At 36.5% G+C, this 57,671-nt stretch carries 46 protein-coding genes, 1 tRNA gene and 4 pseudogenes (1 of these 51 running past the window's edge); 30 read left to right on the top strand and 21 right to left on the bottom strand.

The features are described from left to right. On the top strand, window positions 1–54 hold the end of the coding sequence (locus ACFILO_RS07635) for a hypothetical protein (protein ID WP_273788001.1). The gene continues 174 nt to the left of window position 1, outside the view; 54 of the gene's 228 nt are visible here — the last part of the coding sequence; its start codon lies beyond the left edge, outside the window; its stop codon occupies window positions 52–54. A gap of 409 nt (window positions 55–463) precedes the next feature. Here ACFILO_RS07635 and ACFILO_RS07630 read toward each other — a convergent pair whose 3' ends face one another. Next, the gene (locus ACFILO_RS07630; RefSeq protein ID WP_375678083.1) at window positions 464–736 is read right to left on the bottom strand and encodes a type II toxin-antitoxin system YafQ family toxin; all 273 of its coding nucleotides are present in this window, start codon (window positions 734–736) and stop codon (window positions 464–466) included. Window positions 737–745: 9 nt separating this feature from the next. Continuing rightward, window positions 746–1,026 (bottom strand): annotated as a pseudogene (locus tag ACFILO_RS07625) (type II toxin-antitoxin system RelB/DinJ family antitoxin). Between the two features lie 277 nt (window positions 1,027–1,303). Here ACFILO_RS07625 and ACFILO_RS07620 point away from each other — a divergent pair. The 3 genes from ACFILO_RS07620 (at window position 1,304) to ACFILO_RS07610 (ending at window position 4,350) form a co-directional block, all read left to right on the top strand. Continuing rightward, window positions 1,304–2,266 carry an L-threonylcarbamoyladenylate synthase gene (locus tag ACFILO_RS07620; RefSeq protein WP_375678081.1) on the top strand — a complete coding sequence of 321 codons (963 nt, stop codon included), beginning with the start codon at window positions 1,304–1,306 and terminating at the stop codon, window positions 2,264–2,266. 2 nt (window positions 2,267–2,268) lie between these two features. Next, window positions 2,269–3,678: an FAD-binding oxidoreductase gene (locus ACFILO_RS07615; RefSeq protein WP_375613033.1), complete on the top strand. Its 1,410-nt coding sequence runs from the start codon at window positions 2,269–2,271 to the stop codon at window positions 3,676–3,678. Between the two features lie 144 nt (window positions 3,679–3,822). Further along, the gene (locus tag ACFILO_RS07610) at window positions 3,823–4,350 is read left to right on the top strand and encodes a DUF6101 family protein (protein WP_375628324.1); all 528 of its coding nucleotides are present in this window, start codon (window positions 3,823–3,825) and stop codon (window positions 4,348–4,350) included. Window positions 4,351–5,435: 1,085 nt separating this feature from the next. Here the strand turns inward: ACFILO_RS07610 and purD are convergent. After that, window positions 5,436–6,710, bottom strand: coding sequence for a phosphoribosylamine--glycine ligase (gene purD, locus ACFILO_RS07605; protein WP_375678080.1), 1,275 nt, complete (start codon window positions 6,708–6,710; stop codon window positions 5,436–5,438). A 90-nt stretch (window positions 6,711–6,800) separates the two neighbouring features. Here purD and ubiA point away from each other — a divergent pair, with 90 nt between their 5' ends. Then, entirely contained in the window at window positions 6,801–7,805 is a 1,005-nt protein-coding gene (ubiA, locus tag ACFILO_RS07600; RefSeq protein WP_375678079.1) for a 4-hydroxybenzoate octaprenyltransferase, read from the top strand. 237 nt (window positions 7,806–8,042) lie between these two features. Here the strand turns inward: ubiA and pdxH are convergent, their stop codons facing one another. Next, a complete protein-coding gene (gene pdxH / locus ACFILO_RS07595) occupies window positions 8,043–8,666 on the bottom strand; it encodes a pyridoxamine 5'-phosphate oxidase (RefSeq protein ID WP_375631578.1) in 624 nt (207 codons plus the stop codon). Window positions 8,667–8,991: 325 nt separating this feature from the next. Between pdxH and ACFILO_RS07590 the strand changes: the two genes are divergently transcribed. The 8 genes from ACFILO_RS07590 (at window position 8,992) to ACFILO_RS07555 (ending at window position 17,620) form a co-directional block, all read left to right on the top strand. Then, window positions 8,992–9,897 (top strand): DnaJ C-terminal domain-containing protein, encoded by a 906-nt coding sequence (locus ACFILO_RS07590; RefSeq protein WP_375620646.1) that lies wholly within the window; start codon window positions 8,992–8,994, stop codon window positions 9,895–9,897. Window positions 9,898–10,024: 127 nt separating this feature from the next. Then, window positions 10,025–10,843 carry an enoyl-ACP reductase FabI gene (gene fabI / locus ACFILO_RS07585; protein ID WP_375619738.1) on the top strand — a complete coding sequence of 273 codons (819 nt, stop codon included), beginning with the start codon at window positions 10,025–10,027 and terminating at the stop codon, window positions 10,841–10,843. Window positions 10,844–10,991: 148 nt separating this feature from the next. Further along, window positions 10,992–12,080 (top strand): chorismate synthase, encoded by a 1,089-nt coding sequence (aroC, locus tag ACFILO_RS07580; RefSeq protein ID WP_375652325.1) that lies wholly within the window; start codon window positions 10,992–10,994, stop codon window positions 12,078–12,080. 15 nt (window positions 12,081–12,095) lie between these two features. Next, window positions 12,096–13,199 carry a 3,4-dihydroxy-2-butanone-4-phosphate synthase gene (ribB, locus tag ACFILO_RS07575; RefSeq protein WP_375631583.1) on the top strand — a complete coding sequence of 368 codons (1,104 nt, stop codon included), beginning with the start codon at window positions 12,096–12,098 and terminating at the stop codon, window positions 13,197–13,199. A gap of 7 nt (window positions 13,200–13,206) precedes the next feature. After that, the gene (locus ACFILO_RS07570) at window positions 13,207–13,461 is read left to right on the top strand and encodes an exodeoxyribonuclease VII small subunit (RefSeq protein ID WP_375611123.1); all 255 of its coding nucleotides are present in this window, start codon (window positions 13,207–13,209) and stop codon (window positions 13,459–13,461) included. 241 nt (window positions 13,462–13,702) lie between these two features. After that, complete coding sequence (gene dxs, locus ACFILO_RS07565; protein ID WP_375631585.1) at window positions 13,703–15,610, top strand: 1-deoxy-D-xylulose-5-phosphate synthase; 1,908 nt, start codon at window positions 13,703–13,705, stop codon at window positions 15,608–15,610. 16 nt (window positions 15,611–15,626) lie between these two features. Continuing rightward, window positions 15,627–16,370, top strand: a complete 744-nt coding sequence (locus ACFILO_RS07560; RefSeq protein WP_375613026.1) for a TlyA family RNA methyltransferase — start codon at window positions 15,627–15,629, stop codon at window positions 16,368–16,370. Beyond that, window positions 16,367–17,620: a class I SAM-dependent RNA methyltransferase gene (locus tag ACFILO_RS07555; protein WP_375652324.1), complete on the top strand. Its 1,254-nt coding sequence runs from the start codon at window positions 16,367–16,369 to the stop codon at window positions 17,618–17,620. The genes ACFILO_RS07560 and ACFILO_RS07555 overlap by 4 nt, the downstream gene beginning before the upstream one ends. Before the next feature lie 559 nt (window positions 17,621–18,179). Here the strand turns inward: ACFILO_RS07555 and tldD are convergent. After that, entirely contained in the window at window positions 18,180–19,604 is a 1,425-nt protein-coding gene (tldD, locus tag ACFILO_RS07550; protein ID WP_375611127.1) for a metalloprotease TldD, read from the bottom strand. Between the two features lie 110 nt (window positions 19,605–19,714). Then, window positions 19,715–20,254, bottom strand: coding sequence for an invasion associated locus B family protein (locus tag ACFILO_RS07545; RefSeq protein WP_375611128.1), 540 nt, complete (start codon window positions 20,252–20,254; stop codon window positions 19,715–19,717). Between the two features lie 344 nt (window positions 20,255–20,598). On the opposite strand from ACFILO_RS07545, the gene cyoE reads away from it, so the two are divergent. The 4 genes from cyoE to rnhA all read left to right on the top strand — a co-directional run bounded on the left by cyoE (window position 20,599) and on the right by rnhA (window position 24,204). After that, window positions 20,599–21,534 carry a heme o synthase gene (cyoE, locus tag ACFILO_RS07540; protein ID WP_375613023.1) on the top strand — a complete coding sequence of 312 codons (936 nt, stop codon included), beginning with the start codon at window positions 20,599–20,601 and terminating at the stop codon, window positions 21,532–21,534. 182 nt (window positions 21,535–21,716) lie between these two features. After that, complete coding sequence (gene ispH / locus ACFILO_RS07535) at window positions 21,717–22,772, top strand: 4-hydroxy-3-methylbut-2-enyl diphosphate reductase (RefSeq protein WP_375611130.1); 1,056 nt, start codon at window positions 21,717–21,719, stop codon at window positions 22,770–22,772. Next, complete coding sequence (locus tag ACFILO_RS07530; RefSeq protein ID WP_375631592.1) at window positions 22,772–23,731, top strand: homoserine kinase; 960 nt, start codon at window positions 22,772–22,774, stop codon at window positions 23,729–23,731. The genes ispH and ACFILO_RS07530 overlap by 1 nt, the downstream gene beginning before the upstream one ends. 5 nt (window positions 23,732–23,736) lie before the next feature. Continuing rightward, window positions 23,737–24,204 (top strand): ribonuclease HI, encoded by a 468-nt coding sequence (gene rnhA / locus ACFILO_RS07525; protein WP_375652322.1) that lies wholly within the window; start codon window positions 23,737–23,739, stop codon window positions 24,202–24,204. Between the two features lie 26 nt (window positions 24,205–24,230). Here rnhA and ACFILO_RS07520 read toward each other — a convergent pair whose 3' ends face one another. Then, a complete protein-coding gene (locus ACFILO_RS07520; RefSeq protein WP_375628302.1) occupies window positions 24,231–25,109 on the bottom strand; it encodes a protein-disulfide reductase DsbD domain-containing protein in 879 nt (292 codons plus the stop codon). 71 nt (window positions 25,110–25,180) lie between these two features. Here ACFILO_RS07520 and ACFILO_RS07515 point away from each other — a divergent pair, with 71 nt between their 5' ends. Beyond that, window positions 25,181–25,765 (top strand): YqgE/AlgH family protein, encoded by a 585-nt coding sequence (locus tag ACFILO_RS07515; RefSeq protein ID WP_375631595.1) that lies wholly within the window; start codon window positions 25,181–25,183, stop codon window positions 25,763–25,765. Window positions 25,766–25,807: 42 nt separating this feature from the next. Here ACFILO_RS07515 and ACFILO_RS07510 read toward each other — a convergent pair whose 3' ends face one another. From ACFILO_RS07510 to ACFILO_RS07480, 7 genes are all read right to left on the bottom strand, one after another. Further along, complete coding sequence (locus tag ACFILO_RS07510) at window positions 25,808–28,693, bottom strand: EAL domain-containing protein (RefSeq protein WP_375678078.1); 2,886 nt, start codon at window positions 28,691–28,693, stop codon at window positions 25,808–25,810. 398 nt (window positions 28,694–29,091) lie between these two features. Then, entirely contained in the window at window positions 29,092–30,366 is a 1,275-nt protein-coding gene (locus tag ACFILO_RS07505; protein WP_375678077.1) for a M16 family metallopeptidase, read from the bottom strand. An 83-nt stretch (window positions 30,367–30,449) separates the two neighbouring features. Next, a complete protein-coding gene (thrC, locus tag ACFILO_RS07500) occupies window positions 30,450–31,847 on the bottom strand; it encodes a threonine synthase (RefSeq protein WP_375631597.1) in 1,398 nt (465 codons plus the stop codon). 636 nt (window positions 31,848–32,483) lie between these two features. Further along, on the bottom strand, window positions 32,484–32,846 hold the full coding sequence (locus tag ACFILO_RS07495; RefSeq protein WP_375652319.1) for a hypothetical protein: 363 nt from the start codon (window positions 32,844–32,846) through the stop codon (window positions 32,484–32,486). A gap of 209 nt (window positions 32,847–33,055) precedes the next feature. Continuing rightward, a complete protein-coding gene (locus tag ACFILO_RS07490; protein WP_375631599.1) occupies window positions 33,056–33,418 on the bottom strand; it encodes a hypothetical protein in 363 nt (120 codons plus the stop codon). Between the two features lie 189 nt (window positions 33,419–33,607). Then, entirely contained in the window at window positions 33,608–33,964 is a 357-nt protein-coding gene (locus ACFILO_RS07485) for a hypothetical protein (RefSeq protein WP_375628294.1), read from the bottom strand. A gap of 1,995 nt (window positions 33,965–35,959) precedes the next feature. After that, window positions 35,960–36,655 carry an HAD family hydrolase gene (locus tag ACFILO_RS07480; protein WP_375620663.1) on the bottom strand — a complete coding sequence of 232 codons (696 nt, stop codon included), beginning with the start codon at window positions 36,653–36,655 and terminating at the stop codon, window positions 35,960–35,962. Window positions 36,656–37,025: 370 nt separating this feature from the next. Here ACFILO_RS07480 and ACFILO_RS07475 point away from each other — a divergent pair, with 370 nt between their 5' ends. Next, the gene (locus ACFILO_RS07475) at window positions 37,026–38,114 is read left to right on the top strand and encodes a site-specific DNA-methyltransferase (RefSeq protein ID WP_375613050.1); all 1,089 of its coding nucleotides are present in this window, start codon (window positions 37,026–37,028) and stop codon (window positions 38,112–38,114) included. Window positions 38,115–38,868: 754 nt separating this feature from the next. On the opposite strand, the gene mutY is transcribed toward ACFILO_RS07475, so the two are convergent. Beyond that, entirely contained in the window at window positions 38,869–39,927 is a 1,059-nt protein-coding gene (gene mutY / locus ACFILO_RS07470; RefSeq protein ID WP_375678076.1) for an A/G-specific adenine glycosylase, read from the bottom strand. Window positions 39,928–40,130: 203 nt separating this feature from the next. Between mutY and ACFILO_RS07465 the strand changes: the two genes are divergently transcribed. The 5 genes from ACFILO_RS07465 to ACFILO_RS07445 all read left to right on the top strand — a co-directional run bounded on the left by ACFILO_RS07465 (window position 40,131) and on the right by ACFILO_RS07445 (window position 45,854). Next, complete coding sequence (locus tag ACFILO_RS07465) at window positions 40,131–40,631, top strand: DUF721 domain-containing protein (RefSeq protein ID WP_375611142.1); 501 nt, start codon at window positions 40,131–40,133, stop codon at window positions 40,629–40,631. A gap of 82 nt (window positions 40,632–40,713) precedes the next feature. Continuing rightward, window positions 40,714–41,370, top strand: a complete 657-nt coding sequence (locus tag ACFILO_RS07460) for a DsbA family protein (RefSeq protein ID WP_375611143.1) — start codon at window positions 40,714–40,716, stop codon at window positions 41,368–41,370. Between the two features lie 176 nt (window positions 41,371–41,546). Further along, window positions 41,547–44,213, top strand: coding sequence for a pyruvate, phosphate dikinase (ppdK, locus tag ACFILO_RS07455; protein WP_375678075.1), 2,667 nt, complete (start codon window positions 41,547–41,549; stop codon window positions 44,211–44,213). 704 nt (window positions 44,214–44,917) lie between these two features. Next, window positions 44,918–45,046, top strand: a complete 129-nt coding sequence (locus tag ACFILO_RS07450) for a DUF4102 domain-containing protein (RefSeq protein WP_375678074.1) — start codon at window positions 44,918–44,920, stop codon at window positions 45,044–45,046. A 637-nt stretch (window positions 45,047–45,683) separates the two neighbouring features. Then, window positions 45,684–45,854: a hypothetical protein gene (locus ACFILO_RS07445; protein WP_375640278.1), complete on the top strand. Its 171-nt coding sequence runs from the start codon at window positions 45,684–45,686 to the stop codon at window positions 45,852–45,854. Window positions 45,855–45,951: 97 nt separating this feature from the next. On the opposite strand, the gene ACFILO_RS07440 is transcribed toward ACFILO_RS07445, so the two are convergent. Beyond that, window positions 45,952–46,785 carry a peptidoglycan-binding domain-containing protein gene (locus ACFILO_RS07440; RefSeq protein WP_375613011.1) on the bottom strand — a complete coding sequence of 278 codons (834 nt, stop codon included), beginning with the start codon at window positions 46,783–46,785 and terminating at the stop codon, window positions 45,952–45,954. A gap of 1,036 nt (window positions 46,786–47,821) precedes the next feature. On the opposite strand from ACFILO_RS07440, the pseudogene ACFILO_RS07435 reads away from it, so the two are divergent. Then, window positions 47,822–48,197 (top strand): annotated as a pseudogene (locus tag ACFILO_RS07435) (DUF5330 domain-containing protein). A gap of 108 nt (window positions 48,198–48,305) precedes the next feature. Further along, window positions 48,306–48,716 carry a SufE family protein gene (locus ACFILO_RS07430; protein ID WP_375611146.1) on the top strand — a complete coding sequence of 137 codons (411 nt, stop codon included), beginning with the start codon at window positions 48,306–48,308 and terminating at the stop codon, window positions 48,714–48,716. 98 nt (window positions 48,717–48,814) lie between these two features. Here the strand turns inward: ACFILO_RS07430 and ACFILO_RS07425 are convergent, their stop codons facing one another. Next, window positions 48,815–49,252 (bottom strand): MucR family transcriptional regulator, encoded by a 438-nt coding sequence (locus tag ACFILO_RS07425; protein WP_012754848.1) that lies wholly within the window; start codon window positions 49,250–49,252, stop codon window positions 48,815–48,817. 855 nt (window positions 49,253–50,107) lie between these two features. On the opposite strand from ACFILO_RS07425, the gene ACFILO_RS07420 reads away from it, so the two are divergent. Continuing rightward, window positions 50,108–52,201 carry a S9 family peptidase gene (locus ACFILO_RS07420; RefSeq protein WP_375652317.1) on the top strand — a complete coding sequence of 698 codons (2,094 nt, stop codon included), beginning with the start codon at window positions 50,108–50,110 and terminating at the stop codon, window positions 52,199–52,201. Window positions 52,202–52,283: 82 nt separating this feature from the next. On the opposite strand, the gene ACFILO_RS07415 is transcribed toward ACFILO_RS07420, so the two are convergent. After that, entirely contained in the window at window positions 52,284–52,886 is a 603-nt protein-coding gene (locus tag ACFILO_RS07415; protein ID WP_375628283.1) for a superoxide dismutase, read from the bottom strand. A gap of 874 nt (window positions 52,887–53,760) precedes the next feature. Between ACFILO_RS07415 and ACFILO_RS07410 the strand changes: the two genes are divergently transcribed. Continuing rightward, window positions 53,761–53,835: transfer RNA gene (locus ACFILO_RS07410), tRNA-Gln, on the top strand. A gap of 82 nt (window positions 53,836–53,917) precedes the next feature. Here the strand turns inward: ACFILO_RS07410 and ACFILO_RS07405 are convergent. The 3 genes and pseudogenes from ACFILO_RS07405 to ACFILO_RS07395 form a co-directional block, all read right to left on the bottom strand. Beyond that, window positions 53,918–54,954: pseudogene (locus ACFILO_RS07405) on the bottom strand (tyrosine-type recombinase/integrase). Window positions 54,955–54,956: 2 nt separating this feature from the next. Next, window positions 54,957–55,205 carry a hypothetical protein gene (locus tag ACFILO_RS07400; protein WP_375678073.1) on the bottom strand — a complete coding sequence of 83 codons (249 nt, stop codon included), beginning with the start codon at window positions 55,203–55,205 and terminating at the stop codon, window positions 54,957–54,959. Window positions 55,206–55,351: 146 nt separating this feature from the next. Next, window positions 55,352–56,038, bottom strand: coding sequence for a phage antirepressor KilAC domain-containing protein (locus tag ACFILO_RS07395; RefSeq protein WP_375678082.1), 687 nt, complete (start codon window positions 56,036–56,038; stop codon window positions 55,352–55,354). 194 nt (window positions 56,039–56,232) lie between these two features. Between ACFILO_RS07395 and ACFILO_RS07390 the strand changes: the two genes are divergently transcribed. Then, entirely contained in the window at window positions 56,233–57,399 is a 1,167-nt protein-coding gene (locus ACFILO_RS07390) for a tyrosine-type recombinase/integrase (RefSeq protein ID WP_375678072.1), read from the top strand. 210 nt (window positions 57,400–57,609) lie between these two features. After that, window positions 57,610–57,671: pseudogene (locus ACFILO_RS07385) on the top strand (DNA-binding protein); the annotation flags it as partial.

Genomic DNA, 57,671 nt, shown 5'->3' with positions numbered 1-57,671 from the left:
AAAAGTGATGCTGATGTGCGTGCTGCTCTCTCTCACTGGTTGCGCGACAAATAAATATGTTTCTTCTTGTGTTGGTTGGTTACCTATTTATTTAAGCCGACAAGATCTGAACACCATTAGCTCAAACTTAGCAAGAGAGATCTTAAAGCATAACAAGCAGGGTCAACGCTTGTGTGGGTGGAAACATGGCTAGAAAAAAACACAAGACGATATAGAGCTTACAGAAGCAGAAAAAGAAATGCTTCAAGAAATGATACTTACCTACCAAAGTGTGAAAATGATGTCTCGCTTGATGAAGTGGATAGCATTTTTTCTTTTTTTGCTTATCCTTGATTTTGCACGCCTCATGGATGCGCTAGATAATGTCATTGCACATTTAAAGCAGTGGTTCTTAAAGAATTAGAAAAACTGTCATACAAGCAGAACTTCGAAAAATTCTTTTTACTATGAATTGTAGATCCAATCATAAGCGTAGTTCAGAATGCAAACCAAGTCGTAAGAGCTCTAGTGTTTTGGTATCTGGCTTTCGATAGATCAAAACTAAATCTGGCTTGATATGACAATCACGACAATTGTGCCATTGACATGTTAGTGCATGATCTCTCCAATGCGCCGTTAGCGGTTCATTCTCCGCTAACGCTTTGACCACAAGCAGCAAATCCTTCTCTAGTGTATTAGCATACCTACCTTTGCTGTCACGTTTAAGGTCAGACCGGAATGAACGCGTATAGACAATATAGCAAGCTTAGGTTTTCTTTTCAGATTTACGCATTTCGGTTCTATCTTCGCGTATCATGGTCCTTAAGCTGTCTAATGATGTGTGTTCGATGCGTCCCATTTCAGCATCCTCGATAGCTCGTAATGTTTCCGGATTTGGTTGAAAGATCCAAGCGGTAATGTTCGATCTCTAGCAATGCGGGTCATAAACATGCGTACTGCATCCGATACAGTTAAACCCGTAGACTTAATAACTGCACTTGCAATTTCTTGAACTTGATCAGGTATGCGGGCTTGAATTTTTCCCATTTCTAAATCCCCTATTCAATTGTAGTACAATGTACTGCACGTTAAGTCTATGTCAAGAGTTTCAACAATAGCTTTTCACAAGAGAACTTAGCAAAATTCAAAAAATTATTAGAGAAAGTTAGAAGAATAAGGTATGTTTTGTAGAAGAATATTGGAAAATCCTATTCCCTAACCTTTATTTATGAACCCCATACTTAAAAAAACATATAAATCAATGTGATATATGAATAAAAAAGAGCATAATATCACTAAAAGAGTGTTATAGAAATGATGTGTCATGACGATTCTACCACTCGATAGTGCTTCGATAAGAGAGGCAATAGCGCTTCTTGAACAAGGGAAGTTAGTAGCGTTACCAACAGAAACTGTTTATGGATTAGCAGGCGATGCAACCAATGGGAGGGCAATTTCTTCTATTTATTCTACAAAGGGTCGTCCGCAAATTAATCCTCTTATTGCGCATGTTAGCGGCACCGAAATGGCGGAACGTTATGTTAAAATTGACTTTCTTTCACGCCAATTAATAGAGGAATTTTGGCCAGGGCCTTTGACATTGGTTTTGCCTTTAAAGGAACAGCATAATATCCATCCTTTAACAACCTCTGGTTTGAATACCTTGGCTGTTCGTTTTCCAGACAGTCGTTTTGCGGAAGTGGTACAACATTTTGGCCGTCCACTTGCTGCTCCTAGTGCGAATCAATCGGGGCGTCTTAGCCCTACTTCAGCTGAGGCTGTTTTTGCATCTTTGGGGGAATCTGTTCCTTTGATATTGGACGGAGGACCTGCTAAAATAGGGCTGGAATCAACGATTATTAAAATTTGTGGTGAAAATATTTATCTTTTGCGTCCAGGGGGGCTTGCGGCTGATAAAATTGAAGAGGTTGTGGGGAAGCCTTTAAAACGGATAGATCAAAGGGCGGCGATTGAAGCTCCTGGGATGTTAAAATCGCATTATGCTCCCAATGCTACGGTTCGTTTGAATGTAGAAAAGGTGGAAAATGGTGAAGCGCTTTTAGCATTTGGTTCAAAGCGTGTTATGGGGGCTGAAAATGCCGTTTCTATTTTAAACCTTAGCGAAGATGGAAAGTTGGAAGAGGCAGCCTCTCATTTATTTCAATATATGAAGGAATTAGATTCATTTAAAGTGAGATGTATCGCAGTAGAACCTATTCCATCATACGGATTAGGAGAGGCTATCAATGATCGTCTTATACGGGCTGCGGCTCCAAAGGAGAAATGAACATGGAGCAGGAATTAATTGAAGGGTTTAGGGAAATTGTTGGTGCTAAGCATGCTATAACGGATCAAGCTTTGATTGCACCGTATTTGCTTGAAGAGCGTGGGCTTTTTCATGGAAAAACACCTTTACTTTTACGTCCATCTTCTTGCGCAGAGGTCTCATCGATTATGCAGTTCGCGAGCAAAACGCGCACACCGATTGTGCCACAGGGTGGAAATACAGGGCTTGTGGGGGGACAACAACCAGATGAAGGAGGAGGGAGCGTTCTTTTATCCATGGAGCGATTAAATAAGATTAGAGCTATAAATCTTGAGGGAAATTTTGTTGTTGTAGAGGCTGGTGTTATTTTACAGGATTTACAGAAAAAAGTGGATGAATCAGGTCGTTTTTTCCCTCTTTCTTTGGCATCTGAAGGTTCTTGCCAAGTAGGAGGCAATCTTTCGTCGAATGCTGGAGGGACAGCTGTTTTAGCTTATGGCAATATGCGTGATCTTTGTCTTGGTTTAGAAGTTGTTTTACCGGATGGGCGTATTTTAGATGATTTGCGTTTTGTTAAAAAAGACAATAGCGGTTACGATTTAAAAGATCTTTTTATTGGTGCAGAAGGCACATTGGGAGTTATAACTGCAGCCGTTTTGAAGATGTTTCCAAAAATAAAAGGAAAAGCTGTTGCTTTGGTGGGATTATATAGTCCGGCGAAGGCTTTAGAGTTTTTATCTCTGGCTCAAGAATATGGAGGAGGGATGTTGACAGGTTTTGAGCTCATGGGAAATCTCAGTTTGCAAATGGCTTTAGATTATAAGATGTGTGAGAAGCCTCCTCTTCAGCGGAAACATGAATGGTATGTATTAATGAACATTTCATCGTTGCAAGGCAATGATGAGGCGTTATCGGTATTGAGTACTATTTTAGAAGAAGCTTTAAAGAATGCGGTGATAGAAGATGCAGTTGTTGCGCAATCTTTAAAACAGCAAGATTTTTTTTGGCAATTACGAGAAAGTATATCATCAGCACAAAAGTTAGCAGGAGGGTCCATTAAGCATGATATTGCAATCCCACTTGCTTCTATTCCTGATTTTATTGCTGAGGCAGCGCTTATTGTTGAAGATATTGCTCCAGGAGCAAGGGTGATTTGTTTTGGACACATGGGCGATGGAAATTTACATTATAATATTACACAACCTGTAGGAGCTGATACGACAGTGTTTTTGCAGTTATGGTCAACAATGAATCATCGCATTCATAGTTTAGTGGTGGACTATAGAGGTGCATTTTCTGCTGAGCATGGAATTGGTCAGCTTAAGCGCGAAGAACTTCGTTCTTTTAAATCGCCTGTCGCATTGGATATTATGCAAGGGATTAAAAAAACACTCGATCCTTTAGGGATAATGAATCCTGGAAAAGTATTATAATTCAAGAATGGTGATCATGCATTTTTGTTTAGATTTTAATAACCAAAAAAGAAACCAGTTGTTTTTTATTCAAACTTTTAATAATCCAATGAGAAAAAGCTGCTAAAGGGTGTATGTTATTTAAGATAAATTGGGATAATGTATATGGCTAATCAATGCTTTAATCAGGCAAAAGCGGTGCTTGAATTTCGGTTAGATCCGTGCCATTTGCCACAAACGACGACATATTTTTCATCCAAAACGGGTAATCAGGTTATTTGTTCGTTAAATGAGCGTGGTGTTTCTTTTAAAACGGATATGCCTTCAAGCTTATCGCATTTAATACCCCCTTATCATTTTCAAGGAATTGCAGCACGTACCGTAAAAACGCGTTCAGGAGAAAGAGCTGTTGCATTAGAATTACTTCATGCCGATGAGGAAGCTTGTATACCGCTTTTGGTTTCCAGAGATTTGAATAATGTTCTTCTGGATTGGCGGTTATGGGCGGATACTTATGGCCTTCCCATGCTTATGATCAATGAAGATAATCGCATTCTGGTTGTAAAAGATCGTTCTGATTTACATCGATTTTTTGGTACAACAGCACATTCTAAACAAAAGCATTTTTTACTTCGTTATAGCAATCCGTTAGGCTTGCGTTTGGTGATTGCGAATCGAATTGCACTCCAGTAAATTAACATGCATTCATTTTTGTACGACCGTCAGCATTTATCTTGTTGTGCTGTAAAACATCGTTGTTTGGGGAGGTAACATAAGGCATGTAAACTTCACACATGAAGTGTTTTTAGAAGATATGGCGAATATTCTTAAGTTTGCTTGTTGGTCTTTGTGTAAGTGCAGCATATGAGTGGGAAGCAAGAGGAACCCGCTTAATGAGAATTCAGACCTTTACAGACGGGATTTGGTGTGACTTTTGGTTCTTGAAAACAAAGAGAAAGTCAATGATTGTAAATGAGAGTTTTTTGACACCATACATTGGCAGCAGGAATCGATGATGTAAAACGCTTTTTTCAGAGAGGTAAAAACGGTTTTCATAACAATAGAAACTGTTTTTTTGCGGTATAATTTTGGGTTTTTGCCACATTATTAAAAACACCAGAAGATTACTGGAAGTGTTTTTGAATTTTTTTTATAAATCATTTCTCCATGTTGAATGAAAGCTTTGAATATTGCAGAATATTCTTATTTCATCTCTCTTTTATAATCAAAATCATTTAGATAGAAAGGGTTATCGTAATATTGAGAATTGGAAAATACAATGATGGTATCGGTTTTTATTTTTATTCCAGAAAGCTGGCAGAATGGATTTATACTATTTGCAGGTAGTGTCGTAAAATGGGAATGATAAGCATGAGAGATATTGTTTAAGAATTTGTATGTGAATAACATAACTATCTTTTTTGGGCATTTTATTTTTCGTAAAAGCGGAATTTCACTAAAAACGCGATAAATAAAAGAAATGATAGTATATACGTTTTTCCTCAGGATTTTATAAGAAAGAAAGTGTTTATAAAAATGATGAGAAGATGCGTTTAAAGTAAAGACAACAGTAAAATGATTATTTTATATTACATCTTCAGATTCAGAAAATTTTCCTATTTTATCATGAGTAGATATCCTATTTACAATATTTGATTGTTCAAAGGAAAGCACACTTATTTTTTCAAAATTATGGTCGACGTAAAACAGTGAGAAAATTTTTGTATCATGCTCTTATATAAAATAAGAAAATCGTAAAAAAAGAATATTCAAAGGATTTAATTTTCTCGCGCAACGGCTCTCCATCCGATATCACGACGAACAAAACCTTCTGGCCAATCAATACAATCAACAGCTTCATAGGCACGTTTTTGTGCATGCGTAATCGTTTTTCCTGTTGCAGTTATATTGAGAACACGTCCACCATTTGCAATGAGTTCTCCATCACGCAACACTGTACCAGCTTGAAAAATTTTCACATCGGGAAGAGAGTTTACTTGATCAACGTTACGGATAACAGTACCTTTTTGGGGAGAGTCTGGATAACCATTAGCAGCCATAACAACGGTGAGAGCAGCTTTTTCAGACCACCGAAGAGGCTTATTTTCAAGTTTTCCTTGAGCAGCAGCAAGAAAAATTGGCAAAATGTCCTCTTTGAGGCGCATCATTAAAACTTGACATTCAGGATCACCGAATCGTACGTTAAATTCAATTAATTCGGGTCCTTTTTGCGTTATCATTAATCCGACGAAGAGAATACCTTTAAAGGGAGCGCCCATTTCTTTCATGCTTTTTAAAGCTGGTTCAACAATTTCTTTGAGAGTACGATTCACTATTTCTTTGGTCATGATGGGCGCTGGTGAATAAGCACCCATACCACCGGTGTTTGCTCCAATATCCCCATCACCTACACGTTTATGATCTTGAGCAGATCCAAAAGGAAGAGCAACTTTACCATCACAAAGGCAGAAGAAGCTTGCTTCTTCACCTTCAAGAAAAGATTCTACAACAATTTTGTTTCCTGCATCTCCAAATGTACTTTTGAAGCAGGCATCAACTGCGTTAAATGCTTCTTCCATAGTTGTTGCAACCACAACACCTTTGCCAGCTGCTAAGCCATCAGCTTTAATAACAATAGGAACATCTTGTTGCTGAATGTAAGCTTTAGCTTTAGAGGCATCATTAAAGCATTGGTAACTTCCTGTAGGAATGTTATTCTTACGACATAAATCTTTTGTAAAAGCTTTTGAACCTTCTAGTTGAGCAGCTTTTTGAGTAGGACCAAATACACAGATGTTAGCGCTATTAAGGGAGTCTGTTATACCCGCAACCAATGGTGCTTCTGGTCCTACAATTACAAGATCAATAGAATGTGCTTTACAAAAATCAATAACAAGGGAATGGTTATCAATGTTTAAATTAATATTTTCACCAAATTCTGTTGTTGCAGGATTTCCAGGAGCACAGTATAATTTTGTTAGCAGTGGTGATGCTGCTATTTTCCATGCTAAAGCGTGTTCTCGTCCACCTGAGCCAATAAGAAGAATATTCATTGCTTGCTCCTCTCATAAAAGATAATTAATCTCATCCCCTTCTCATAAGAATGAAATGTCTCTATCGCAAGACCAAAGGTAAATCATTTGATGAAAAAAAATAAAAATATCGCGCATGTTCAGTCCTATGATAGCCAAGGACGGGTTATGGATGCATCTTCCAAACAATGGGTCTACAGCTTCCTTCCCCGTTCTTTATGGTTTTATGCGCAATTGGCGCGTTGGGATCGACCTATCGGTTGGCAATTGTTGATGTGGCCTTGTTTTTGGTCAACAACAATGGCTTTTTTCTCTTATAACATGCATTACGATACTCTTTTATCAATGTTTCTTCATTGGGTTTGGTATCTTTTTCTTTTTTTTCTGGGATCTATTGCTATGCGAGGGGCAGGATGTACTTGGAATGATCTTATTGACCATAAAATTGATGCTCAGGTAGAAAGGACACGTTCTCGCCCATTGCCAACAGGTCATGTGAGTCGGTTTCAAGCGAGAGTTTTTATCCTTGTGCAATGTTTTGTTGGTTTAGTTGTTTTATCACAATTTAATAGGTTTAGTTTTTTTCTAGGTATTTCGTCATTGATAGCTGTTGCATTTTATCCTTTTATGAAACGCGTAACATATTGGCCGCAGTTTTTTTTAGGCGTTGCATTTAATTGGGGGGCATTAATGGGGTGGGCTGTTGTCTTTGGAAGTTTAAGCTGGGCACCAATCTTGCTTTATGTGGGATCAATTTTGTGGACCATAGGATACGACACAATCTACGCACATCAAGATAAAGAAGATGACGTTACTGTTGGTGTCCGTTCTACGGCTCTTCTTTTTGGTAAAGCAACCAAGCGTGCTTTAGTATTTTTGTATGGTGGTTTTGTGATGTTCATTAGTCTAGCATTTTATTTAGCTGGAGTCCCTGTTCTTAGTTTTTTGGGGATTTTTGTGGCAAGCATCCATATGTTTATTCAAATTAAAGTCATTGATATAGATGACAGTTCACAATGCCTCAGGCTTTTCAAATCTAATTCGCTTATTGGTTTTGTGATTTTTGCTGGTTTAGTATGTGGGGGTATATGGATGATATTTTATCCTGCGGTCTAAAAATAAGTTAGCTAAAATCATAGTTTCTACTGAATACAGTATGTTTTTTTTAATAAGCTTGTTGCTAATCTATTTTTAAGCAATACAGTAGAAAATATTACTAATCAACTGTTACAGTGAAAATAAAATTCTTCTATTTAAATAAAATAAATCATCTTCTTTTAGAATTTTTCGAATAAAAAATATTTGTTTAATTGTTGCGAAGAAAAAATCTTCATAACGATGAAGTTTGAAGGATTAGGGATAAAGTTTTTGTCTTTTCCAATCATTGTTTTCAATACAATCGCGTGTAAAAAGCAGACGATCATGTAAACGAAATGGGCGATCGCACCAGAACTCTATAGAAAGGGGTTTAACACGAAACCCAGACCAATAAGGTGGTCGTGGAATATTGCCTAGAGCATAACGCGCAGTATATTGAGCAATTGCTTTTTCGAGCACAAAACGATTGTCTAAAGGTTGAGATTGTTTAGATGCCCATGCACCAATTCGACTACCACGTGGTCGCGATTGGAAATAGGCATCGGCTTCCTGTTGACTTACTTTTTCAACAATTCCTCTAATTCTGACTTGACGACGGAGCGATTTCCAATGAAAACCTAAGGATGCTTTCATTGATTTTAAAATTTCTTGTCCTTTACAGCTTTCATAATTGGTATAGAAGACAAAGCCTTGGGGACTGTAGTCTTTGAGGAGAACCATACGAACATTAGGGAGTCCTGTTTCGTCAACTGTTGCTAATGCCATAGCATTCGGATCATTTATTTCACTTATCGTTGCCTCTTCAAGCCACTTTGCGAAAAGTTCAAAAGGTTTTTGCATTTGCATAAAATGATCATCTGTTGGTATTTTTTTGCTCATAGTTTCTCCAAATATCAGTGAGCATGGGTGAGGCATTTTCTCATTTACTTTATCATCAAGAAGTCACAGTACCATTTTTTCTTATTTTCAAAAAGCCAATGCTATCGTGTATTTCTATGGTAGTTTAATTATTTTTACTTTAGCATAGACTACAAGGAGCTATATTAAATAAATATCTCATTTTATCTGGTATTTTAGTTTATTGATAGACATATAAAGAGAAAAGAAGAAATTATTCTTTAGAATAGACTGATGAAGCTATAAGGGATATTGAACAACGTATCAGTTGATATTTTGAAAACGAAGAAATTGAAAAGAGGGCAATATGCGTGATCCCTACACGATTCTGGGTGTGGCACGTACCGCAAAATCGCAAGAGATTAAATCGGCATTTAGAAGATTAGCGAAGAAATATCATCCAGACCATAATAAAGATGATACAAAGGCTAAAGAGAAATTTGCTGAAATTAATCAAGCCTATGAAATTATAGGTGATAAAGATAAAAAGGCACAATTTGACCGCGGTGAAATTGATATGGAAGGAAAACCGCTTTATCAAGCCTATGGTGCTGGTGAAAATTTTAGCAATAAACAAAATCCCTTTTCAGGAAGAGCAAAGGGATTTGATTTTTCCTCTTCAGGTGGTGCAAGTTTTGATGCGAGTGATATTTTTCGGGATCTGTTTGGAGGAGGTGGTAGCTTTTCGAATTCCACACACTATAACCGTCCCCAACAAGGAGCACATGTTCGTGCTAATCTTGCCATAACATTAGAGCAGATGGTTGGCGCAGAAAAGGTGGAAGCTGTTTTTCCAAATGGAAAAAAGTTAAAAATTAAACTGCCAGATTATATTGAAGACGGACAGACTATTCGTTTAAAAGGTCAGGGAGAAGAGGTACCTCACGGGCAAGCAGGAGATGCGTTAATAACCATTCAGATTCAAAAACATCCTCGTTTTCGGGTTGAAGGAAGAGCACTCCATCTTGATTTACCAGTTTCTCTTAAACATGCTGTTTTGGGAGCAAAAGAAGAAGTTGAGACGTTGGAGGGGCGTGTGGTTTTAACGATTCCTGCATGGTCAAGTTCTGATCGCGTTTTACGGTTGAAAGGGAAAGGGCTTCGTTTAAAAAATGGTACAAGAGATGATCTTTATGTGCATGTTCGCATTATGTTGCCGGGAGATGAAAATGCCGCCGCACTAGAACAGTTTTTGCAAATGCAACAAGATTAATTTTAAAAATTTTATATATAAAAGCGTAGTTTTTGTTTGATTTTAAACCAATTGCTTGAAGAAAAAGTTGACCTGTGTCATAGGCAGGTGAATAATACTAATTTTAAGTAACAATGGGGCAGTGCTGATGGCTAAGGGTAATGGTTTATTGTACGGTAAGCGTGGTTTAATTTTGGGGTTGGCCAATAATCGCTCCATCGCTTGGGGAATCGCTAAAGCGGCAAGTGGCGCAGGGGCAGAGCTTGCTTTTACCTATCAGGGTGAAGCAATGAAAAAGCGTGTCGAGCCTTTGGCTGAAGAATTAAAGGGATTTGTTTGTGGACATTGTGATGTTTCTGACAGTGTCTCTATTGATACGGTCTTTAGAGAAATAGAGAAGAAATGGGGAAAACTTGATTTTTTAGTTCATGCTATTGGTTTTTCTGATAAAGATGAATTAAGTGGTCGTTATATTGATATCAGCGAATCAAATTTTATGATGACCATGAATATTTCCGTTTATTCCCTAACAGCTCTAACGAAGCGTGCAGAAAAATTGATGCCAGATGGTGGTTCAATCTTGACACTAACCTATTATGGTGCAGAAAAGGTTGTTCCCAATTATAATGTAATGGGGGTTGCCAAAGCCGCTCTTGAAGCGAGCGTGAAATATTTAGCGGTAGATTTAGGTCCCCAAAATATTCGTGTTAATGCTATATCTGCTGGACCAATTAAAACGTTAGCGGCTTCTGGTATTGGTGATTTTCGTTATATTTTAAAATGGAATGAATATAATGCTCCATTACGTCGTACGGTAACAATTGAAGAGGTTGGTGATTCTGCGCTTTATTTTCTTTCAGATTTGTCTCGTTCTGTTACCGGTGAAGTCCATCATGTCGATTCGGGTTATAATATCATAGGTATGAAGGCAGTTGATGCACCAGACATTTCTGTCGTTAAAGAATAAAGTTTGGTTTATAAGATTTTATTAGACAGCAGTAATTTGACCAAATTTAAGGTGTCCAAGAGTATTTGGGAGAAAAGAGCTGTTTTGTGTATAGCACACAACATACGTTATCGTTGTATATATTTGACAGAGAAATGGATCTTTTTTCATGTCGCATAATACATTTGGTCATTTGTTTCGTGTAACAACATGGGGTGAAAGTCATGGTGCTGCTCTTGGTTGTGTCATTGATGGTTGTCCACCTGGAATTATTTTTACTCTTGCAGAAGTTCAAGCTTATCTTGATAAACGCAAGCCAGGACAATCAAAATACACAACGCAGCGCCGAGAACCAGATGAAGTAGAGGTCCTTTCAGGAGTTGTTGTTCAAGACGATGGAACGACATTGGTGACAACAGGTACACCAATTTCTCTGTTGATTCGAAACACAGATCAACGCTCTCAAGATTATGGAGCAATTGCTCATCAGTATCGTCCAGGACATGCGGATTATACTTATGATATTAAATATGGCATTCGTGATTTTCGAGGCGGGGGACGTGCTTCGGCACGGGAGACGGCAGCACGTGTTGCAGCAGGTGCATTTGCTCGTAAAATCGTTCCTGGTTTGATTGTACGAGGAGCAGTGATAGCAATTGGTCCTCATAATATTAATCGTGATCGTTGGGATTGGTCAGAGGTTAATAATAATCCTTTTTTTACAGCTGATGCAGAGATGGTTCACATTTTTAGTGACTATATCAGTAAACTCCGTAAAGAGGGGACATCTGTTGGTGCGGTTGTTGAGATCGTTGCAGAAAATGTTCCGGCAGGTTTAGGAGCCCCTATTTACGCAAAGCTTGATCAAGATATTGCCTCGTTACTTATGTCGATTAATGCGGTAAAAGGTGTGGAAATTGGTGATGGTTTTGCGGCAGCCCGCTTGAGGGGAGAAGAAAATGCCGATGAAATGCGAATGGGAAATGATGGAAAACCGCTTTTTTTATCAAATCATGCGGGAGGTATTTTAGGGGGAATATCGAGTGGACAGCCAATTGTTGCGCGTTTTGCTGTAAAGCCTACTTCATCAATTTTAACACCTCGTCGTTCCATTGATGTTGATGGTCATGATATAGACGTTATAACAAAGGGACGTCATGATCCATGTGTTGGGATTCGTGCCGTTCCTGTTGGTGAAGCGATGGTTGCTTGTGCTATTGCTGACCATTATCTAAGACATCGCGGTCAAGTTGGGTGATTGAAAAGGTGAACAATGGCGTATGATGAAAAAAAAATTGTTTCTGCACTTAAAGCTTTTGAACGCGGTGAAATTGTTGTGGTGACAGATGATGATGACCGTGAAAATGAGGGTGATTTAACTGTTGCTGCAGCGCATTGTACAGAAGAAAAGATGGCGTTTATTCTTCGTCACACAACAGGTATTGTGTGCACACCTATGCCAAAAAAAGAAGCAAAACGGTTTAATCTTTCTCCTATGGTACCAGATAATAACTCTGCACATGGGACGCAATTTACGGTTACTGTTGATTTTAAACACGGCATAACAACAGGGATCTCAGCACATGACCGTACATTAGCTGTACGTAATCTTGCGAATTCAAATGCAAGTGCGGATGATTTTGTTCGTCCAGGGCATGTTTTTCCTTTAATTGCGCATGAAGGGGGAGTGCTCATGCGTTCAGGTCACACGGAGGCTGCTGTTGATTTATGTAAATTAGCTAATTTGCCGCCGGTTGGTGTTATCGGTGAGTTAGTTAATGATGATGGAAGCGTTAAACATGGCGATCAGATTATGAAATTTGCGCAAGAACATCGGTTGCATATTATAACGGTTGCAGATTTAATTGCTTACCGCCAACGTAAGGAAATATTGATCAAGCATGTTGGAGAAATGCCTATTGAAACATTCGTAGGTCCCGCTATTGTTCAAAGTTATCAACTTCCTTGGGAAGTCGTTCAGCATATTGCAATTGTTTTTGGTGATGTCCGTGAGGGTGAGAATATTCCTGTGCATTTACATCATGAAAACATTATAAGTGACGTTTTTTGTCAAACTTCAGATATTATGGTGATGATGCGGCGTATGATGGAAAAAGAAAAACGTGGCGTATTTATTTATTTGCGTGAAGGATCTGTTATACAATCAACTGTTGGTATTCAAAACATGACAAGAAACAATTCAGAAAACCATGTGCAGGCGATTGAACGCGAAGAAGAATGGCGCAAAATTGGTTTAGGATCACAAATTTTAAAATATTTAGGAATAGGCTCTGTTATTGTTTATGCTTCTAAAGAGCATCATTATGTAGGTTTGGAAGGTTTTGGAGTTCGTATATCCAGAACAGATATTTTTTGAGGTTCATATGAAAAAAGAGATACAAGAGGGGGATATTACGACCTTAAGCTTTGAGCAAGCGCTTAAGCAACTTGAAGTTATTGTCGAAAATTTGGAACGTGGCGATGTGCCTTTGGAACAATCCATTGATATTTATGAACGCGGTGAAGCGCTTAAAAAGCATTGTGAAAAACTCTTAAGAGTTGCTGAAGCTAAAGTTGAAAAAATCCAGCTTTCAGAAGAAGGTTTTCCAGAAGGAGTGGAACCACTTGATGCTAAATAATTTAAATCTTTTTGGATATTTATTGTGGGACTTAAGAGAAGCAATAACCTTAGTTTATAAACAGAAAGTTTTATTGATTTCTTTTTTATAAAATAAGTTAAAAATGAGGAAATTATAGCTCATCTCAAATAGAAAAGAGCATTTTTCAGTAAAAAAGATGCAAAACTGTAAATAAAAGAGTAGAGAAGATATATTTTTATCATTGTGTTTTCTTGAGTTAAGATAATAGGAAGGATTTTTTTTGTCTCAGGTCTTAACACCATTGCTTGACCGTGTTTGTTTTCCGCAAGATTTGCGGGCATTGCCTGAGTCTGATTTGGTACAGTTGGCTGATGAGTTGCGGACCGCAACAATTGATGCGGTTTCTGTAACAGGTGGTCATCTTGGGGCGGGACTTGGTGTTGTTGAGCTCACTGTTGCATTACATTATATTTTTAATACACCAGAGGATAGGATTATTTGGGATGTTGGTCATCAAACCTATCCACACAAGATTTTAACGGGGCGTAGAGAAAAAATTCGCACATTACGTCAGGAGGGCGGATTATCTGGTTTTACAAAACGTTCAGAAAGTGTGTATGATCCATTTGGAGCGGGGCATTCGTCTACTTCTATTTCAGCGGGGCTTGGTATGGCAGTGGCAAGTGCTTTGAAAGCAGAGACAAGACGCAATATCATAACTGTCATTGGTGATGGTGCAATGTCTGCGGGCATGGCTTATGAAGCCATGAACAACGCTGGTGCTTTGAATGCACGCTTGATTGTTGTTCTTAATGATAACGATATGTCTATAGCACCACCTACAGGTGCTATGAGTGCACATCTTGCACGATTAGTGTCTCGTCCTTCTTATCGTCATTTGCGTGAACGCGTAAAGATGTTGAGCGAAAAATTGCCAAAGTTTTTTTTGGATAAAGCCCGTCGTTCAGAGGAATTTGCGCGTGGCCTTTTGGTTGGGGGAACTTTATTTGATGAGCTTGGCTTTTATTATGTTGGACCCATAGATGGGCACAATTTGGGGCATTTATTGCCTGTTTTTAAAAATGTTCGTGAATATCCTAATGGTCCTGTTTTGGTGCATGTTGTAACCCATAAGGGAAAGGGATATCCACCTGCAGAGGCCTCGTCTGATAAATATCATGGTGTTAATCGTTTTGATGTCACGACAGGAAAACAGGTAAAAGCATCAAGTAATATTCTACCCTATACCAAGGTATTTTCTAAAGCTTTAATAGAAGAAGCTCGCCATGATGATAAGATTGTTGGCATAACAGCAGCGATGCCAACAGGGACAGGACTTGATTCTTTTGCGAAAAAATTTCCTGAAAAAATGTTTGATGTTGGTATCGCTGAGCAACATGCCGTAACTTTTGCGGCAGGACTTGCTTGTGAAGGGTATAAGCCTTTTGTTGCAATTTATTCTACTTTTTTACAGCGTGCTTATGATCAAATTATTCATGATGTATCAATTCAAAAATTACCGGTACGTTTTGCTATTGACCGAGCAGGTTTTGTGGGGGCAGATGGTGCAACACATGCTGGAAGTTTTGATATTGTTTTTTTGGCGACTCTTCCTGAGTTTGTTGTTATGGCACCTTCTGATGAGCTTGAACTGATGCATATGGTGCGTACAGCTGCAGCTTATGATCAGGGACCAATTTCTTTTCGTTATCCGCGTGGTGAGGGGATTGGTATAGATTTACCGCAACGTGGTGAGTTATTAGAAATTGGAAAAGGGCGCGTTCTGCGTGAAGGAAATAGAATCGCTTTGGTTTGTTTTGGAACGCGGATGTCAGAAGTGTTGCAAGCTGCTGATGCGTTGGAGGCTGAAGAATTGTCTACAACGGTTGCAGATGCACGGTTTGCAAAACCTTTAGATAAAGATTTGATGCGTCGTTTGGCACGTGAGCATGAGGTATTGGTGACAATTGAAGAAGGGGCAATCGGTGGATTTGGAGCGCACATATTACAATTTTTAGCGCAAGAAGGGCTCTTAGAGCATGGTTTGAAAGTTCGTACACTAAAATTTCCTGATGAATATTTGAATCATGGTTCACCAGAAAAAGTTCTTTCACGTGTCGGACTTGACGCTATGGGTATTTTAAACACGGTTTTTGCTGTTTTGGGACGCGAGATTCGAACAGGATAGAAAATTCGAGTATGAGATGGCTTCCAGAAAAAGACTCGATATTTTTTTAGTTGAAAAAAACTTTTTTACGACACGTTCACGCGCACGTGATGCAATTATGCGCCAAACTGTTAAAGTTAACGGAGAAATCGTTTTTAAAGCTGGGCAAATTGTTTTTGATGATGCAGAGATTACCGTTTGTGATCCAGCGCAGAATTATGTTTCTCGGGCAGCGTTAAAATTGATTGCTGCACTTGATGCATTTCCAATTGTAACGGACAAAGTGACAGCCATTGATGTTGGTGCATCAACAGGTGGTTTTACGCAAGTTCTCTTAGAGCGTGGAGCAGATCATGTCATTGCCGTTGATGTTGGGCATCATCAATTTGATAAACGTTTATTGGGCAACAGTGCTATAACGTTATTAGAAGGCTTGAATGTCAGAGATTTTAAACAGGAACATTTAGGTGGGCGAGAAATTGATCTTATCGTTTCAGATGTTAGCTTTATTTCGCTCAAACTTGCGTTGCCTCCCGTGTTGTCTTTAGCCAAGAAGGGTGCCCAAGCTGTTTTACTGGTAAAGCCTCAGTTTGAGGTTGGTCGTAAGCACTTTAGTAAGGGAGGAATATTAAGTCCATCAAGTGCTAAGGAAACTGCTGAGGCGCTTTTTGTTTGGTTAAATACACAAACAGGGTGGAGTGCAAAAGGTTTAATTTCTTCCCCTATTACAGGTGGTGATGGCAACGTGGAATATTTACTATTCGGAGAAAAACAAGAGTGAATGACAATGTCATAATCGATCATATCGGAGCAAATGGTTATGGTATTGCTAAGACGTCTCACGGCTTCGTTTCTGTTCCTTTTACTTTACCAGGAGAGTGTGCTGAAATTACTGTTCATGGAAAATATGCAACATATATAACATTAAAAGAAAAATCATCAGAACGCATTGATACTCTTTGTCAGCATTTTGGAGAATGTGGAGGGTGTACTCTTCAGCATTGGCATATGGATGCTTATCGCGTATGGAAACAACAATTGGTTGTTGAGGCGCTTAAAAAGTATGGACTTAATAATGTTGTTGCGCCTTTAATAGAATGTAAACCTTATAGCCGACGGCGGATTACTCTAACAGCATCCATGACCCCACAGGGGCAAAAAGTTGGTTTTAACCGTTATCTCTCTCATGAGATTGTAGCTCTTGAGGAATGCCCAGTAAGCCGTCCAGAGCTTATTTCTCAGTTGCATAATATCAGAGAGCTCTGTGCTTTTCTAAAGAGCTCTGCCAAACGGTTTCATGTTACGATAACATGTGTTGAAAATGGTTTAGATGTTGCTTTAAGCGGTTGCATTATACACCATGAATCACTTCGTCAGAGAATGATCAGTGCTGCTCTTTCATATGGGATTATACGTTTATCTGTTGACGGTGAAGTTTTGGTTGAACGAGAAAAACCAGAGATTTACTTTGGAGATGTCCGTGTTGAATTTCCTTCTGGTGGTTTTCTGCAAGCAACTTGTGAAGCTGAAAATATAATGGGCAATATTATTTTGACTCATTTAAAAAAAGCAAAGAATGCTGTTGATTTGTTTTCAGGGGTAGGAACATTTACCTTGCGTATGGCAAAAAAGATGAATGTTCATGCAGTAGAAAATAACGAAGATGCATTAAGAAATCTAAATACAGCAGCACGTTTTGCGACTGGTTTAAAAACGGTCACTTGTGAAAAACGTGATCTTTTCCGACATCCCCTTTCTGTAAAGGAACTTGAATGTTTTGAGAGTGTTGTTTTTGATCCTCCCCGTGCTGGTGCAGAGCAACAAGTACGTGAATTAGCGAAGACTACAGTATCACGTGTTGTGGCAATTTCTTGTAATCCTACTACATTTGCTCGTGATTTATCTCTTCTTGTTGCAGGGGGGTATACAGTAGAAAAAATCATACCGATTGATCAATTTTTATGGTCACCACATGTCGAAATTGTTGCTGTTTTGAGCAAAAAGAAAAAAAAGAAAGGTTGGAAACTTTAGCCTAAAATTTTTTAAATGCCATGAAGATTTTTTTAAAAGTTTACCTGAGTATTATTATAAAATCTCTCCAAAATTTATCTATAATAATAACCTTTTTCTCGTTGAGTTAAGAGCACTGAATGTAGAAAGTGCTTTTTTCTTTTAAGCTTTTTTATTATGAAATATAAAAGACAAGTTACCCCACACAAAAAAACCACACAAAAGACTAATATCTTACGAAAAAGATGTGTCTGAATAAGCCTGTGCCGTCGTTATATTTGCCATCCCCTAATGTTTCTTAAAACTCTTGGTACTTGAGACGGCCCATAAGAGGAATCTTTAGTCTTTTCTTGTACAGTTTTTATCCATATAACTCTCCCCGCCTGTAACGTATAAACGAATGATTTTGATTGATCGAACAGACACAGATTTAAAATGAGAGAATCTTGCGGTATTCAAGGTTCTAATACAATATGAATAACGCTAGATTATCTTTATAAATCAATTCATTGTAATCTCCCCCTCACAAAATGGTCGTAATAGACGAGAAGGAGGCAATACTGGGAAGGAATGAGCAAGCTTATTCCTCTATAAGCGCAGTTCCACCGATTGTCATATTATTGATTCGAAGATGAGGTTGACCAACACCAACAGGGACATTTTGCCCTGCTTTTCCGCACATACCAATACCATTATCTAGTTTACTATCATTACCAATCATTGTGATACGTTTCATAGCATCCGGTCCATTTCCAATAAGAGTTGCACCTTTGATTGGTGCACAAATTTTGCCATTTTCTACTCGGTATGCTTCAGTACATTCAAAGACGAATTTTCCGGAAGTAATATCAACTTGTCCTCCACCAAATGAAACAGCATAGATACCACTTTTAAGTGACGAAAGGATTTCTTCAGGTGTTTTATCTCCTCCTAGCATGATTGTATTGGTCATTCGTGGCATTGGTGCATAAGCATAAGATTCACGCCGTCCATTTCCAGTTGATTTACCTCCCATAAGCCGTGCATTAAGCCTGTCTTGCATAAAACCAACGAGTTTTCCATCTTCAATGAGAACGTTATATCCTGAAGGGGTCCCCTCATCATCGACAGTGAGAGAGCCACGGCATTGTGGAATTGTTCCATCATCAACAACTGTAACACCTTTTGCTGCAACTTGTTGTCCTAAAAGTCCAGCAAAAGCCGATGTTTTTTTACGGTTAAAGTCACCTTCTAAACCATGACCTACGGCTTCATGGAGCATAACACCAGGCCATCCGTTAGCTAAGACAACATCAAAAGATCCAGCAGGTGCTGCTTCTGCTTCTAAATTTGTTAAAGCCATACGTAAGGCTTCATCCGCGGCTTTTTTCCAATTGTCTTCATGAATAAATTGGTTAAATGCTTGTCTCCCTCCACATCCATAAAAACCATTTTCACGACGATTGCCTTCAGCTGCGACCACAGATATAGAAAGTCGCACAAGGGGACGAATATCACGAACCAAATAACCATCTGCACGTAAAATTTCAACATGTTGTAGAGAGCCGGAAAGAGAAACAGTCACCTGATGCAATTTATCATTTTTAGCACGTAAATAGGCATCAATTTTTTGCAAAAGAGCACTTTTTTCTTCAAATGATGGAGCATCAAGGGGATTATGCGGTTGATAAAGTCTTTTGTTTGTTTGTTGAGGTGCTATGCTATAAGTCCCTGCATGATTATTATAGGTAACAGCTTTAGCAGCTTCACTGGCACGTTTGAGTGCAGCAGCTGATAACTCACTAGAGTGAGCATATCCAGTAGCCTCTCCAGCAACAACGCGTAGTCCAAATCCCATATCTTGATGAAATGAACCGTTTTTAAGCTGTCCATTATCAAATAAAAGAGCTTCGCTTTCTGTATACTCAAGGTAAAGCTCACCATCATCAGCATGATGAAGTGTTTCCTGTATAAGTGATTGCACTTTAGAGGAAGCAATATCAAAATGATCAATCAGCGATTTCATAAGAATTATCCTATTTTTATGGGGGCTCAGAAGATTTTTATCAATCTAATTTTAAGAATCTTTCAAAATATACGATGAGATTTTGATTGTTTAAAATGTATTGATTTCATTCATGTCGGTAAGGTTGCATAGGCGTCGCCAAGACCATGAAGGTCAACAAAACCTCCAATCCCTTGTTCCGGAGTTGTAAAGATAAAATAGGTTGCCATTTTTCCTTTTAAAAAGAGCTGCAATATGTCTTCTTTAAGAAAGGCTTCAGCAACACAATTATCACCAAGACAACGACGATATTCCATTCTACCCATATTTTTATCGTCAATTTTAATTCCAACGCCAGGACGTAATTCAACGCGAATCGGAACAAAAACACGCATCAAGGCACCTTGCTTTTGAGGAAGTTTATAAAATGTAACGCGCAAGGTAATATCTTGACGCCCTTGTGTGTGAACGTTTTGTACAACTTCACACTGCATGTTAGGTGTACCTGGTGGTAGAGAACACACTTTTGTCCATGCACCATAGGTTTGCGGAGCAGGGACATCTTGTGCATAGGGTGTTTGTGCAAATGCATGACTGATAAAACTACTATAAAGCGTGTAAAGAACAGCACCAATAAAAAAAGTTTTTTTGAGTAATTTATAAAGTATCACAGAAAATCCTATCCGACTCAACACCCACAACCATGCATAGATTTACATAAAAAAATGAATTCCCCATAAAAAACCATAACACAAAATCAGTATTTACCCAAATATATTAATTCATATGATATATTTTTATGATACATTTGTAATGTGGAGAGAACGTTGATTGAAAAAATGTATTTTTATTGCCAATATTTCCATTTACTTTTAGGGAATACGTGCGAAAGAGATATTTCATATTTTCTCAAAAATACGATTGGTCTTAATGGGTCATTTCCATACGCTAGATAATATTTGTCAGATAATATTGGATTTGTGAATGACAGAAATGGAAAAGGGCTTTGAGTGGAATGTCAGTTTCAGAAGAATTATCGGTTGTGAATGGTAAATCAACGCCACCAAAATCCGGTATTGGTGATTACATCACATTATTAAAGCCACGTGTTATGTCTCTTGTGGTCTTTACGGCTCTGGTTGGTTTGCTTGTATCGCCTGTTCCTATCAATCCGTGGTATGGTTTTTTAGCAATTTTATGTATTGCTGCTGGTGGCGGTGGTGCGGGAGCACTGAACATGTGGTATGATGCTGACATTGATGCTGTGATGGAACGGACTAAAAAGCGTCCTATTCCCATGGGTAAAATTAGCTCCCAAAAGGCATTTATTTTTGGCATGGTTCTTTCTATGCTCTCGGTATTGGTTATGGGGAGCTTCATTAATTGGTTTGCGGCATTTTTTCTTGCGTTTACGATTTTCTTTTATGTCGTTATCTATACAATTTGGTTAAAGCGTATCACACCACAAAATATTGTTATTGGTGGTGCTTCTGGGGCTTTTCCACCAATGATTGGATGGGCCGTGACAACAGGGACAGTGAGTATTGATAGCTTTTTATTATTTTTAATCATTTTTATGTGGACCCCCCCTCACTTTTGGGCTCTTTCTTTATTTTCATCTCTTGATTATGAGGCTGCAGGTATCCCTATGATGCCTAATGTACGAGGTGAACATTCAACAAAAAAACAGATTTTATTTTATACTGTTTTGATGGCATTGTGTGCTGCTGCTCCTTGCTTTACTGGTCTTGGCGGAATTTTTTATGGTATTTTTTCAACAATTTTAAGCATTATCTTTATTTATTTTGCCTATCGTTTATGGAAAGCTGATACACATAATGAAACTATTTTGATGGCCAAAAAAACGTTTTTCTTTTCGTTACTTTATTTGGCAGCTATCTTTGGAATTCTTTTGATTGAATCTCTTGTTTGGTATTTTATCGCTCTTTAGTTGCGTAAAATGAAAGAGCAAATTTTAAAAGAGCTTTTCTTCAAGAAAATGCTGTAAGAAAACACGATAGAGTGTGTTCTTATGCAAAAGATGATATTGCACGTTTTTTTACATTGCTTATTCATGTATAATAATAGGTTGTTTGAATATATAGCTAAAACTATAGAGATTAAGGATGATTTATGTCTGGACTTCCCCCTTTAACGATACGTCTTTGTGGTCCACGTGGATTTTGTGCAGGGGTTGATCGTGCTATCCAGATTGTTCTGCTTGCATTAAAAAAATATGGTGTTCCAGTATATGTTCGTCATGAAATTGTACACAACCGCTACGTAGTTGAGGGATTACAGCAACGGGGTGCTGTTTTTGTCGAAGAACTTAATGAGATTCCAGAAGAACATCGCAATCAACCAGTTGTTTTTTCTGCTCATGGTGTACCAAAATCTGTTTCAGAAGAAGCACGATACTATAATTTGTTTTATCTCGACGCAACATGTCCGTTGGTCTCGAAAGTTCATAAACAAGCGATACGACATCAACGTCATGGTCGTCATGTTATATTGATTGGTCATGCTGGTCATCCTGAGGTGATAGGGACAATGGGACAGCTTGAAGAAGGGGTTGTGACGCTTATTGAAACGATAGAAGATGCTTTGCATTATCAACCCAATGATCCAGATAAATTAGGATTTGTTACACAAACAACGCTTTCTGTTGAAGATACTGCAGGAATTATCGATATATTACAACAACGTTTTCCTACATTAGCAGCACCAGCGGCTGAATCAATTTGCTATGCTACAACGAATCGACAAGATGCGGTTAAAGCAGCGGCAAAGGGGAGTGATTTGTTTTTGATTGTTGGAGCACCAAACTCTTCTAATTCACGACGTTTAGTAGAGGTTGCCGAAAAGTCTGGTGCGCGGCAAGCTATTTTAGTTCAGCGCGCTGATGAAATTAATTTTGAAAACCTAAAATCTCTTTCTATAGTCAGTCTTTCAGCAGGGGCTTCGGCTCCTGAAATTATTATTGATGAAATTATTTCAGCATTTCGTGAGCGTTATGATGTCACAATAGAATTAGCTGAAACAGTGGTAGAAACGGAAAAATTTTTAGTGAGTCGCGAATTACGCGACGTCATTTTAACGTCTCAAGATATGGCTTTCGTTAATGGTCAAGCAAATAATGCAAAAAATGAAAATCAGAATACAGACATGTCTACAACGAAAGCAGAATAATGGCCGTTTATACAGATATTCACCCAAATGATTTAAAAGTGTTTTTAACACGTTATGCAATAGGATCACTTTTGTCTTATCAAGGTATAGAAGAGGGGATTGAAAATTCTAATTTTATGTTAGAGACAACACAAGGGCGATTTATTTTAACACTTTATGAAAAGCGTATTTCAAAAGATGATTTACCTTTTTTTTGTCGCTTGATGCAGCATTTAGGACAGCGTGGAATTCCTTGTCCTCAACCTGTTATTCAAAATGATGGAATGATGATCTGTGAACTAGCAGGACGTCCTGCTGCTATTATTACTTTTCTGGAAGGAGAGTGGATCCGCCAGCCCAATATAGATCATTGTGGCGAAGTGGGGACGGGGTTAGCACAATTACATTTAGCAGGACAGGATTTTACACTCAGTCGTAAAAATACTCTTTCTGTTATGGATTGGAAGGTATTGTGGCAACGTTGTCAAACCAAAGAAGATGCATTGTTAAAAGAATTTGGACAAAAAATTGAGTTGGAATTGGCTTTTTTACAGGAAAATTGGCCATTTAATTTACCAATAGGCATTATTCATGCAGATTTATTTAATGATAACGTTTTTTTTGTGAATCATCGTCTTTCTGGGATGATAGATTTCTATTTTGCTTGTAATGACTTTTTTGCTTATGATTTAGCGATCTGTTTAAATGCTTGGTGCTTTGAGCCTGATCATTCCTATAATCTTACCAAAGCACGTAAGTTATTGGAAAATTATCAAAAAATAAGACCATTGATCCCTTTAGAATTGGACAAGATGGTCTTATTAGCTCGTGGTGCATCTCTACGTTTCTTACTCACACGTCTATATGATTGGTTTAATACACCGCCTAATAGCTTTGTTATTAAGAAAGATCCATGGGAGTATTGGCACAAGCTTTGTTTTTTCAGTAATGTAAATTCGCTAAGTGAATTAGGTTTTTAAATTTTATGGCAACTCAACAAAAAGTCGTTGAAATTTATACAGATGGTGCTTGCTCAGGGAATCCTGGAGTTGGAGGATGGGGAGCAATTTTACGCTGGAATGGTCATGAACGGGAGCTTTATGGCGGTAAGGTCCATACGACAAACAATCAAATGGAACTCATGGCGGCAATTTGTGCATTAAAGGCGCTTAAAGAGCCCTGTTTGGTCGATCTTTATACAGACTCAGTTTATGTACGTAACGGTATATCTAAGTGGATTGAAGATTGGAAAAAGAATAATTGGCGCACTGCATCAAAAAATCCTGTTAAAAATATGGAGCTATGGCAAGCTCTTGAGGATGCTAGTTCTTGTCATACAGTTAGATGGCACTGGGTAAAAGGGCATGCGGGACATCCAAAAAATGAACGCGCAGATGCCCTTGCTCGCAAAGCAATTACTCAATATCGTGAAAATGGACGTTTTCCAGCATAATTGCTTTTTGAGAGCTTTTTCTTTTATCACGGAGACGCAAGAGGGGTTGGCTGCGTATGGAATATGAATGTTCCACTTAAGGCGTGATCTTTAAAAGCAACTGTATAAAAAATTTTTTGGTTTATTTCTTCTGGTGTGAAATAGAGTGGAGCACTGAAGAGTGTATATTCTGCGTTATCACTGACTTTTCTTGCTGCTCCAATTTGCATTTCTCCTCCATCTAAAAAGAGAGAGGAAGGAGTGGTTTTGTTGTTATTTTGTATTTTTATAAGAAGGGTACTATTATTTTTTTCAGCACTTATTTTTAGTGCATTCTGCGTCATGCGGGGCAAAGAATTTTGCGCCTTTTTTAAGAAGGAAGCAGGAAGCTGTTTATTTTTAAGAGCAGATGGCGAAAAATCAAAGTTAACAGTAAATGGAAGACAGATTTTGTGACATAATCCAAGAGTGAAAGCACCACTTAAATTTTTGCTTGAACCAGAAAGATTGAAGGGCAATATTACTTTATCTTTATAACCTAATGACCAATCATTTTCTGTTTCAAAAAGCTGTGGAGTAGGATAAAAGATTTCATAAGAAATCTGTTGGTTGAAATTAAAAAATGGTGCCATGCCAGAATTACCTGGATTACGCCAGTAAGTTTTCCATCCTGGTTTAAGCTCAATTTCAATAATGCCTTCTCTTATTCCAGAAAGAGAAGGTTCAGTGATCGCTAATCGGATACGACCACCATCTGATTCATACCAAGATGTTGCGAAAAGCTGGAGTTTTTGTTCTGTTTGAGCATTTACAGGAATGTTAAGTAATTCTAAAACTATGAATGTTAAGCTTAAAGTAACTAAAAGCTTTTTATAAAAGAAAGTTGCGATATTTTGTAAATTTGTAAATATATAACTTTTTTTCATTGGAGTTTTATTTTCCTAGTGTGCTAAATGAACAAACTTTTATCATGTCAATTATGGAGAATAACAGATTAATGAAGCGGTGTAATGGCTTTTTAGGTGGACAATTACTCATAGCAATGCCTGGGATGAATGACAAACGCTTTATTCGTTCTGTTATTTATATTTGTGCGCATTCTGATGCCGGTGCGATGGGCATCATTCTCAATCAATTGCATCACATTGATTTTCCAGAGCTTTTGCTTCACTTAGGAATCATAGACAGTGGCCAAAAAAAAAGTCTTTCTGAACCAATAAAACAGTTTCCAGTTCGCTATGGTGGTCCTGTTGATCCTTCGCGTGGTTTTGTCCTTCATTCAGATGATTATGCTTGTGAAGAAACTGTTTTTATTGCGGATAAGATCTGTTTTACTGCGACAATTGATATATTAAAAGCGATCAGTTGCGAACAAGGTCCGCAACATGCACTGGTCGCATTAGGCTATGCTGGATGGAAAGCGGGGCAACTTGAGGCAGAAATTTCTGCAAATGGTTGGCTAATCAGTTCTACATCACCTAGTTTTCTTTTTGAAAGCGATTTAAGCTGCAAGTATGATAAAAGTTTAACACGCATGGGTATCGATCCAACTTATCTTGCTTCTGAAATGGGACACGCGTAGAGTTTTTTCTAAGCTTTTTAACTTTACACGTTATTTTATCCCTTATGTTTTTATTTTATAAGGGAAATGGCTCTGAACGAGCGTAATTAATTCTTCTATGGCAATCGGTTTCGTCACAAGTGTACTTTGAACATATTTACAGCCTTCTTGACGGAGGAAGATTGCTTCTTTTTCATTTTCAACTCCTTCTGCGATAATTTGCAAATTAAGATCTGTTGCCATATTAATGATAGACTTTAGAACAATTTTCTTCTTAAGAGAGTCGATTGAGATAAGTGAACGATCAAGTTTAACCATATCAAATGGATAACGTACGAGATAGGTCAGAGACGAATAACCTGTTCCAAAATTATCGAGTGCGAGATTCATTCCAAGTGTTTTAATTTGTTCAAGAAAGTGCGCTGATTGTTCAGGATTATTTCTTAAGACAAATTCAGATATTTCAATCATCAGACGCCCTTTGTGGAGCGGATGGCGAAGCAAAGCGGCACGCAATTGACTGATAAAACGAGGATGAATCATTTCTGCGCTTGGTAAATTAATTGAAATAAAGAAAGATTGTTGGGAAAACTTTTCTTGTACATTTATAAGATCAATAATGGCATTATCGATGATAAATTGTGACAAATCCATAACAATTTGTTCATTTTCTACGATTTTTATGAAATCAGAGACATTTAAATTTCCATAAGTGGGATGATGCCATTCTACAATTGTTTCAAAACCAATAATATGTCCGTCTGATAAATTAAGAATAGGATGGTAGAGGATTTTCATCTCATTACGTTTTATGGCATAATGAACATCTTTCTCCAGAGTATTATGTTCGAGACCCAAAGTGCGAAAATTAGGACGAAAAGGTTCAATATGGTTCCCACCCATTTGTTTTGCGCGAATCATCGCTAACTCACTATCATTAAAAATATCTTTAGCCGTCGATCGGCTTTCACTCCATGTAACCAATCCGATAGAGGTTGAAAGGATTATTTTATTTTCTGAAAGTGAAATAGGTGCTGAAATTGTTTTGTGCAAATGATCTGCAAATGCTGCAATTTTTTGTGGTTCGGTTTCACTGAGTAAAATAATTGCAAAGCGGTCTGCTGAAAGACGCGATAAGGTGTCTTGAAAGTTAATGAGACGATTTAAACGACGTGCGATTATAAGCAGTACAGTATCCCCAACTGCTATGCCTAATTTGCGATTAATTTGGCGAAAATTGTCAAAATCAATCATAAAGACAGTTGGTCTAATTTTGATATTTGCTTTCGCTAAAGAGGTATAATTTTGTAGTCTATCAAAGAAAATTTGTTGGTTAGGAAGTCCAGTTAAGCTGTCGTGGATTGCATCATGCAATAAGCGTTCTTCGGATTTTTTATGGTTAGTAATATTGACAATGGTTCCAATGACACGTGTGATTTTTCCATCTTTTTGCATGGCCGGACGTGCACGAAGAGAAAACCAATGATAATAACCACCACCGGAAGAAAGCCGAAAAATTTGATCAATGCGCCCTTTTTTATTTTTAAGAATGATATCTAATACGGCTTGAAAGCGTTCACGATCATCATGGTGCAAGGCTGAAATCCAGTTGCGCATAGGTCCATTGAGGTTATGAATTTCAGTACCAAAAAGGGTTGCCATGTTTGGATGTACAACAATACGATCACGCTCAATATTCCAATCCCAAATAATATTTCCAGCTCCCTTTGCTGCGAGTACTTGTTGTTCAAGGTCGGAAAATATTCCTTCATGGAAAGCGTCATTAGAAAAAGTTTGTTGCAGGACAGTAAAGCTTATGAGAAGAACAATGAGCACTAATCCCCCTGCTAATGCTGGCTGGATAATATCATTGTTTAAATGTCCAGCTATGCAGGCATAGGCTCCAACGCACCAAAAGCTAATGAGCAACCATGTTGGAATAAGCATAATGGCGCGGTCATAGCTTCTGATTGAGAAATAGATGATTAATATTATACCAAGCACAGCGGTAAGGCCAAAAGACAAACGCGCAATTCCAGATGCTCTGATGGGATCATAAATAGCAAAGGCTCCTAGACTGCAAAACGCAATGGTCCAAGCGATAGCACCGTAACTAAAATGATAATGCCAGCGGTTAAGGCTGAGATAGGTAAAAAGAAAAATGAAGAGTGTAGCAGTAAGTGCTACTTCTGTACCAGCACGCCAGATTGGTTGGGTTGTGAGTGTAACTGCAAAGAATTTATTTAAAAAGTTGAAGTCAATACCAATATAAAAAAGCACTGCCCAAGCAACTGCCGCTGTTGCAGGAAACAGCCCTGTTCCACGGACGACGAAGAGAACAGTTAACAAAAGCGCTAAGAGACCTGATATCCCAAGAAGAATACCATGATAAAGCGTATAAGAATTAATTGCATCTTTATAAGCTTCAGGTTGCCATAAATAGATTTGCGGTAGATTTGCAGAGTTAAGTTCGGCCACAAATGTAATAACAGCACCAGGGTTAAGGGTAATACGAAAGATATCAGAGTTTGCACTAAGTTGACGATCGAGGGAAAAACCTTCGCTTGGCGTTATGGATTGAATCCTTGATGATCCAAGGTCTGGCCAAAAAAATCCAGAACGTGCCATGCGGTAATGGGGGGCAACGATGAGACGATCAACTTGTTCATCTGTTGGATTTGCAAGAGAAAAAACTGCCCAATTTCCGGAAAATTTTTCATTTTTTGCCTGCACTTCAATACGCCATACAATACCATCTGGTCCTGGTGCTGTACTTGTTTGAAAAATAGAGTTGTTTGTATGGTGAATTTCAATTGCTTTTGAGAGATCAAGAGCAGCATCTTGAGAAGAAATTTTAACTGGTTCAATTGCTTGTGCTGATGTAAGATGGACAAAAGAACTAACGACTACAATGAAAATGATGTCAATTATTTTACGCAAACTCTTCACAATGTCCCACTCTCAATATTTTAGGATGTTTAATTTTCATTTCGACTTTTGAGAAAAAACGTCCACCTTTTATAATTTATTTACATAATAAATTGTTATCACTTTTTCTTAAGTTATGTGATTTTATATACAAATAGACCACACACCCATTTGCTTCAATGGAACCTGAAGCGAATGAAGTTTTATATTTTAAAAGGGCAAAGTTAAACCATGAATTTCCAGATTTCACGGATATACCTTCACTTATTAGAATCTTTATCACATGAAGTATGAATTGGGTAGTTTTGTACGCCTATTTGCCCAATATTTCCAAAACTTATTTAATGAGGAGAGCTTTTGTGGTAAATTTTATGATAAAATATGTGATGTTATTGTGATGCTGCTTTGAAAAGAAGTTTTTACTTTAGCTTGTATGAAAGAGTTGACGTTAAATCATCAAAATTTATGAGGGGTCCTACAGGTCCGACAGCAGTTAGTGTTGGAGTGGAGTTTGTAAAAAGACGATGTGCTAAATCAGTTAATCTTTTAGGAGTGATGAGATTAAGGCGTTCAATTGTTTCCGATATTGGAATTGGTCGACCATAAAGGAGTATTTGGCGAGCAATGAGATGTGCTTGACTAGAGGGATTTTCCTGTGACATTGTCAGATTTGCACGATATTGCGTTTGTGCTCGTTGCAGTTCGTTGGTGTGAATATTTTTGCTGACCTTGGAAAGTTCATCAAGAATCACAGGAATAAGTTCTTTGAGCCCTTCTTGTCCGGTAGCTGCGTGAACACCAAAAAGCCCAGTATCTGAAAATCCCCAATGAAAAGCATAAATAGAATAGCATAATCCACGTTTCTCTCTTACCTCTTGAAAAAGACGTGAAGACATACCACCACCAAGAATGATAGAAAGAATTTGGGCTGCATAAAAATCACGCGCGTGATAAGCACGTCCTTCAAACCCTAGAACAACTTGTGTATCCATTAAATCGCGATATTCACGAAAGTCGCCACCGACATAATTTGCAAGATTAGTAAGAGGTGCGGTTGAATGGGAGCGAAAAGTACCAAGACGACTTTCAACTTCTCGCAAGAAACTTTCGTGCTTTACAGCTCCTGCAGCAACGACAATCATACGATCTGCACTATATTGTTTATTGATGAAATCATGGAGATCAGTAGATGTAAATGATTGAATAGTTTTAGCTGTTCCTAAAATAGAGCGTCCAAGGGATTGATGACGAAAGGCTGTTTCTGTAAAGTGATCAAAAACAATATCATCAGGAGTGTCATGGGCAGCACCAATTTCCTGAAAGATTACTTGTTTTTCTCGTTCTAGTTCATCGTCGTCAAATTTTGAATGCATTAAAATATCGGCTAAAATATCTATAGCAAGTGGGATATCGCTTTTAAGAACACGTGCAAAGTAAGCTGTTGTTTCAATACTGGTTGTAGCATTGATTTCACCGCCAACATCTTCAATATCGGTTGCAATTTGAAAAGCAGTACGGTTTTCGGTTCCTTTAAAAGCCATATGCTCAAGAAGATGAGCAATACCATGCTGTGTGGAGGTTTCATTGCGTGAGCCCACTTTGACCCATATTCCGAGGGCAACACTATCAATTTGTTGCATTGTATGTGTGGCGATAGTCAAACCATTACTAAGGCGACATATATCTACATCCATGTATTTACAACTCCATTAAATAAGCTAAATACCTCATTGTAAGGGTATCAGAATATTCTTGATTTAAATTAATGCAGCTAACTTTAATAAGATGCACGCGATTTTAAAGAAATATAATCTTTTACTATTTTTTCATCATTAGCAAGATTTATAAAATGTTCTTCATGTTTCATTACATCATTGAGATGAGATGGCCATGGAGCATGAAGTCCACAAGCGCTTTTAATAGTATCAGGAAATTTAGCTGGATGAGCCGTGGCAAGAACGATCATTGGAATATGCGGTTTTTTGTTTTCACGCGCTACTTGAAGAGCGACCGCTGTATGTGGATCAACAAGATAGCCACTTTCCTTATAGACACTATCAATTGTTTGAGCTGTTGCAGCCATGTTGCTTTTTCCAGCGGAAAATAGGGAACGAATATTTTTGAGTTGCTTTTCATCAAGAGTAAAAAGACCCGTTTTTTTCAAGTTTTCCATTGCATTGCGAATCCACATTGGATCACGATTGCCACTTTCAAAGAGCAAACGTTCAAAATTAGAAGAGACCTGAATATCCATAGAAGGTGATGTTGTATGGACTATTGGTTGTGTTTTGTAAGTACCACTGGTCAATGTACGTACAAGGATGTCGTTATCATTCGTTGCGATGACCAGTTGAGCAATGGGTAATCCCATACGGGCTGCGACATAACCTGCAAAAATATCACCAAAATTTCCAGTAGGAACAGTAAATGAAACAGCTCTATCAGGTGCTCCTAAAGAAAGTGCAGATGAAAAATAGTAAACAATTTGCGCCATGATACGCGCCCAATTTATAGAATTAACACCTGAAAGTGCTCTTTTTTTACGAAAATTGTGGTCATTAAACATTGCTTTGACAAGAGCTTGGCAATCATCAAAATTTCCTTCAATGGCAATGGCATGAACATTGGAACAATGATTGGTTGTCATTTGCCGTTGTTGAACAGGCGATACACGTCCTTTAGGAAATAAAATAAAAATATCTGAGTGTTCTTTTCCAGCAAAAGCTTGTATCGCAGCTCCTCCTGTATCACCTGATGTTGCAGCAATAATCGTTGCACATCTATTTTTTTCAGTCAAAACATAATCCATCAGTCGAGAAAGAAACTGCATTGCTACATCTTTAAAAGCTAAAGTAGGACCATGAAAGAGTTCAAGGATAAATTCATCTGCTCCAGTTTGTCGTAAAGGACAGATTGCTGGATGGTGAAAGGTTGCATAAGATTCAGCGATCATATTTTCAAAAGCTGTATATTCGATTTCGTTATTCACAAAGGGCCACAGAATAGTTTTAGCAATTGTTGTATAGGACTGACCACGAAGTGCTCGTAACGCATCAAATGATAGCTGAGGAAATTTATCTGGCAAATAAAGTCCCCCATCACTTGCCAACCCTGTCATGATTGTTTCCGTAAAGCTTAAAGCAGGAGCTTCACCTCTCGTGCTGATATATTCCATAAGTCTTATCCTTTTTTATTTCTGGCAAATTGGTGAAGTTATTTATTTCACGTTTTTCATAATATTTAAATTATTAAATGGATAGAGCTTCTTTTCTTCTTTTTAATTCAATAATGAAAGGAAATAGCCTTAAGCATTTTTATTTTTGAGATATAAACACCAAATGTTCACAGAAAATCTGTTACAGTCAAAAATTTCCTCTCTATTATTCATTCACTTAAATTTTACAACGTATCTTCACTTGTACACCTTCTTAAATAATAAAATTAAATAGATAGAATGGTATTTACTGAAGAACTTTTGTATAAAACTCAATCATTTATAGTTATTTTATGCTCTTAATACTTTGTAACAATTAAATCTGCTAAACTGAATGTTAAAATGATACATCTCAGGACTCACATTGGAAGATTTATAAGGTAATTTTATGGCATTTCGTGTGCAAATCTATACTTTGAATAATCTTTTTTAGCTTAATTTATCACTTTGTATAATAATAGATATTATATTTGTGCTATACAGTATGGTAACCTAAAGTTTATCCATAGAAAACATACAACAGCCTGCTAAATGATGGGAAGCAGGCTGTAAAGTATTTTCATTTTAAATAGAAAAAAATAACTAAGTATCTTTGAATTATTTGCCTTTAATTTTTCCTATTGCCCATCCAATTATCCCGCTAAATATGGCCATAACAGATCCAGTCAAGAATCCAAAACCCAAAGCTCCTACTGTAGAAAAAACTCCTAGCGTAATTGGTTCAAACACTTTCTCAAATTTTCCTTCAAAGGCAGATTCACTTTTTGCTTTATGAGTGAAACTTGGGACATAAAGAGCAGCTATATCGATAGCTTTTTTCTTTCCTTGTTCTATTAAAGAGACAGTTTCCCATTGAGTATCATTTTTCAAATGATTGGCATGAACATTTATAACTTGTGAAAGCAAAAAAGCAACTGCTATAAAAATATTTAATACGTAAGTTTTCAATACTTTAGTCATAGTTTACCACCAATACTTTTATTTTAATCTGAATTGAATAGATGCATCGGCAGAATTAGTGCACATTGAGAGAAACAGAAGCATTTAAAGCTTTTTTCACTCTTAGTGTGATAATTCATTAGTTTTTGTCATCAACAATGGATAAACACGGAATATGTTCATAGTTTATATTTCATATGAGAAGGTCTTATTCTGATGAAATTTCAATTTTAACGAGATTTAAAATACAATATTATTTTACTTATTATCCATCCTAAAAACATGCCTATCGTACTTGATGCATATCCAAGTGCCATCCCCATACCAAAAGCCCCGAGTGTAAGAGGTTCAACAACCTTTTCAAATTTTCCTTCAATAGTAGCTTCATTACCCACTCCATGATTTAGACTAGGTCTATAGAGAGAAACGGTATGGACTGCATCCTTTCTTTTCTGTTCTATTGCAGAAACAAAAATATTCTCACGATGAGTACTATTTTGTAAAGAGTTTGCATGCACATTTACAACCTGAGAAAGAGAAAAGGCAGATATAATGAAAATACTTAATATATGATTTTTAAATAATTTAATCATAATTTACCTCAAAGATTTATACTATTCAATATATATGAGTAAATTTATACTTAATTTATACTTTGGATATTTGGATGTAATCTACAACATTTATATTTTGTAGCATAATGAGCTTCATTATGTAATTATTTACAATGAATTATAGCCACATAATAAAGCTATTATTATAGAGTTCTAGACGAGGTTGAATTATTTGAACATCAATACTATGTCCTTTATCCAACTTATTATCGATCCTATAAAGCTCATTACATGTCCAGTAAACAATAGCCCCATTCCTATAGTCATAGGCTCAACGACCTTTTCAAATTTTCCTTCACCTATTGTTCCATGTTCTGTTTGATAATTTACAGACGGAGCATAGAAAGCAGTCGTAGAAACTACATCGGATTTCGCATATTTTACTTGTTCCATTGGGAAAACAGAAAATTCCTCTTTTGGATTATCGTTTTTCAAATAGTTTGCATTAACATTTACAGTTTGTGAAATAAAAAAAGTGCTCGCTATAAAAATGCTTAAAATATAATTTTTAAATATTTTCACCATAACTTTACCTCAAATATTTTTAAGTTATATATGTAATAAATATACATAATGTTTATGTATATCACACTATATACAAGCCATATAGTTCAATATGTATTTTTAGTCAATAATAAAAATACATATAAAAATATAACTATAATTTTTATAAACGTTATTGTAAAAAAGTAACAGTAATAATTACAAATTATATTTTTTAAAAACTTTATACAATATTTTATTATGTGTTATATATAAACTAACATATGGTTATCGTATAATTTTTATAAAATGACATTAATATATTTTTTAAATACATTTATAGATAATAAAATTGATCAAAATTTTTACATATTAAATATATAAAAAATTATTTATTATCGATAGTATAATAGAAAAAATGAAAATTATGATGTGGTTATAAAAATATTATTAACAATTAAAATATGAATGGACACGCTAAAATTTTATTATTTATAGTATTTATTATAGATAGTCATTATTGTAGAATGTGTGTTCTATAGATATTATTAAATTATTATTCAATGGTTATTTAATTGCATCGTGATAGCAGAATAATAATTCTTACTTTACTATTAAATATATACATTTATCTTATAGATAATAATATGTTATAGATACTAAAAAATGTACAATTTTCTCATAGTGTAAAGTAGAGTTCCAAATTGGATAGAGATAAATGATATTATCTTTTTATCGCCAATGTGAACAGCATATTACTATGATGCAAGGCAGTGTATAGAAGAATATAATTTAGACATATTTATGAGTGCCAAAAGATCAGCATTGGATAATATTTTTCAATATTTTCTTCTTTCCAAACTGAAAAGCCGCTTTTATTTTTAGAAAGTGGATTACTTTTGAAAAGATCTGATTTCATTGCTTATTTAAAAAGGCTATTAAGTGCTTTCGGAAAATTTTAAGCAACTATTGGTATCTCTGTCGCTTGTTTAACATGATTATATGTTTCATATTTATGTGCTTTTTTAAAGAAACCGTTCTCAAGGTACTCAAGCCTATTTTGCAATGATAGATATGATGATAAAGCCCCCATAATATAAAATTCTTAGGGCATCAGAATTTTTGACGTTTATAAAGAAGAAAGATGGCATTGCCATACACTTTTCTCGCTCCTAATGTTGCTACAATTTTTGCCTTTTGAGATGATTCATTAAAAGGCATTTTTATTTCTTTATTTATTTAATTCAACATATCCAGATTTGAAATGAGAGAATCTTACAATATTCGGTTTTTTTGCTTAATTTGAATAATGATAAATTATGATTATAAATCAATATATTGTCTGTAAATTACTTGGTATGAAATGTTTTTTATAAAATGCACATCTTCATAAGAGTGTATTCTTTTTGTTTTTTGTAATCTTAGGGAGGTTGTACCAATTGATGCTGTTAAAATACTATTTAAGCAGCAAAGTAAATAAGCCTTCAACAAGTTTATGAGATTTGGATTGAGTAAATATAAGCCTTTGTAACTCAACAAGGACGCATTTGTCATTTTCAATAAAGTCTTGTGTTCCATAGATTCCGCGAATTTTAATATTTTTTCCATGATCAATATGCACATCCCTTACAATTTTACCATAGTGTGTGTTTTTTTGATCAGATGAAAGAGGTTAGCAATTTTCACATCTTATCGAGCAAGGCATCGTAATATTTCTTTTTTGACAAATATAATAATTTATCAGGATGAGCTGCTGTGGTTGGGAGTGGGATATTGGATTTGAGATAGATAAGCAGGGTTTAATTTTTATGAGTTTGCACCCCTGTTTTTTGCTTTTTTTTAAGTACGTGCAATGGTTAACAGACTTATGATCTCAATGAGGTGCTATATTTTTCCTTCACATTGAGATGCAATTCACCCGTGTCGTGAATTGCGCATTTATTGAAGTTATTATAAAAGGAGCAGCGAGAAGAGCAGGACATTTGAATAAAAATGCTTCTTACAAGAGTTTACAAATTGATATATTCAAGAGATTTTTTATAATAGATCTCGCCATACTGCCATTGCTTCTAAGACTTCTCCTAAATGAGCATGTTTTGCAATAACTGTTTCTGCACCAGCTTCTGCAAGTGCATTAGAGTGGCCAAGATAGCTATGTGATCCTCCCGTAAAGCCGATGACACGCATGCCTGCTGCTATGGCTGCGTGTACACCATGAAGTGAATCTTCTATAACGATAGTGTTTTGGGGCTCTGCCTGTAATTGTTGTGCGGCAAAAAGGAAAACATCAGGGGCCGGTTTCGTTCTTTTTGTTCCAACTTCAGGTGCTGAAAATATTTTACCTTCAAAAAGGTCATAGAGATCAACCGTGGTGAGCATCTCTTTTATATCTACGCTTTTTGCATTAGAGCAGATACAGTAGGGATAGCGTGTTTGGATAATTTCTACAGCTTCTCTTACATCATCAATAGCCCGTAATTTAGTTTTTATTTGTGTACGAAAAATATTAGTCATTTGATCTATGAGATGAGCAGAAATAGGTTTTTCTGTTTCCTGTTCAACGTGTTTAAGAATATCGCGAAAGATAAGCCCTGCAAAACGCTCACTCAATTCTTCGGGTGATATTTCATATCCTGTTTGTTTGAGCAATTGAGATCCAATTTTTGCTGCAAGATATTCAGAGTCGACGAGAACTCCGTCACAATCAAAAATAATAAGATCTATCTGAGGCATAAGATATTCCTTTACATGTTACGAGATGGACAACTTTCATGAAAACGATATTGAGAAGATCTTATTTCATAAAAATACGCTTTGAAAATGATTCTTAATTCTTTTACGAAATAAAAGATATGGGAACAGTACATTGAAAAAAAGAAAATTAAGGTTTCATTCATATGAAAGTTTTTTTACTAAAAAAACAAAAACAATTATCAATTTTGTAGAACTTTAACGATACGTTTACGCTATTTTGTAAATATAGATTGGTAATGCGGGCCTATAAACTATTTTGGTTGATTATAGGGCAAATTCAGTTAATTTTGTTGGGTTTTTCATGACAGTTATTCAGCTTCAAAAAGATTTCCTTCGTACTCCCTCACAAATGCCATGGCGCAATAAAATTTTTAAAGGAGATTGTGTTTCCGTTTTAGAAAAACTTCCAAAACATTCTGTTGATATGATTTTTGCGGATCCACCCTATAATTTGCAATTGGATGGAGCTTTATACCGTCCAGATCATTCGCTTGTTGATGCGGTTGATGATGCATGGGATCAGTTTGAGAGTTTTGCTGCTTATGATGCTTTTACTCGTGCATGGTTGCTTGCTTGTCGTCGTGTATTAAAACCCAACGGAACACTTTGGGTTATCGGATCTTACCATAATATTTTTCGGGTTGGGACGGCATTACAAGATTTAGGTTTTTGGATGCTTAATGATATTATTTGGCGCAAGAATAATCCGATGCCTAATTTTCGAGGGCGCCGTTTTCAAAATGCTCATGAGACGCTTATTTGGGCCGTGCGAGATCAAAAAGATAAAAAGTACACATTTAATTATGATGCCTTAAAAGCGGCAAATGAAGATCTACAAATGCGTTCAGATTGGCTTTTCCCTCTCTGCACTGGAGCTGAACGTTTAAAGGATGATTCGGGGCGTAAATTACATCCAACACAAAAACCGCAAGCGTTATTAGCGCGTATTATTATGGCTTCTAGTAAACCTGGTGATGTTATTCTCGATCCGTTTTTTGGTTCGGGAACAACAGGTGCTGTTGCCAAGCTTTTAGGGCGTGATTTTGTTGGGATTGAACGCGAGCAAGATTACATCGATGCAGCATGTGAGAGAATTGCGGCGGTTCAACCTTTAGCGCAACCAGAACTAGCGATTTTGGATAGAAAAAAAGCAGAACCACGCGTAGCATTCAACAGTTTGCTTGAAGCAGGTTTACTCTATCCTGGAGAAGTTCTGTATGATCGTAAGAAGCAAGTATCTGCTATTGTAAGAGCTGATGGTACGATTATGCATGGTGGTGAAGCGGGCTCAATTCACGCAATGGGAAGAAAGGCTCAAGATTCGCAGAGTTGTAATGGTTGGACCTTTTGGTATTATGAGGAAAATGGACGGTTGAAGTCCATAGATCATTTAAGAATGATCATACGTTCACAAATGTTAAAAACGGGTGTTTTATGAACTAAGCTGATCGCTTCATTCTATTGACCACCAATATACCTGATCTTGATTGAGATGGACGTGAGGGTGTTTTAGCCTTTCTTAGATGTTTTTTATTGACACACTAAATCTCGCTTGTAAGCGACAAGCGAGTATTTTATGCTTCTTTTAGAAGAAATTAAAATGAGAAATTTTCACTCTATGTTCTCATTTTAGTTCCAAAACAGTAAAATTTCAATATAAGCTTATAAAAATGAAATATCAGAATTAAAAGGTTCATTCAGAAGTTCAAAATTAAGTGCTTTTTTGAATACGTACATCTGTAAAGTGCATATAATATATTGATTATAAAGATAATTTAGCGCAACTCATATCGAATTGCCCTCGGAATATCGTCAAGTTTTCTTATTTCAAATTTGTTCCATATTGAATCGATGAAAATTACTTTCTTGCATGTCATAAACGGGGTTGGCGTGTGAATAAAAATTGTTAACGAAAGAACTAAAAGTACCTCTTATAATCCGTTTCACGTACCAAGGGATGTTGAGGGGGCTGGTAAATATAACGATGGTGCTAACTTGCTCCTTCATAAGCGAAAAAAGGATAGAACCTGAAATTTAAATTTAAGATTTTTAAGCTTTTCTATCCCTCCTTAATTCTTATCTGTAGAAAAAATTGGTTATTTCATTTTTTAAATTTTTCTTTTACAGATTAATAAATAATCGCTAGAGATACAAAAGTCTCTGTTAGAAAACATTTTTATGAATAGGGAAGGTTATTTAAATCTGAAAGAATTGGGAAGTGCTACGGAAATGGCTTTTTTCATAACAGTAGGTAATGCTTCTTCGGTAAGATGTTGAATGTTACACCACCAACCATTTTCACAATTCATTTCATGAACATCTTCGGTATAGTAAACATCGAGTTTTAGAGAAAAGTGAGTAAAAACATGTGTAATTTGTCCCTTGAATTGCCAATTGGCAGTAAAGGGTGCGTTTTGGAGCCCATTTTCGTTGTTTATGCCAATATTGTTAGGAATTTGGGTCATTCCACCAAGGAGCTTTTGCGTCTGTCGTTTTTCCAAATAAATTTGTCTCTTTTTATTAAGGACCACAAAAGCAATACCTGTTTTTGAAGGGCGTTCTTTTTTAGGGGCTTTAACTGGAAAAGACTCCGGTTGTTGCATCTTTTCTGCTTTGCATAAACATTGAAGAGGGCAGGTATAACAAGATGGTTTGCGTGGAGTACAAATTGTTGCTCCCAAATCCATCATTGCTTGAGCAAAGTCACCAGGACGATTTAAAGCAGTAATTTTTTGTGTTTTTTCTTTAATTTCACCTTTTGCTTTTTGCAATATTGAAGTGATAGCAAAAAGTCGCGCTACCACACGTTCGACATTACCATCAACCACTGCTACAGGGTGGTTAAAAGCAATCGCAGCAATGGCTGCGGCAGTATAATCTCCAATACCGGCTAGAGTTCGCAATTCTTTTACAGATTGTGGAAATTGTCCCGCGTAGTTTTCAACAAGCTGTTGCGCACATTTTTTAAGATTACGTGCGCGTGAATAATAACCAAGTCCAGCCCATGCTTTCATGATATCATCTTGGGAGGCTTTTGCTAAAGAGGAAAGATCAGGCCATAGTTTTAGAAACTTTTTAAAATAAGGCTTAACTGTTTCAACGGTTGTTTGTTGAAGCATGATTTCAGAAAGCCAAACTTGATAGGGATCAGGACGGATACCTTGTTTTTGCTTTTCGGGGGTAATCCGCCATGGAAGATGTCTGTGATTTTGATCGTACCAAGCAAGGAGGTGCGAAGAAATTTCATACATGATTGCTTTCAAGCATAGGGAGATATAAAATGCAAAAGAAAAAATTATTTATTTTGTAATTCATGTTTTTTGCTCTTTTATTGTCAAGGCTCTGGTGAGAAAAGGCTTTTTATTTTGTTGATATTTCATAAATTGAGGAGGCAACAATTTTTAGATGAAACAAATGATTTTAATTTAGTAAGCGGTTGAACAATGATCTAAAAATGAGAAAACAACTTAAAAAACGTATCTTTTATTCTCTTTCTGAGGCGGTATACAAAATACTTGATCCAGTTTTACGCAAACGGACAGGGCTTAATGTAGCGCTTATAGAACATTGGCCACAGATTGCGGGCTATGATATCAGTGAACATACAATGCCGCTTAAAATTATTTGGAAACGTCGTGCAGATCAAGATGAAGTTTTTCAGCCAGCAACACTTGTTGTCGCATGTGAAGGATTTGCTGCGTTAAAATTGATGCATGAAACAGAGGAATTACTTCATAGAATTAACGGATTTTTTGGCTACATTGCTATTGATCGCATCAAGATTGAGCAAAGGAGTATGTCGGTTTTTATGAATCACTTGCCTCTAAAACCGCCTTTGAGTGAACAAGACAAAAAATACGTGGAAAAAATGCTTGAAGGAATTGAAGATAAAAGTTTGCACCAAGCACTTTATCAACTTGGCTGTTGCATTTTTTTGGAAAAAAATAATAAATAGAAAGATATTTTATATATTTTTCTTTAATATATGAGAAAGCATAGGATTCCTATTCGTTAATAACAACAGAAAAGTATTATTTATGGTAAAATATCGTTCTTTTTTATCTTTCGGGATAATTTTTCTCTTCATAACGATTGTACAAAACAGTGTAACAGTTGCTTTAGCGCGTGATCCCAAATCAGTGGCGACTGTTGATATGGCAGAGCTTCTCCAATCGGGTAAAGTAAAGGATCGCTTTGAGGGAGAGGCGGATGCACCAGTCGTCATTGTTGAGTATGCTTCGTTGACATGTACCCATTGTGCGCATTTTTATAATGATATACTTCCCCAAATTCGTAAAAAATATATCAAAACAGGAAAAGTAAAACTTATTTTCCGAGAATATGCTTTTGATCCTCGGGCAACAGCAGGTTTTATGTTGGCACGGTGTGCACCGGAAGATCGCTATTTTCCTTTGATAGAAGTTTTATTTCAAAAACAAAATGAATGGGCTTTCGGAAAAAATGCTCTAACACCATTGAAGAAAATTGGCTTAATGGCTGGTTTTACAGATGAAAGTTTTACTGCGTGTTTGAAAAATCAGTCCATTTTAGATGAAGTAAATGCATCTTTTGAACGCGGTAAAGAGCTTGGTGTCACAGCAACACCTACTTTCTTTATTAATGGTAGTAAATATGAAGGTGCCATGAAAGTAGAAGAATTTTTTTCGGTGATTGATAGTTTTCTTAAAAACTGAATCTTAATCTTCCAGAAGATGGATAGTGATACTTTTGGCCATTATCTCCTTTGGAAGGATTAATATTATGCATTTATGAAGCGATATTGTTTTTGAGCCAATTTTGATCAAATCATTGCTTTTAAGTGAGCCTCGGTTGAATGATGTTTTGATGCTGATATGGGAGGATTTGTACAGTGAAAAAATGGGTTTATAGTTTTGGAGATGGAAAGGCAGAAGGAAGTGCAAGTGAGCGTAACCTTCTCGGAGGTAAAGGGGCTAATTTGGCAGAAATGAGTAATCTTGGTTTGCCCGTACCGCCAGGATTTACGCTGACAACAGAAGTTTGTAATTTTTATTACGCCCATGACAAATCATATCCAGAAGAGCTACAGGAATCTGTTAAGCAAGCACTAAGATACGTTGCTGAACAAACAGGACGTGAATTTGGGAGTGAGCAAAAGCCACTTTTGCTGTCTGTTCGTTCAGGGGCTAGGGCTTCTATGCCAGGGATGATGGATACAGTGCTTAACCTTGGCATGAATGATGAGACTGTAAAAGCCATTGCTTTACAAGCCAATAATGAACGTTTTGCTTATGATAGTTATCGGCGTTTTATCCAAATGTATTCTAACGTTGTTTTGGGGCTAGACCATTCGTATTTTGAAGAGATTCTTGATGAAGCAAAGGCATGCAATGGTTACACTATTGATACAGAAATGACAGCAGATGATTGGAAGAATGTTATTATTTCTTATAAAGCCTATGTTGAAGAAAAATTAGGAACCCCTTTTCCACAAGATCCTGAACAACAGTTATGGGGGGCAATTGGAGCCGTTTTTTCAAGTTGGATGACAGCACGTGCAGTTACTTATCGCCGTTTACATAGCATTCCTGAAAGTTGGGGAACGGCAGTTAATGTGCAAGCTATGGTTTTTGGTAACATGGGAGAAGATTCGGCAACAGGTGTTGCTTTTACACGCAATCCATCGACAGGGAAAAAAGAACTTTATGGTGAATTTTTAGTTAATGCGCAAGGGGAAGATGTTGTGGCGGGCATTCGAACGCCTCAAAATATTACAGAAAGTGCGCGTATTGTTGCTGGTTCAAATAGACCGTCGTTAGAAAAAATTATGCCTGAGGCTTTTTTGAAATTATGTCAGATTGCGCAGAAGCTTGAGCAGCATTATCGGGATATGCAAGATCTCGAATTTACCATTGAAAAAGGTAAATTATGGATGCTTCAGACTCGTTCAGGAAAACGCACGGCTCGTGCGGCTCTCAAGACGGCAATTGAAATGGTTGAGGAGGGGTTAATAAACCGTGAAGAGGCTGTGATGCGTATTGATGCAAAGTCGCTGGACCAACTTTTGCATCCAACACTTGATCCTAAAGCAGAACGTTTTGTTATAGGACGTGGTTTACCTGCTTCTCCTGGAGCCGCAACTGGTGAAATTGTTTTTACTTCAGAAGAGGCAGAAACTGTGTCGGCGGAAGGTCGCAAAGTTATTTTGGTCCGGGTAGAAACAAGCCCAGAAGATATTCATGGTATGCATGCTGCAGAAGGAATTTTAACAACGCGTGGCGGTATGACAAGTCACGCTGCTGTTGTTGCGCGGGGGATGGGAAAACCATGTATTTCTGGTGCTGGCAGTGTGCGGATTGATTATAACACAAATACATTGTTTGCCTCAGGAGAAAGCCTAAAAAAAGGTGATGTTATCACAATTGATGGTGGAAGTGGAGAAATTTTCAAAGGGAAAGTTGCAATGTTGCAGCCTCAGCTTTGCGGAGACTTTGCAAAATTAATGGAATGGGCTGATGGGATGCGACGTATAAGAGTTCGCGCTAATGCTGATACACCATCTGATGCCCGTATGGGGCGCTCTTTTGGGGCTGAAGGTATAGGTCTTTGCCGTACGGAGCATATGTTTTTTTCTGATGAACGTATCGTTGCCATGCGTGAAATGATTTTAAGTCATGATGAAAGTGGTCGTCGTAAAGCACTAGATAAGCTTTTGCCAATGCAGCGTTCAGATTTTAGTGAATTATTTGAAATTATGTGTGGTTTACCTGTTACTATCCGCTTGCTAGATCCACCATTACATGAATTTTTGCCTAAAACGAAAGCAGAAATTCTTGATGTTGCAACAGCTATGGGTGTTTCTGCTGAAGTGCTTGCTGAACGCACTCAGCAGTTGCACGAATTTAATCCTATGCTTGGATTACGAGGATGCCGTTTAGCTATTACTTATCCTGAAATTGCAGAAATGCAAGCGCGGGCGATTTTTGAAGCAGCAGCAGAAGCTGCCCAAAAATCTGGATCTCCTGTTATGCTTGAAATTATGGTGCCACTGGTTGCGCTTAAATCTGAACTCGATTTTGTGAAAGCGCGTATTGATCAGGTTGCTGAGGAAGTGATGAAAGAAAAGGGAAGCACTATTCAATATATGGTTGGGACGATGATTGAACTTCCAAGAGCGGCGCTTCGAGCAGATGAAATTGCTGAAACTGCTGAATTTTTTTCATTTGGAACAAACGATTTGACACAAACTACTTTTGGGATTTCCCGTGATGATGCAGCTCCTTTTTTGGCAACCTATTTTCAAAAAGGTCTTTTAGAGCAAGATCCTTTTGTGTCTATTGACCGTGATGGAGTAGGGGAACTTATTACCATTGCTGCACAGCGTGGACGCTCAAAGCGTGCAAAAATAAAATTGGGAATTTGCGGTGAACATGGAGGCGATCCTGCCTCTATTGCTTTATGCGAAGAAAATAACCTGGATTATGTTTCGTGTTCTCCTTTTCGAGTGCCAATTGCTCGTTTAGCAGCAGCTCAGGCCGCAATAGCAAAAAGGATGTAATGGGTTAATATTTTTTGTTGTATCGTTATTACTGAAATAAATTTTTATATATTCTTTTATTTTCTTTAATAAAGGGAATAAAAATGCTTCTAAAATGCACGATAAGTTGTGTTACGCGTTAGAGGTTTATGAGAGAAAATATAAAGCACAGGATAGACAAAGATGTATTATTAATGCACTTTTTATTGGCGAACCTCTTGATAGAGAGAAACGTGTTATTGTGCAGTCAATTTACGCGTTTGCTTTTTTATAGGGGAATGAGCTCCTCACGCAAAGTAGAATGCTGCAAACAAATGCATTTTTTTTGCGCATCATGCTGTTTGAGATAGACATTTCTCAGTGATGCCCCATTTCACATTGATATTCGTGGAATGGGGATTATGTAAAACTCCCCGTAAGTTTATAAAAATCTTCCCAAAATTTATAAACTCCATTATGCACTCCCATCTTTACATTTATAAAGGAATATCAAAGTTACACAATCTATTGATTTATAAAGATAATTTTTTATTTCTCATATTGAATGAAAGCTGTAAATATCATAAGATCTTCTTATTTCGACTTCTTTTATAATGAATCAATCAAAACCATGTTTTTTGTATGTTACAGGCGGGATGAGCGTCTGTAGGTAAAAAAATAAAGCAAGGATATGCCTCTTATGAAACGTCTCAAGTAAGAGCTATCACAAATTGAAGGTAGGTACAGTGTGTAATGGTGCCGGCTTGCTTCTTCACAAGCGTAAAGATGATGCGCGGCGCGTGCAATGGTACTACTATTATTATTCATGGGCGTTGTTGCGAAGTGGTTTTGGGTGCTTTAGAGATGTTTTTTAAGAAAGCCCGTGAATGGCAATCCAAGTATATTCCGTTTGGGACATTTTGTTTTAGGTGAGGGGGAGTGAGACCAAAAAAACATGTGATAAAGTAAGAGCATGAGGCAATAGGTAATTTCCGTTATTTTAAAGATATTGCTTTAGATGTCTTTGAAAGGCGTAAAGCTGAATTAAAAGGAAATGGCAAAGATGAAAAATGGTGTTTACCTTAAAATTTCATATTTTTCCCAAATTAGGCTGTTTTCCTGTTTTAAGAGATTATACAAACAGAGATGCGCAATATTCTTGCCTCCATTTGGCATATAAAAGCTATAACAGCTGAGAGAAGTACTAAACTGTCTTAACATTTTTTTCAAACATACTGCTGCGGTAAGTTTGGATGTTGATTTATAGACAATACTAAACGCACACGCTCTCTTAAGAAGACAATGTCATAAAACACATAACTTTCCAGCAATAGATTAGAGAGAAGGCCGGTTTTTTATCAGACACTTTGCAAAACAACAACCATAACACAATTAGCTTTACGTCTACTTATCCTTACAGGTGTTTGCACAAATTCTTTGCATCATATTTATAAAGATCAAATTGACGATAATATATGGACAATTCGTGGTTCGATAATATGAAAGGTTTACGTGATACTACAAAAATTTCGTGTCCTTTTATCATCAGAGGCAATAAAAATGCTAGAACAAGCGCGTTTGCTATTTTGCAATATTCTTTTTTCTGCAATCGGTTGTGGTTTTTTTGAAGCAAATTATACGGCTCAATATGTAATGTGTAAGAAAACCATTCTGATTGATTGAAAATAAGAGGGCTTGAGATGAAGGAATGTTTGAGGGGAGCATTAAACAAACGAAAGATGAATTATCATTATAAATTAAGAGATTATTATGATTAGATTCAATTTAATAAACCAATTTCACGCATTTTCATTAAAATTGTGTGATTAATTTTACCTGTTACAGGAAGATCAAATATTTTTTGAAACTGTTTTAAGGCTTCTATCGTCTTTTGATCTTCTATTCCTGTGACAATAACCTCCTCATTCCCAAAAATATGTAAAGCTTTTTGCACTTGTATAATATCTTCAACAGAAGGCTCTAAAATAGCTTCTTTTAAGTGTGTCATATTTTTTGTATTGTTTGTTTCTATTTCGCTTTGCTTAATTAATATCGCGATTTCATCTGCTGCGGGATTAGATAGAACATTCTTTTGCATTCTCTGAGCAGTTTGCTGTTTCCATAAAGTGATGGCTCGGCGTGTTTTAGGTCCTTCCAGTCCATCTAATGGTCCATCATAAAGTCCTAATTTTGCTAGTTCTTTTTGCTTTTCCAGCATGCTTGCTGATTGAGAGGGTAAAGGTGAATTTGTGTGCTTATGGCTTTGAGAATGTACAGAAGTTACACGGGAGAGTTCTTGTGATTTTTCTTCTTTTTCCGATAAAGTAGAGCTCTTACCTATACTTTGAACAGAGGAAAATTTCATTTGAGTTAAAATATTTTGATGCGTTGTCATTTGCGAAAATAAAGCATTAAATGAAATAAATAAAAAACTAATGCTAAAAAGAAAAGATCCAACAAAAAATAAAGTATTTTTTCGTGTATAGAAATAAAGAGTTTTTGCACTCCAAAAAATAAAATGAAAAATTATAAGAAGAAGTGTTATAACAATACTACTATAGTATTTACGGTGTTTTACAGTTTTTTTTCGGTAGGTCTTTCGTTTTGTTGCCATTACTTTTATTTTCAGTTGCGTTTATTTTTTACAAAGAAACAAATATAAATTAGGAAACGAATATGAATCAGTTTTTACTTCCAGCCAGAGAGAAGTGCATTGACATTATTGATTTTTCCTTTCAAACTCCTAAAATGAGCGGCTTCATTATATCAATTTATAAGTTGATAAATCAACAAGAGTTCTTATCAACGTTTATTCATTTTATTTTATACAAATCTTTAATGTGTATAAAGAGAGCACCAAATGATTAGCATTCAAGATCATTTTGGTGTTTGCAAACTGCATTATCACATATAATTATCTAAACAATAATGCCACGTTATTCTTCATTTTGGGGCATATGTTTGCCTATTATTTAAAATAAAATTGAAAATATTTGCCTATAACGCTAAAAAGATGACAATCATTATCTATTCTTTATAATTTACATATAGATGGTTACTTATCCATAAACGGTTTGGTAATAATAATTATCTCTTAATATTATTATATTTTGGTATAAATTCCTTCTATTAAGTATTAATTAAATTGATGTTTACAATGTTATAGAAAAAACTGGCTTGAGATGTAATCATAAGAGATGCAGTTATTTTTTGATGTTTTTATTGACAGGTTGACTATTTTCATAACATTCCAGTAAAAATTTTATAGATAATATAAATATTTTATCGACACTAGAGTCAGAATAACAGAGTTTACTCTTTTTAGCTTTTTCAACTAAGCTAAGATGGTGGACTATTATTTAAAATAATTATGTACACAACACGATTATCTCTCTCATTTTTTATCATAGTATGTTCATTAACATGACCAGCTTGTAAGTGTATAATTTTGATGTTAATTTTTTACTGAATAGACAATGTATCCATTTTATACAGCGGAATTGTGCCATATTTATAAAAAAGCCAATGATATAGATCCAATACATGAATACTCAATTTTATAAAAAGCACATTTTATAAATTGTTTATAAAGCAACAGTGTATAAAATGCTTCTTTTATTGTATTTACCACTGCGGTACATTGATTGTCCATGATACGTTTTTTAATCAAATTATCATTTTTTTTATTTTTTATTTTTGTCATTATTTCATTTTTTGTAGCAGATCCAAGCAGTAACCATTCTTCTAGCCCCCAAAATAATGAGACAACAACGAGCGATGTGATTGTTGCTTTTAAGGAAGCCTTAAATGACTTAGGCGCATTTTGTGACCGTAATATAAAAACCTGCAAAGTAGGAAAATCCTTTTTAAGTTCACTTGGTGAGCGCGCATATTACGGTGCAAGAGCTGCTTATGAATATTTAGGGAACATATTAGGAAACAAAAATGATATCAGAGACTTCCCCTAATGTTTCTTACAAAATCGAAATACAAGAGTTCTTACAAAACCATGCAATGTTATCTTGAAATAAGGATTTTTAACGTTCTTCGTGTTATTTATGTTAGGAAGAATAAATATTTATTTTTTATAAGTGTATTCAAGAATGATTATTCAAACGAAACAGGACTAAAATAATGGCGGAAACAATCGGTAATATTATAGAGAACTTTTCGCTTTTGGATAATTGGGAAGATCGTTATCGTTATGTCATCGAGCTTGGCTATGAATTGCCACCTTTTCCAGAAAGCGCTCGAAACGATGCTCACAAAGTTCCTGGTTGTGTTAGCCAAGTGTGGCTTCTATCTTCACGTAATAACTCAAAAGATCCAATATTGACGTTTCAAGGTGATTCCGATGCTCATATTGTGCGTGGACTCATTTACATACTTCTTGCTTTTTATTCAGGCAAAAAAGCTTCTGAAATTCGCAATTCTGATGCTCAAGAGCTCTTTGAAAAACTTGGTTTAAATGAAAATCTTACACCACAACGATCAAATGGTTTGAAATCAATGATTAAACGGATTCGTAACGAAAGCTATATGTAATCCCCTTGGTAGAAATTGCTATATATACAAAAGCTTCACACAAAACATGTATACTAAAATCAACTTTATGCACGAAACCATTTTTTCGCAAAATAAGATTATTTAGTTTTTTTCCGTTTGCTTTTGCGTCCAAGCCCCATTTCTTTGGCCAAAGCCGATCGTGTTTTTGCATAATTAGGCGCCACCATAGGGTAAGAACTATCTAACTGCCATTTTTCACGATATTCCTCTGGCAACATTCCATAATGTGTCATGAGATGACGCTTTAGAGATTTAAACTTCTTTCCATCTTCAAGGCAAATGAGATAATCAGGAAATACTGAACGCTTCGGATTAACGGCAGGCCTTTGTTTTTCAACTTCGACTTCTGTTAACTCTAGATTCCCTGCTTTACGAAAAGCAGCATGGACATCAGCAATTAAACTTGGCACTTCAGTCGGTCGAATAGAATTATTACTCACGTAGGCAGCAACAATATCAGCAACCAATGTAATAACTAAATTGCTTTCAGTCTCTAAGACTGCACGATGTTCCATTCTTGTTTCCTTTAATTTAAAATTGAGTAATTCAAAATCGAGATATAGTGCATATACTCATGATATAAAGATCTCATGCACATGAGTTTCATATTGTACAAAAATCTTTTTTGTCAATTCAATTATTCTATAAAATTGCCAAAACACAAAAAAATCAAATAAATACCTATTTTTTGTCATAATATACAATAAGAAAAACGAAATTATTACATGCTAAAATATATTTTTACCCTATAACATATCATACATAATATATAATACATCACAAATATAAAAAAATATATGATAAAATTTATTTATTTTTTTTGAGAACGTAAAAATAAAATTACTAATTGTAAAAATATAATATATAAATTATTATATTTTGTTTTGAATACTTATAGTTTAGTAAGTTTATGTTTAATAAGTTTTAAATTTGTTTTTATTATTTATATTTATAAAATTTAATAATAAAAAACATGATATATTATAAATATGACATAATAGTATTATTTGTAATATAAAACTATTCATTAAAAGGAGATAGGACATTTTTATTTTTTATACAGTAATAATAATATTTTAGATATATTTATTCCTTTCTGTAAAATTATGCGATTATACTGTTTCAAAAAAAATCAATTCTTTTTCTAATAGTTTAATTGTTTTACCAGTCACTTTCATTATAAAAGTGGTGTTATATCCCTAGAAAACAATAGCTGTGATATGTAATGAACAGAAAGGTATTAGTTTTAAAAATTATCATGGTGCTATTTTTGCAAGTGAATAGAACTTATAGATTTTTACACTTGCATCAATCATTGTGATTCTAACATATAAACGAAGCTATTAACATATTTTAATATAGGATTGTGTATGACTCGCACTTTTGCAATTCCTCCCAAAGCATCTAGAATCACTCATAAGGAAATATATCATGGTATTTTTCGTGATGATCCCTATCATTGGCTACGTGCGTCTAACTGGCAAGATGTTTTTAAAGATCCTAACTGTCTTGATCCCAATATTCGACATTATCTTGAAAAAGAAAATGCTTATCAATCAGCTCAAATGGCTGATACAAAACCATTACGAGATTTGCTTTTTACCGAAATGAAAAACAGGATCCAAGAGAATGATAGTTCTGTTCCTATAAAACATGGTGCTTTTGCTTACGGATTCTCTTATGTTACCGGAGGCCAACAACCACATTATTTTCGGACACCAAGGAATGGCGGAGAAAAAAACGTGTACCTTAATGGTGATGTCCTAGCAGAAGGCAAAGAATATTTCAAATTTGGTTCAGTTCAAGAATCTCCTGACCATACACATGTGGTATGGACCTATGATGACAAAGGATCAGAATTCTATACAGCTAAAATTCGTAATTTTGAGACATTGTCTGACTGTATGGATACAATTACTGATACATCTGGTCAAATTGTATGGGATGCTAGATCTGAAGGTTTTTTCTATACTAAGATGGATAAAAACCACCGACCTTCAGAGCTCTATTATCATCAATTAAACACAGATCAATCACAAGATAAGCTTATTTTTCGTGAAGACAATCCAGGTTTTTTCTTAGATGTAAGCGGTTCTAAGCTTCATGATGTTATTTATATTAATATTCATGATCATGAAACATCCGAGATCTGGTTAATTCCTGCTGAGGCGCCTTTTACTGTTCCCCAATGTGTACGGAAACGACAAAAAGGTATTGAATATTCACTTACAGAGGGTGGTGATGTCTTTTATATTCTAACCAATTTAGATAATGCAAAAGATTTCAAAATTATGGTAGCGCCATATACATCTCCACAATCAGAAAATTGGTCTGAGTTTATCCCACATCAGCTTGGGTGCCTAATATTATCCCATGATGCTTATCAAGATTTTCTTGTCTGGATCGAACGTTTTGAGGGGCTTCCACGTATAAAAGTAATGGAACGTACCACTAAACAAGTTAATTCCATTGCTTTTACTGAAGAGGCTTATTCTTTAGGTCTGCAAGGAGTTGCAGAATATAACAGTCCAACTATTCGTTTTTCCTATTCGTCTATGACAACACCTGATCAAGTGTTTGATTATGAGATGAAAAATTGTAAACGAATGCTTTTAAAAACGCAAATAATTCCCTCTGGGCATAATAAAGATGCATATGTAACACGACGTATTACAGCAATAGCAGACGATGGTGAGAAGATTCCTATTTCACTTTTTTATCACAAAAATACTCCCCTTGATGGTGGTGCGCCTTGTCTGCTTTACGGTTATGGTGCTTATGGGATCTCTATACCTGCCAGTTTCAATAGTAATGTACTTTCTCTAGTAAACAGAGGTTTTATTTACGCTATTGCTCATATTCGCGGAGGAAAAGAAAAGGGAGTAGAATGGTATGAGAAAGGAAAACATCTCTTTAAGCACAATACATTTACAGATTTTATTGCTTGTGGGCGTTACCTTGTAAACAATAAATTCACTTCTCACGACCGGCTGATTGCTCATGGTGGTTCAGCAGGGGGGATGTTGATGGGAGCCATTGCCAATATAGCTCCACAGGATTTTGCTGGGATCGTAGCAAATGTGCCTTTTGTTGATGTCTTAGCGACAATGTTAGATGCTTCATTGCCACTCACTCCTCCAGAATGGGCCGAATGGGGGAATCCTCTTGAATCAGAAGAAGATTATAAGCTTATTGCTTCCTATTCCCCTTACGATAATGTCAAAGCTCAAAACTATCCCCCTATACTTGTGATGGCAGGATTAACAGATCCTCGTGTAACTTACTGGGAGCCTGCAAAATGGGTGGCAAAATTACGAGACCTAAAAACAGACGATAATGCAATTTTATTACGTATTAATATGGATTCAGGGCACGCTGGTGCAGCTGGACGTTTTTCAAAGCTAGAAGAAGTTGCCTATATCTATGCATATATTCTAAAGATAGCAGGAAAAGACTTTTGCTAATCCATAATATTTTGGTATGAAAGTCTCCGATAATTTATTGGATTATAGGGACTTTCATACACTAAAAAATTATTGAGACAGTTTAAAATTCACATTCTTCATAAAGTTTCAAAACATAGTCCCAATTAATTAAATGGTCTACAAAGGCTTCGAGGTACTTCGGTCGAGTATTGCGATAATCAATGTAATAGGAATGTTCCCACACATCGACACCCAAAATAGGGTGAGCATTGTGAATTAAGGGATTTTCGCCATTAGGCGTTTTCATAATTTCAAGCTTGCCATCTTTAACAGCAACCCACGCCCATCCAGAACCAAATTGGGCACTAGCAGCAGCAATAAAATCAGCGCGGAATTTGTCGTAACCACCTAGATCAGCGTCAATAGCTTTTGCTAACTTTTCAGGAAGTTTTTGGCCACCACCATTTTTTTTCATCCAAAGCCAAAAGTGGTTATGATTGTAATACTGCGCTGCATTATTAAACAAACCAATATTTTTTCCAAAACTTTTTTTAACAATATCTTCAAGGCTTTCATTTTCTAAGCCTAACTCTTTCACAAAATTATTGGTGTTGGTAAGATAAGCGAGGTGATGCTTATCATGATGATATTCAAGCGTTTCGCGTGACATATAAGGCGAAAGGGCATCGTAATCATAAGGCAACGGGGGCAATTCAAAAGCCATTTAAAAATCTCCTCGATTCTAATTGTTAAGCTTATTTCATAAGCCTAATTTGCCATTTACCGCATTTAAAAGCAAATGTTGAATACCTAGTTTGTATGAAATAGTTTTAATGTCTCTCTTTTTGTAAAAGAAGCTTTTAGGAAATGTATATTCATCAATCAAAAAGGGTATTGGTCTACATAAAGATTGCTTCTGAAGATTTTTTACATCTATGAGCGGGTAATAAATATCATTATCTTTTGAATAAAAAGTAAATGGAAATAGCGATTATTCCTTGTTTTGGTATCTCTATTTTTTCAAATACCATATAAAATGTTTTTAATTTTTGCAAAACTTTTCCAGTTTATTGGTGTATCATAATGTTTTCAACAGAATATTAAGTGTTATTTTTAGGAAATATTTTTCAATGTGCTTGATTTCATTTTATGGAGCTACCCATGAATAATATAATGTAAAAATTAGTGGACATTACCATCTTTATGCTTAATGCAAGAGCACAGCAGCACTATCATACACTTACCGGTTGCCAATGTGGTGACAGCTTTTTTCTTAAATTGAGAAAGATGGGATTTTAATATATCAAGAAAAGTAAATCATATGCAAATTTATTAGATACATGAGTAAACTGCAAGATTTTCATTTTATGTTCCTAGAAAATCAATACAAAGAGCAAAATAATTGATGGATAAATGGTTCCTGCTTATGTTAAAATCGCAACTGTATATCAGTTTCTGCTACGAATTTGTATTGATGGCAATGCCATACAAGACTCAGAAATTTTATGATAAAAAAGTAAGGTCTTTGATTTTCAAATATTGCGTTCAATCACAGGAATCGCTATAAGGTGCAGGAGTCGCTATAAAGCGTGTTTTTTTGGGGTATAGCCAAGCGGTAAGGCACCGGTTTTTGGTACCGGCATTCCCTGGTTCGAATCCAGGTACCCCAGCCAATATTTAATTAAATCAATAGGTTATATAAAAGTTCGGGAATTTTGATTCCGTTGATTCTTTTAACTTATTTTCCACCTATCCCTAACTTTTTTGAAGTTTTTTGATTGCTTCTATTGCAAGTCGTTTTCTATTGGCTGTTTTGGTATAAAGGGATGCCATTTTATCTTCTGTCCAGCCAAAAAGCGCTTTCATTTGCGAAACTGTCGCACCAGCATTTGCTGCACGTGTTGCTGCTAATTTTCGCAATCCATGCGCTGATTTTTTAATACCTGCTGCATTACAAGCTTTACGAAACAGATTACCAAAACTTTCTTTGGTCAGTTTTTTACCTTCTTTACCGCAGATAAATGTTTCATCTCCAATAGGTCAAATTTTAAGTGTTTCTGCGAGTTCTGGCAAAATCGGGAGAAAAACATCTGTTTTAAATTGGCTCTTTTCTGTTTTGAGATAAATGATATTATCTTTGACGTCTTTCCAGCCGATACGAACGGCATCACCACGACGCAAGCCTGTATAAAGAAGAACATCAATCCAGACGCGTTCATGTGTACCATGTGACCAACGGTGATAATATTTGTCTATGTCCTCTTCTAGCCATGGCAGCAATCCCCCACTGTTTAAAGATTTTGGTGCTTTTATATTAAAGGCAGGATTTCTATTTAAAAGGGCATTATCAACCGCCCAATTAAAGAGACCGTTTAAAGAGGTCAAAAAATGTTTTGCCGCCGCGGGGGTCTCTCGCCTTCTGTCTACGGCTTCAAGAATGTGTTGTTTGTTTATGCTTTTATATGCACGATCACCGATATGTTTAGAAACATTATTCAGAATTCGATATTTAATTTTTTAGTAGATTCTGATTGATTATGCCATTGCATGCTTTGTAAATACTGATGCAACAACCAATCGAAAGACCCTTCTGTGAGTCTGGTACGCCTCTTTGTTTTGGAAGAGCCGTTTTGAGCTTGTTTAATAGCCAGCGTATAATTGTCAACAAACTCTTGCGTTCCATAGGTTCCTTCAATCCGAAACCGTGGTCCATGACCAATACGTACATACCATATAACTTTACCATGGCGTGTACGTTCACGAACAAGATGCGGTGGACGGCGTTTTGGCATGGCTAAAACTTTATACCGTCGACAGAGGGGCAGCGTTTGCTGGTCTCGTAGTCTTCTTGCTCGTTTTCAAGTGGTGGAAAATCGTCAATGCTATAAGTATTATCTGTCGTTGTTGGTGTTATGGTTTTATTGATATGAATTAATAATTCCCCTGTAGGTTTGATTTCTATGAGTTCACATCCTTGTTTTTTAGCTTCTCTTAAAGCACGAGCAATAGCTGGTTGCGTGATAGTAGGTGGGCGGTGTGGCATGTTTATTCCCCTTCATTGAGATGTAATTCCCCCGTGGCGTGAATCACGCTGGTGTTTAAAAGTTGGTTTTTCGGTGTTAGAAACGGCTTATAGAGATACTATAAGATTAGTAGTTCGTATTTCTTTTCCATTATTGCATTCCTTAATTAATGCATGCTTTGTCTTTTAAGCTCTTGAGACAGCACACCAATTCCTTTTGCTGTGACTTTTGCGCAAGGAATGACCTTTTCTATTCCACTTGCGGTTTGAAGTGTGATGGTTGGACAATCCATAAGTTGCTTTTGGATTTTGTCTTGATAAGGAAGCAAATTTCCACTTGCTGCTCGTCTGTAAACCCAACCTTTTTGCTGTAAGAAGAGAATGAACTGTTTTGGTTGCATCTCGAGTATTTTAGCGGCTTCTGTAAGACTGAAGAGTCCATTATGACGCTGTAAGCTTTCAAGAGCCATTGCCTTTGGTTTAAGGGTACTCACTTCACTTTTTAAAGTCTCTAATTGTGTGACGCTTTCTAAAAGCAGTTTTTTCACAAAGAGAGGGTCTTCTAACGCGTTTGCAAGGTCTAAAGGTTTCTTTGCACGCCGTTCACATTCAATAAAATATTGACGGGCTTGTTTACCTTTTTCATTACGCTCTACCATGGAAAGTTCTTTTGCCATTTCCAAAGTGAGATGGTAATTAATTGCGATAACAGCTCTAGATTTTGCGCTCGCCAAATTTGGTGACCGCAAATCTTGTGTTTTTATAAAATCTTGTCCTTCTATAAAATTGTATCTGGTAATACGGTCCTTAATCCAATTGGAAAAGTCACGTTTTGCCTCTAAGAATGCATGCAGATCACGTGCATTTACTGTTCAAGATATTGATTTATAATGATAATTCACTGTTTTGCATATTGAATGAGAGGACTGAATATAGTAAGATTTTCTTATTCTAAACCCTCTCAGATTGAATCAATTCATATCACTTGCTTGCACGTCAAAAGCGGGGCTGGTGTGTGGGTAAAATTTATACAAGAAAGGACTAAAAAATGGTTCTTATGAATCGTCTTAACGCAAGGGCTGTCGCAACATTGGGAGCTGGCAAATATAATGATGGTGCCGGCTTGATCCTCCATAAGCGTAAAGATGGTGGTGCTCAATGGCTTTATCGTTATACCATTCACGGTCGGCGCCGTGAAATGGGCTTGGGCGCCTTAAGACATGTCTCTTTAAAAAAAGCCCGTGAATTGGCAAACCAATGGCGTGCTGTTTTACATGAGGGTCGTGACCCCATTAAAGAACGCGATAAACAAAAGCGTGAGGCAATGCGTAATCTTCATTATTTAAAAAACATTGCTTTAGATGCTTTTGAAAGCCGTAAAGCTGAATTAAAAAGAGATGGTAAAGCTTGTGATTGGTTTTTACCATTACGCCTTCATATTCTCCCTAAATTGGGCTGTCTGCCCGTTTCAGAGATTACACAAACAGAGATACGCAATACCCTTGCTCCTATCTGGCATACAAAAGCTGCAATAGCAGAGAAAGCACTAAATCGTCTTAATCTTTGTCTCAAACATGCGGCTGCATTAGGGTTAGATGTTGATTTACAAGCAACAGAAAAAGCACGCGCGCTCTTAGGTAAACAACGTCATAAAACCACTAATAGACCTGCAATGGATTGGAAAGATGTCCCCGCCTTTTATCAGTTACTCTGTAAAACACAAAACATAACACAACTGGCTTTGCGCTTGCTTATCCTGACAGGCGTTCGTACCAACCCTTTGCGTCATATTCGTGAAGATCAGATTGAAGATGATGTATGGACTATTCCTGCTGAGAATATGAAAGGTTTGCGTGACGCTACAACAGAATTTCGCGTACCTCTATCATCTGAAGCGCTAAAAGTGATTAAACAAGCCCGTTGTATTTCCAAAAGTAATTTCATTCTGTCTTTTTCCGGTCGTGCTCCCCTTGCTGAGAATTGTATGGCAAAATATATGAGAGACAATAAACTTGAAGCCTGCCCGCATGGTTTTCGTTCTAGTTTACGCAATTGGCTCGCTGAAACAACCGATGCTCCCTATGAGGTTGCTGAAACTATTCTAAGTCATACAGTTGGCGGCAAAGTAGAGCGTGCCTATCGTCGCACTGACTATCTAGAACAGCGCCGTGTCTATATGGATAAATGGGCGGCATATGTCACGGGTCAATCTTAAGATATGGGGTGAATAACCCCATGATCTGTGGATAACTTTAGCTCTCTTCTCTCTCATTCTCTCTCAATAAGACTCATAACGTATCACATCAGAAATTGTATAATAAAATATTGTTTTCTATGAATAAAACATCTTTCTAAATGAACCAAAATGTGGTTAATAAATAGTTATGATTTGTTACCATTTTTTTACTTTTGAAAGGATTTTAGTATGACAGAAAATGATATTCTTTTGACAGACCGTGAAAGTGCAAAATTGCTTCATATGAGTGT

Origin of the sequence: Bartonella sp. AP72JLCBS, assembly GCF_042195705.1 — a bacterium.
GTDB lineage: Bacteria > Pseudomonadota > Alphaproteobacteria > Rhizobiales > Rhizobiaceae > Bartonella.
This window is presented reverse-complemented; position numbering and strand designations above follow the sequence as displayed.

Coding starts and splice junctions, on each gene's coding strand:
- ACFILO_RS07620 (WP_375678081.1), top strand. CDS start 1,304: ATGACGATTCTACCACTCGATAGTGCTTCGATAAGAGAGGCAATAGCG.
- ACFILO_RS07615 (WP_375613033.1), top strand. CDS start 2,269: ATGGAGCAGGAATTAATTGAAGGGTTTAGGGAAATTGTTGGTGCTAAG.
- ACFILO_RS07610 (WP_375628324.1), top strand. CDS start 3,823: ATGGCTAATCAATGCTTTAATCAGGCAAAAGCGGTGCTTGAATTTCGG.
- purD (WP_375678080.1), bottom strand. CDS start 6,710: ATGAATATTCTTCTTATTGGCTCAGGTGGACGAGAACACGCTTTAGCA.
- ubiA (WP_375678079.1), top strand. CDS start 6,801: ATGAAAAAAAATAAAAATATCGCGCATGTTCAGTCCTATGATAGCCAA.
- pdxH (WP_375631578.1), bottom strand. CDS start 8,666: ATGAGCAAAAAAATACCAACAGATGATCATTTTATGCAAATGCAAAAA.
- ACFILO_RS07590 (WP_375620646.1), top strand. CDS start 8,992: ATGCGTGATCCCTACACGATTCTGGGTGTGGCACGTACCGCAAAATCG.
- fabI (WP_375619738.1), top strand. CDS start 10,025: ATGGCTAAGGGTAATGGTTTATTGTACGGTAAGCGTGGTTTAATTTTG.
- aroC (WP_375652325.1), top strand. CDS start 10,992: ATGTCGCATAATACATTTGGTCATTTGTTTCGTGTAACAACATGGGGT.
- ribB (WP_375631583.1), top strand. CDS start 12,096: ATGGCGTATGATGAAAAAAAAATTGTTTCTGCACTTAAAGCTTTTGAA.
- ACFILO_RS07570 (WP_375611123.1), top strand. CDS start 13,207: ATGAAAAAAGAGATACAAGAGGGGGATATTACGACCTTAAGCTTTGAG.
- ACFILO_RS07560 (WP_375613026.1), top strand. CDS start 15,627: ATGGCTTCCAGAAAAAGACTCGATATTTTTTTAGTTGAAAAAAACTTT.
- tldD (WP_375611127.1), bottom strand. CDS start 19,604: ATGAAATCGCTGATTGATCATTTTGATATTGCTTCCTCTAAAGTGCAA.
- cyoE (WP_375613023.1), top strand. CDS start 20,599: ATGTCAGTTTCAGAAGAATTATCGGTTGTGAATGGTAAATCAACGCCA.
- ispH (WP_375611130.1), top strand. CDS start 21,717: ATGTCTGGACTTCCCCCTTTAACGATACGTCTTTGTGGTCCACGTGGA.
- ACFILO_RS07530 (WP_375631592.1), top strand. CDS start 22,772: ATGGCCGTTTATACAGATATTCACCCAAATGATTTAAAAGTGTTTTTA.
- rnhA (WP_375652322.1), top strand. CDS start 23,737: ATGGCAACTCAACAAAAAGTCGTTGAAATTTATACAGATGGTGCTTGC.
- ACFILO_RS07520 (WP_375628302.1), bottom strand. CDS start 25,109: ATGAAAAAAAGTTATATATTTACAAATTTACAAAATATCGCAACTTTC.
- ACFILO_RS07515 (WP_375631595.1), top strand. CDS start 25,181: ATGAAGCGGTGTAATGGCTTTTTAGGTGGACAATTACTCATAGCAATG.
- ACFILO_RS07505 (WP_375678077.1), bottom strand. CDS start 30,366: ATGGATGTAGATATATGTCGCCTTAGTAATGGTTTGACTATCGCCACA.
- thrC (WP_375631597.1), bottom strand. CDS start 31,847: ATGGAATATATCAGCACGAGAGGTGAAGCTCCTGCTTTAAGCTTTACG.
- ACFILO_RS07495 (WP_375652319.1), bottom strand. CDS start 32,846: ATGACTAAAGTATTGAAAACTTACGTATTAAATATTTTTATAGCAGTT.
- ACFILO_RS07490 (WP_375631599.1), bottom strand. CDS start 33,418: ATGATTAAATTATTTAAAAATCATATATTAAGTATTTTCATTATATCT.
- ACFILO_RS07485 (WP_375628294.1), bottom strand. CDS start 33,964: ATGGTGAAAATATTTAAAAATTATATTTTAAGCATTTTTATAGCGAGC.
- ACFILO_RS07480 (WP_375620663.1), bottom strand. CDS start 36,655: ATGCCTCAGATAGATCTTATTATTTTTGATTGTGACGGAGTTCTCGTC.
- ACFILO_RS07475 (WP_375613050.1), top strand. CDS start 37,026: ATGCCATGGCGCAATAAAATTTTTAAAGGAGATTGTGTTTCCGTTTTA.
- mutY (WP_375678076.1), bottom strand. CDS start 39,927: ATGTATGAAATTTCTTCGCACCTCCTTGCTTGGTACGATCAAAATCAC.
- ACFILO_RS07465 (WP_375611142.1), top strand. CDS start 40,131: ATGAGAAAACAACTTAAAAAACGTATCTTTTATTCTCTTTCTGAGGCG.
- ACFILO_RS07460 (WP_375611143.1), top strand. CDS start 40,714: ATGGTAAAATATCGTTCTTTTTTATCTTTCGGGATAATTTTTCTCTTC.
- ACFILO_RS07440 (WP_375613011.1), bottom strand. CDS start 46,785: ATGGCAACAAAACGAAAGACCTACCGAAAAAAAACTGTAAAACACCGT.
- ACFILO_RS07430 (WP_375611146.1), top strand. CDS start 48,306: ATGGCGGAAACAATCGGTAATATTATAGAGAACTTTTCGCTTTTGGAT.
- ACFILO_RS07425 (WP_012754848.1), bottom strand. CDS start 49,252: ATGGAACATCGTGCAGTCTTAGAGACTGAAAGCAATTTAGTTATTACA.
- ACFILO_RS07420 (WP_375652317.1), top strand. CDS start 50,108: ATGACTCGCACTTTTGCAATTCCTCCCAAAGCATCTAGAATCACTCAT.
- ACFILO_RS07415 (WP_375628283.1), bottom strand. CDS start 52,886: ATGGCTTTTGAATTGCCCCCGTTGCCTTATGATTACGATGCCCTTTCG.
- ACFILO_RS07400 (WP_375678073.1), bottom strand. CDS start 55,205: ATGCCACACCGCCCACCTACTATCACGCAACCAGCTATTGCTCGTGCT.
- ACFILO_RS07390 (WP_375678072.1), top strand. CDS start 56,233: ATGGTTCTTATGAATCGTCTTAACGCAAGGGCTGTCGCAACATTGGGA.